The organism is Roseivirga sp. BDSF3-8 (assembly GCF_041449215.1).
Classification (GTDB): domain Bacteria; phylum Bacteroidota; class Bacteroidia; order Cytophagales; family Cyclobacteriaceae; genus JBGNFV01.
The window spans coordinates 5,396,614-5,454,284 of record NZ_JBGNFV010000001.1 but is presented as its reverse complement, the minus strand read 5'-3'; the positions used below and the strand labels follow the sequence as shown (position 1 = coordinate 5,454,284).

Sequence of the window (57,671 nt, the reverse complement as noted above, 5' to 3'; positions counted from 1 at the left end):
CGTACAGGCGCCCAGTACCTGCAACTGGAAGTGCCTCCCGTGTACAAATCCGAGCAGGGCGAGGTCTTTCCTTTATACTTTCGCAAGTTCAGGGAATCATTTGCCCGGGCCCTGCAAAAAGCCATGTTTGAGTACACCCGCGTGCAGACCACCTCGCCCATAGATAGCTACATAGCCCTCGGCAAGCGGCAGATAGATGAGGATGTCTTTAAGGTGGATAAGCAGCTCTATAAGATTCAGGCCGGGTACCAGTTTCTGTGGCTTGTGGCACCCAATAACATAATGGACATCCGCAACCGCTTTTTTGAGAGTAACCTGGAGGAGGTAGTGGACTACCACTATCGCCTGCTGCCCATAGATCCTGACCTGCTTAAGCGGGACCTCTTCAACGTAAAGATCGAAGACATAGACGACCCCGCCCTGGCCTTTATATTTGATGAGAAGCGGGAAGAACTGGACCAGGAGCTGACCATGCTCAAAGAGCGGGGAAGCCGTAATTTTCTCTACCGCAGTGTACGCCTGTATAAGGGGCTGGACGATGCCCTGATCAAAGAGGCGGAGATGATCCTGAAGGAGATAGACGAGGTGGAAGAAACCGAGGAAGAAAAGCCCATAGGCGCAAAGGAGTTTGCCCGGATGGCCGAAAAAGAATTTGACTACTTTAAAGAGCAGTCGCCTGGTTTCTCCTGCCGCGTACATGTGCGCGATGATGTCAATATCATTATGGTATCCAAAGGGGAGCTCTACCTGCCCGCAGACTACCGCATGACTGAGACTGAGGCTACCGGCCTTATACAGCATGAAATCGGCACCCACGCCCTCACCTTTTATAACGGTAAGCAACAACCACTGCATCAAATGGCTATAGGCCTGGCCGATTATGATGCCCTGCAGGAAGGGGTGGCCGTGCTATCCGAATACCTCGGCGGCGCCCTCTCCGGTAACCGGCTCAGGATACTGGCCGGCAGGGTGGTGGCGGGCAACGCCCTGCTGCGCGGGCTTGATTTTAAGCAGATGTTCCATATGCTCCACGGGCAGTATGGATTTTCTAAAGATCACGCCTTTAATATCACCAGCCGGATGTTTCAGGGCGGTGGTTTTCTGAAAGACATTATATACCTCAAGGGGCTGATGGAGGTACGCGAATACCTGGCTGCCGGCGGAGACCTGAGCTTTCTGCTCTCAGGGAAGTTTGCCCTCAAGCATGTGGGGCTTATACGCGAGCTTACCACCAGGGGTATTCTTAACCCTCCGGCCGTACTGCCAAGGTATATGGAAAGCCCTGACTACCAGGATAAGATTAGAAAAATACGAGAAGGAATCCCTTTATATAAGTTAAAGCAAGTATGAAAATTTGTTTTGTACTCAACGACATAGCCGTTGAGAGTTGCGGTACATCCTTACTGCTTATGAAAAAGGCCCATGAAAGAGGCCATGAAGTGTTTGTGATGAGCGTAGGCGACTACGTGTTCCGCTCAGATACCCCACTATCCGTCAATTGCATTAAAATCCCTCCGAAACTGGATAAAAAAGATCCTGAGGAGTTTCTGGAAGCTATTCAGAGCGATAAGCTAAAACATAGCCTGTACCCTGTCACCGATTTTGACGTGCTCTTTATCAGGAATAATCCTACGGAAGAGCCTGCCGAAAGGTACTGGGCCGAGCAGTCCGGTGTAGCCTTTGGCCGTATGGCGCAGAACCTGGATGTGCTGGTGCTGAATGATGCCTATGCCATGTCCAACGCTTTTATCGATAAGCTCTACTTTGAAGAGCTGCCGGAGGAGATCAAACCCAAAAGCCTCATTACCCGAAACAGGGAAGACTTGCTTAACTTCTGGGAAGAGGTAGGTAAAAAAATGGTGTTGAAGCCCCTGCAAGGCTCTGGTGGACAGAATGTCTTCCTGATCGATAAGACCGAAAAGAACATAAACCAGATCATTGACACCATCATGGAAGATGGGTACGTCATTGCCCAGGAGTATTTGCCCAAAGCCAAAGATGGCGATGTGCGCGTCTTCCTCATGAACGGACGCCTGCTGGAGCAGGACGGTAAGCTGGGCCTTATCCGCCGCAAAAGCGGCGAAGGAGAGTTCAGGAGTAACTTCTCAGTAGGGGGTAGCGCAGAAAACAGCGAGCTTACCGATGCCATGAAGCGCATTATACGGGTTACGGCTCCCAAACTGATACGCGACGGCCTCTTCTTTGTAGGCCTGGATGTGGTGGGCGACAAGCTCATCGAGATCAATGTCCTCAGCCCCGGCGGCTTTGAGCATTTCCGGGACCTCAAGATGCCCGACTTTACTGATACCGTGATCGACTCCATCGAGCGCAAGGTAGAGTACAAGAGACTATACGAAGGCCTTTTATCCAACCGTACACTGGCCACTATGGACTAGCTCCCGCCCACATAAACAATTTGGAAGCCCTCGCATTTATTGTAGAGGGCTTTTTTTAAGACCATATGTCCTGCCTGCCTGAGTGCGGTACAGGACCACTCCGGCCTGCGGGCCCTCTGCTACCACATACCTGCCATACGCCACCTCTGGTTCCTGAGAAAAACAAGCGCCCCCCGTGGCGGTTATATTTTAACTATACATACACCATTTTCTGTAAGGTATGAATACACACGCCATCGTAAGGTTATTTTTATCCTGTAGGACATCTGCAGGCCTACTACTCCGATACCTTAACCGGCCCCTGTGTCTCTTACTTTTCATTATTGCAGCCTGTGCCCCCAAGCCTGTTCAGAAAGACGTTCCGGCCGAGGTGCCGGAGGCGTTTAGCCTGAGCGGAGAGGCCACCATGCCCGACCGCTGGTGGCAGGCTTTTGGTGATCAGCGGCTCAATGCCCTGGTTGACACTTCCCTGCAGGACAATCTGAATTTATTAACAGCCTATGCCAGGCTGGAAGCAGCCGAAGCAGTGGTGCGCAGAGAAAGCTCCTCCCTCTTCCCTCAGGTAGATGCAGGAGCGCAGGGAGGAATCAGCCGCCCGGAGCCGGACTTTGTAGGGGGTGAAAACGTACGCCTGGGCTTTAATGCCGCCTATGAACTGGACCTGTGGGGGCGTATACGGGCAAGCCGCGACGCGGAGATTTACCGGGCCCGGGCCACGCTGCAGGATTTTCGCACCGCCTCGCTCTCCCTTACCGCCGAGGTAGTCCGTACCTGGTTTCAGCTACAGGCTGCCTGGACACAGCTTCGCCTCGCCGAAGACCAGATAGCCAACAATGAAAAGATACTTGAACTGATTGCCGCACGCTTTCGCAGTGGGATGGTGCGTGGCGTAGACCTGCTGCGCCAGAGGCAATTGCTGGAGTCTACCCGCGACCTGGCCGTACGGGCAGAGAGCAGGGTGGCCGTGCTGGAGCACCGCCTGGCTATATTGCTCGGCCGTCCGCCCCGGCAGCCCATTGCCTATGAGCCGGATACACTGCCCTCACCACCACCGCTACCGGAGACGGGCCTGCCGGCCGAGCTGGTGACACGCCGTCCGGATATCCGGCAGGCTTATGCACAACTGCAGGCGGCAGACAGGGATGTAGCTGTGGCCGTAACCGCCCAGTACCCCCGTTTTACCATCACCACAAGCCTGCAGGCCCGGTCAAATAACTTTGAAAACCTGTTTAATAACTGGGCCTATTCGCTGGGTGGCAACCTGCTCGCACCCCTGTTTTACGGAGGCAGGCTTAGCGCCGAAGTGGACCGGACCGAAGCCGTAATGAACCAACAACTGAACCAGTATGGTCAGGCTGTGCTGGTAGCCTTCCGGGAGGTAGAAGATGCACTGGTACAGGAGCAAAAGCAGAAAGAACGTATCGAGATCATATTGAAACAGGTGGAACTGTCCCGCAGGGCCTATGAGCAGTTGCAGGTAGAATACATATATGGTTTCAGCGACTACCTGGATGTACTGACCGCACAGAATACCGAACAACAGCTACGCCGCGACCTGGTAGAAGCGCGGCTGGCACTGCTGGAATTCCGCATTGCCCTTTATCGTGCCCTCGCAGGCGGCTTTGAGACAAGAATAGAATCTGAGGAGTCCTGATCCATAGACCCCATATCCATTATGAACAAAAAGAAAACCCTCATCATATGCCTCATCATACTCGGAGTAGCCGCCGTGGCTACCTTTATCATATTTACCTCCGAGCCTGAGGCTGAGCGTAGCGGGGCCACGAAACAGACGGATATGCTCGTGGATGTGGTACGGGTAGAAGGGGGCAGCTTTAGCCCGGAGATAGTCGTTACCGGCTCTGTGCGCCCCTCCAAAGAAGTATGGCTCAGCCCGCGCGTGAGTGGTGAGATACTCAGCATATCCGAATCATTCGAGCCGGGTGGCTATGTCAAAAAAGGAGAGATGCTGTACCGTATAGACCCGGCCGACTACCGCAATGCACTGGAACTGCGGCTGAGTGACCTGAGGCAGGCAGAGGCTGAACTGGAAATAGAACAGGGCCGGCAGAAAGTGGCCCGCAAAGACCTGGAGCTGGTGGAAGACATCGTACCGGAGGGGGATAACGACCTGGTCCTGCGCGAGCCACAGCTTAATTCCGTGCAGGCCCGGCTAAAGGCGGCGCGGGCCTCTGTAAATCAGGCCCGGCTCGCCCTGGAGCGTACAACCGTCCGGGCACCCTTTGATGCACATATCCTTTCCAGAAGTGTAAATGAAGGTAGCCAGGTAGCCCCCGGTGATAATACCGGCCGGCTCGTGGGTATGGATACCTACTGGGTCATCGTAAACATACCCGTCTCTAAACTTCGCTGGCTTAACTTCCCCGATTCTCCCGGAGAGCAAGGCTCTCCTGTGAAGATACGAAACCGTAATGCCTGGCCCGAAGGGGTCTACCGTACCGGCTACCTGCATAAGCTGGTGGGTTCGCTGGATGGACAGACGCGCCTGGCGCAGGCCATCATTTCCGTGCCCGATCCTACCGCCTATAATAAAGACAGCGAAGTGCCGGGCCTTATGATCAATGGCTTTGTGGAAGCCCGCATACAAGCTACGGAAGTAGAGAATGTAGTTAGGCTTAACCGTGATTACCTCCGTGAGGATGAGACCGTATGGGTGATGAAAGACGGCAAGCTGCAGATAAGGGAAACGGAGGTGCTGCTTACCGATGCCACGTATGCCTACATCAGCGAGGGGCTGAGCGAGGACGACCGGGTAGTAGCCACCAACCTCACCACCGTAACCGAGGGCGCAGGCCTGCGCGTGGCAGAAGGCACAGACAGCACCATGCGGGCAGACTCTACCCAGCGCGCCAGTAAGAAAGAAAACGAGGACAGGCAACAGGAGGAAGGCTAACCATGGCAAAGGACATAGAAGATAAGGAAACAAAGAACATCAAGGGCCCCATCGCCTACATGGCAAAGAACCCGCTGGTGGCCAACCTGCTTATGATCATACTGATCGGCGGAGGTGCCTGGACCATGTACTCCGTACAGAAAGAGGTCTACCCCCAGTTTGCCCTCGATGTGGTAGAGGTAAGCGTCGTATACCCCGGTTCTGCACCCGCAGAGGTAGAGCAGGGTATCCTTATGCCGGTGGAGGAGGCCATCCGTGGTGTACAGGGCATCAAAGAGATCAGCAGTACCGCCGAGGAAGGGTCGGGTAGAATAACGATAGAGCTGGTAGCCGGTACCGACCGTATGAAAGCCTTCCAGGACATAGATCAGTCCATTGCCCGTATACGCACCTTTCCCGATGAGATAGAGGAGCCCGAAGTGCGCCTGCAGTCACGGCAGCGCTCGGTTATGGAAGTGGGCCTCTACGGTAACGTAGATATCTGGACCCTGCGAAAGCTCGCTGAACGCCTGCGTGACCGCCTCCTCAATAACGAGTCCATTACCCAGGTGGAGATAGGCAATGTCCCCGAGTACGTCACCCACGTGGAAATACCCCGCAACAAGCTGCGGGAGTACAACCTTACCCTCGGACAGGTGGCCGACCTCATCAGCCGCTCGAGCGAAGACGTGCCAGCCGGGTCTGTCGAGACCGAATCCGGTGAGATACTGCTGCGTATGAAAGAGCGTAAGCAGTGGGCCGAAGAGTTCGGTAATATTGAGATCATTACCTCCTCCTCCGGCGCTACCGTTACCCTGGGCGAGCTGGCCAACATACGGGACGGCTTCGAAGAGACCGGCTTTCACTCACAGTTTAACCAGACCCCTTCCGTAGAGCTGGACATCTACCGGATAGGTGGCCAGAGCCCCCTGGAGATTGCCGAAGCCGTGCAGGGCATACTGGACGAATACGAGCAAACATTGCCCGAAGGCGTTAAAATACGTATAGACAGCAATGCCGCAGAAGACTATCGCGAGCGCCTGTCACTGCTTACGGAGAATGGCATCATGGCTATCTTCATCGTACTCATCATACTCGCCCTTTTCCTTGAGTATAAGCTGGCCTTCTGGGTCATGATGGGCATGGCTATCGCCTTTATAGGTGGCATGATCTTCCTGCCCCTTATTGATGTCAGCATCAACATGATCTCCATGTTTGGCTTCCTTGTCGTGCTGGGTATAGTGGTAGATGATGCCGTGGTAGTAGGGGAGAATATCTACGAATACCGCCAGCAGGGTATGAGCCCCCTCAAAGCCGCCATTGCCGGTACGCGCGACATCTCACGCCCCGTGGTATTCAGTATCCTTACCAACATTATCGCCTTTATCCCCCTGCTGTTCATACCCGGTACCACCGGTAAGTTCTGGTGGCCGCTGCCCGCTGTCGTCATCATCGTACTGGCCGTATCCCTGTTTGAAGCGCTCTTTATCCTGCCCAGCCACCTCGGCCACAGCAAAAAGAAAGACCGCCTGAACATAGGTAAGTACATCACCCGCTACCAGGAACGCTTTGCCAAAGGCTTCGAGCGGTTGGTGGATACCTATTACCGCCCTTTTCTGCGAAAGTGCCTCGATAACCGCTACATCACCCTCAGCGCCAGCCTTGGCCTGCTGCTCGTAGTGGGCGGCTACGGGTACAGCGATCACATGGGCATGATCCTCATGCCCGAGGTATCGGCCGATGAGATAGAAGCAGGTGTAAGCCTTCCTGTAAGCACCACTCCTGACCAGGCTGCCCGCGTGGCCGACGAGATCACCACCTCCACCCTCCGCATGTTTGAGGAGCATGACCTCTACCAGGTGGCCGAGGGGGTAAAAACCAACGTGCGTAACCAGAACTTCATCGATGTGGAGATCGTGATGAAAGACCCCGACCAGCGTGATATGAGCGCCCAGCAAGTGATCGAGCTATGGCGCGATGAGATCGGCGACATAGAGGGCGTGGACCAGATCACCTTTGAGGCCGAGCGGGGCCCCGGGGGCTATGCACAGGACATCAGTGTAGACCTGAGCCACAGCGACATAGAAGTGCTGGAAGCAGCCAGTATGGCCTTTTCTGAAAAAATGAAGTCCTTCAGTAACACCCGCGACGTAAACGACAATTATAATAAGGGCAAACTGCAGTACGACTTCGAACTTCTGCCCGAAGGGCGCAACCTCGGCATTACCCCCAGCTACGTCGGCCAGCAGGTACGCGATGCCTTTTTCGGGGCCCTTGCCATGCGCCAGCTACGCGGAAATAATGAAGTGGAAGTGCGCGTAAAGCTTCCCTACGAAGAACGCAAAGACCTCTATAATCTCGAAGACTTTCTCATCCAGACCCCCGACAGCGTAAGCGTACCCCTGCTGGATGTAGTAGATGTGCGTCAGCGTGAGGCCTTTACCAGCATTAACCGCCGCAATGGCCGCCGCGTGGTCACCGTAGGAATGGACGTGGAGCCAGCCAATACCGTATCACAGGTGCTGGAGTCACTCAAGACCGACGTGCTGCCCCAGCTACGCGCCGACTACCCCGGTATCACCTGGAGCTTTGAGGGGAGCCAGGCCGATATGCGTGAAAGTACCCAAAGCCTGTACGGCGGATTTATCATGGCCATGCTCATTATATATGCCCTGTTGGCCATAGCTTTCGGTAATTATATACAGCCTCTGATCGTCATGGCCGCTATACCCTTCGGTATTGTAGGGGCGGTACTTGGTCACATCCTGCTCGGCTATGACCTTTCCCTCGTAAGCCTCATGGGGGTGATAGCCCTCTCCGGGGTGGTGGTAAATGACTCCCTCATCATGATCGACTATGCAAACAGAAGGCGGGGCGACAAGTCCGTATTTGAGGCCATCCATGAGGCAGGCGTAAGGCGTTTCAGGCCCATTATGCTTACCACCCTCACCACCTTCGGCGGGCTGACCCCCATTATTTTAGAAAGCTCTAAGCAGGCTAAGAACCTCATCCCCATGGCCATCAGCCTGGGCTTCGGTATCATCTTCGCCACCACCATTATCCTGCTCATAGTACCCAGCCTCTACCTCATACTGGAAGATATCTATGTGGCTATCAGGGGCAAAAAGATCGTACGCCCCGAAGCAGCAAAGGCTTAGCAGGTATTATATGATTTTTTGCTAGTTTAAGGCAATTGCGCGTATTGTAATACAGGACCCATGTGTCCCGGTTAGATTAAATGTAATTGTCTGATAAATGATTAATAAAGATAATGTAGAGGTAGCAAAGTTTTGGGTGCAGAATATAGTACTGGTTATTTCAGCCTGCTGGATACTGATGGCAGGAACAAATTTTATCGAAAAACAAACCAAAGAGCAGGAGCTAAAGAACCTTAAACTGAGCAAAAGCAGCATTCCTATTGCTTCTACTACTATTACCTCCCTCGTCACAAATAATGATGCCTGGGGAGAAGATAACGCCTTATGCACCATTTCAGGAAGGTATAATATCAAAAACATCGGAGAGGTGCCATTCAGGATAACGGGGGTGACCTTTATGATATATGAAATCCCCGTATTTACTGAGAAAGATCTTGATGATGATCAGGTGACTTCCTTCACCCTTTCCAGGGTCATTTCTTCGCTTGATCCTCTCGATACCGATAGGTTGATTTTTGATGAAGTAGTGGGGAAAGAAGGGGAATTACAGAGAAGCTTTGGTTTTATCATAAGAAAGAAAGCCGGATATAACTATTCTATTATGGCTAATGCCACTGGTGGGCTCATTGATTTTAATGGCGGGGTGGACTCCGGTTACGTTTTCAGTACGAAAGAATTAGTGCATCACACGGGTAGTATTGATATTTGTCCTTCAAAGTAGAATAATACTTCAAGGGGTTACCGTATTATACATTGCTGAGCTTTAAAAGTCCCATCAGGCCGAAGTCTTTGTAGCCAATTAAAGTCAAAAACCAATCAGGTTACATAGGAACGAAGCACAGGCATACGCTTCCACAAATAAATAGCCCGGCACCATAGGCGCCGGGCTATCTGTCTAATGGGTATACTAACTTACCTAAATTTATTCCTCATAACTGAGGGTTATTTTTTCACGAAAGAGCTTACCTCTTTACCCTCCTTACCGGAAACAGCCAGTTGATAGACCCCCGGGTTAAGGTTAGCGATGTCCATATTGATCGCGTTGTTGCCATTCAGCTCATCTACATTCATGCTTTTTACTACCTGTCCGGAAGTATTGATGATATCGATCTTTACCCCATCACGGTTATCACCTGTCCAGTTTATGCTTAGCTGGTCCTGCACCGGGTTAGGGAATAAGGTAATGAGAGGCTGCGAGGCTTCAATTTTGTCCATCGGAGGCTGCACCTCAGCCGTTCTGGCACCGGAACCGCTGCCCCATATCTCCCACTCAGGCAGGCGGGTGTAGTTGTCCACGCCCGGATCGTATATTCTCAGCAGTACATATTGGGCATTAAAGTTTACTGTATGCTGTGTGATGTTCTGCTGTGAGGTATTGTAGTGATTTACCGCCTGCACCCAGCTACTGCCATTGTAGTACTTGATCTCATAGTGCTCCGTATTCATGGCAGACCACTCACCACCCGCTCCGGCGTGTTTCAGCACCAGCTTGGTCACGTTAAAGTTACCGTTCAGGTTCAGGTACATCGTCTGCGTGGCGTTCACTCCGTCAGATACCCACTTGGTAGACGTAGAGCCGTCTATCGCCTGCCAGGGTGTATAGCCTGCACCATAGTCAGAGGTGTGAGAGTATACAGCCGCATTAGCGGAAAGATTGGTTCCGGAAGATGATCCTCCACCTACAGCATCCATGTAGAAAGGAGCCGCCATATAAGAAGGAGGCGTAGCGCCGTACTTCAGATTCTCCAGTGCAGAGGCCGTAATGCCTTTGTACAGCACCACATGCGTATGCACCACAGCCTGGCCGCCGGAAGCACCCACATAACCGATCAGGTCTCCCACCGATACATACTGGCCTTCGTATACATTGTCACTGTTCAGGTGTGCCACCATAAAGGCAAAGCCTGCGTTTACATCCGACTGTATCACCACCATGTTACCGTAGCTGTTCCCTACATCGCGGGCTACCTTAATAGTGCCCGATAAGGGGGCATACACAGGCTGGTTCAGTGTGTTTGCGCGCGTGTCGCGCTGCCAGTCCTCCGCATAGGTATCGCCACCTGTGTGAAAGCCACAGCCTGTGCCGTTGGTCACCCGCCAGTTATTCGTACCCGTAGGGCAGTAGCTCCCGCTGGCCCCATTGTTACAGCACCAGCTACCTGTCTTGGAGTTGAACTGTGAGCTGCCATAGGGCCAGTAGATATGCGAGTCGCCCGAAGTGGTCAGCGTAAATGCTGCGTTCTGCCCGAAGGCCGCTCCTGAGATCAGGAGCAGCGCCAGGCCACATATATGTTTTATCAATTGATTCATAAATAAGAATTATAGCGGTTGAATTATTTTACCTGGCAGCGGATAGTCTCCGTGCCTTCAGCACCACTTACCGTAAGCAGATAGATGCCAGGCTTCAGGTTTGAAACCCGTACAGAAGCGCTGCTGCTGTTGTCAGCATTGTCAAAGCTTTCCGTATATACCTCGCGGCCCGTAATGTCTACCATCGAGAGGCTGTAAGGCTGCTGGCGGGGCGTGCCGAAGCGTACATTCAGCTCATCTTCTGCCGGGTTAGGGTAGACCATCAGCGAGCTCAGGCTGTTATTAAGCGGTGGCTGCGGCTGTAGCTCTGCTCTGGAGCCACTGCTGCCATAGATCTCCCACTCAGGTATACGTGTGTAATTGTCCACGCCCGGGTCCAGTATTTCCAGGTAGACATACTGCGCCGATAGGCTCACGTTATGCGAGGTCTCATTATGCTGCTGCGTGTTATAGTAGTCCACTACACTTACCCAGCTGCTGCCGCTCCAGTAGTAGATCTTATAGTGCTCCGTATTCATTGCAGACCATTCGCCATTGGCGCCCGCATGTTTGATCACGAACTTGTTAATATTGAAGTATCCGTTCAGGTTCAGGTACATCGCCTGGTAGGTGTTCACACCATTGGACACCCATTTGGTATCGAGCCTGCCATCGATAGCCTGCCAGGCTGTGTAGCCTGCGCCATAGTCAGAAGAGTGTGAGTAAACAGAAGCACTGGTGGCAATATTGGTCCCGCCTCCTGAAGAACCACCCGTGGCCCGGTAGATACCGTTACGGTTATAGTAGTGGTCCAGAATCCAGGTATGGCTGTAGCCGCTGTTGGCCCAGCGTGCAGAGCCCCACTGGCACATGCCACGGCCGTGGCCGTTCGGATTGTAGCCGGCACATACAGCATCTGAGAAGCAGGCATATACATTGTTATCCCCCGCATAGCCGTCAGCACAAGCCTTGGCGTTATTCTCGGCAGAGTATTCTGAAAAGGCAAAGGTACCGCCCTTTACCAGTACCTGACCTGAGGTATACTGCGCCGCGTTAATAGTGGCTGCGTATGAGGCAGAACCATAAGCCTGGCGGCAGGTATTGCTGGTAAGATCATAGTTGCTCGCATAAGGATATATCGTGTGGCGGGCAGCGTATGTACGGTAAGCAATAGCGCCGGCACGGAGCGAGTTGGCATTCCAGCCCGAGATCCACTCATCGTCCAGTCCGGCTTCTACGTATGACTCAAAGTTGAGTACAATGACGCCGGTACACGTACAGTAAGACGTATTACAGCCGGTACCTATGCGGATAGAAGTAGGCATGGGCGGGGCTGTATTGGCTGAGGCCTGCTGGCTCATGAACGGGTTACGGAAACCGAAATCCTTGACAGGCTCTTCATCCTCGTGCTTTTCGGCAAACATACCATGCTGGTACTTTTCCGTACTTGGTGCTACACGGCCTTCAGCGCTGCCTTTTTCCAGTGCAATTTTGAAAGACTGCGTGTCTGGCATCAGGAAGAAATCCTGCACTTCGTGCTGGCGGTAGCCCTCTTTAGTGATCACCAGTGTAGCCTGCGCCGGCATCAGTTCAGGATCATTTATAGCTTTCGCAGACTGCTCAGGGGCAGGCATGCGGATTTGGAAGAATCCTTGGGCGTTCGTTACACCCTGACGCGGACCTACCGCTACCCGTACACCCTGCAGGGGCTCGCCTGTTTCTTTGTCGCCTACATAGCCCTCTATGACAGACTCATTAGCAGACCGGCTTGCCGAAGCATTTCCCTTTTCGGAAAGTCGCCTGTACATTTCAGAAGAAGGTGAGCGAGGGTCCAGCATAGCTTTCACCTCCAGTGTCTGACCAGCTTCCGATTTAAAGTACGTTTCAAGGTCGTCATATCCCGGCGCCTTAATGACAAAGCGGTAGTAGCCATCTTCCAGAGATACATTCATATTGCCACGCTCATAGATCGCAAGGGGTGAAGCATTTTTATCAGCTTCATCGTATACGAATACCTTAGCACCGGCCACATTAAGGCCCGTCTGCTGATCGCGCAGTTTGAAAATAAAGCCACCCGCCTGTGCCAGGGCAGGTCCCGCCCCTGTGAGGCATATCAGCCCCAAAACCGCCAGGCTAAGCAGCCTCCGTTTTAGTAGTGAATAGGTAAAATTACATAGCTCCATAGTTGTGATTTATGGTTTAGAAAAATTGATTTAGTGCAACTTGCTAAACCATTTCTACGGAGCGAAATTTTCATGTAGGACAAGGGCCGGACATCCCCTGCATGGGGTGGGACAAGGGTAGGACATATCCCCTTTGTCCCCGTTTTAATTCATTTGGTCGGCCATAATTATATGTTGGACAGGATAAGAGACAGGTCTGACTCAGCCTGAAGATTCATTTTTTTCCGCAGCCTTTGCCGCGATTTTTGAATGGCTGCGGGAGAGACATGTAGTAATTTTGCAATTTCTTTGGTAGACAGGTTCAGCCTCAGGTAGGCACACAGCTTATGGTCGTTCAGGGTAAGGCCCGGAAACTTATCCTGCAGTCTTTTGAAGAAGCCTGTATGGATACTCTCAAAGTGTACCTGGAAGCTCTGCCAGTTATCGTCCCCCTTGATCAGTTTGTCCAGTTCCCTCGCCACCTCTTTCAGGGCAGGCCCCCGGGCTACCGCCACATCTGAGGCCTCCTCCTTTTGCAGCCGGCTGCGGAGCGCACCAAGCGTTTTGTTCTGTTGCATCATTTGCAGGTGAAGCGTACTTAGTTCCTGCTTTTTTCGTAGCAGTTCGGACTCTTTCTCCTGCTCCACCCCCTCAGTGCCGGCCATTTCAGCGCTTTCCTGCTTATCACCGCCAGCCTTTACCTGTTGTTTTTTCCTGTTTTTAAGCCATGCCCGGTAGGCAAGAAATAAAGCAAAGACCACAATGATGCCCAGGTACAGAAATAAAGCCAGCTTTTTCCAAAGGACAACCTCAGATTTAAGTGCCAGATTTTCCTGCTGCCTGGCTTTTACCTCATATTCTGATTGTAGCCTGGTGATCTGCTGGGCATTTTGCAGGTTAAAGAGAGAGTCTTTCAGTGCAGCATACTGCTGGTAATTCACAAAAGCCCTTTTGTAGTTGCCCAGCGCTGAGTCCAGCCTCGCCATCATCTGCAGCGTTTCCAGTTCAGTGGATTTGGCCCCTATATGTTGTGACATCTCCAGTGCCTGCCCCAGGTACCATTGGGCACTGTCCATATGTTCCGTCATCAGGTAGGCATTGCCCAGGCTCGCCGAGTAAGTGCTGATCCCGAAAGCATCCTCCACCGCTACGGCAAGCCTAAGCGCTTCACGATAGCTTTCCAGGCAGCTACTGTACGCTTTCTCATCACACTGAATGTTACCGATATTGTGTAATGTAATAGCCGTCCCCCGGCCATCACCCATTTCCTGCCGTATGGCAAAAGCCTCACGGTAGGCCTTCAGTGCCTTCTGCGGATTGTCCGTTTCATAGTAGCAGTTACCCAGGTTATTCAGAATAGCCCCGGCCTCCATCTGCTTACCCAGCCTTTCCATTATCGCCAGGGCACGCTTATGGTAAGCTATAGCCTCCTCATAGAGATCATTATCCGAATAGACATTGGCAATATTTGTGAGTACATGGGCTGTCCGGAAATCATCCTTCAGTGCTTCGAACGAGCCAAGCGCCTTCATATACAGTTTCAGTGCATTGGGATAATGGCCCTGCTTACGGTATATCACAGCCATATTATTATAAATACGGCCCTGGCTCAGTTCATCATCCAGCAGTTCTGCCAGTTGGATGCCCTGCCTGAAGTAACCCAGAGCCGCCTCGTATTCTCCTTTATAAAGGGAGTTTGTACCCTGTAGGATACGTACCCTGATCTGACTGGGGTAGTGATTAATGCCCTCCGATAGGCTCAGGGCTTCGGAGATCAGGGCCGTCGCCTGTTGCGGCTGGCTACGGATCACCGCACGGGCCTGCGTCAGGTTTTCATTTATCCTAAGCGTGTCTGCCAGGGTGCCTGTAGCCGTGTACACCCTAAGGGTCTGCGTACGTGCGGACAAGCTTGCCAATAAAATAAAGCAAATGAAGATCGATATCCTTTTGGACATGATAGATAGGAATTAGCTGGTAATAAAGTAGGTTGAATAAGAGTAACAGATGCGCCGCAGCAGGGTCAGGGTCCGGTAGTGACCGTTTGGGAAAATTGAATGGGCCCTGGTTGAAGAGAGGTATGTAAGTCAAGCTGGCTATCCATGGGGTTGAAGGTTTGTTTATTAATACCCACCGGCCTCATACCGGCATTGTCTTAATAATTTATTCACTTCCATCCTAAAATGCACAGTCAGGTATAAGCTTATTCAAATTTTGTTAAAAAAATGATATTTCAAGGTATCATAATGATAACAAATAACTGATTGTTTGTGCATCTAATGTAGCGGAATGCATTGGTATAGACGCCTTTAACCGTTTTGCCAAAATCGTCATACCCTCAGCTTTGACTCACAAATAATCAATAAGACAGGCCGGTGACCACTCTTTAATGTGTTTGATAATACCAGTGAGGTATGGATATCACTTCCTCTTTTTAGTGCCTTCCAGTATGGCATTACCCTGGTTAAGCAGCTTAAACGTCATGCCGGAGTCCGTAGCCTCAAATACGAAGAACAACTCATAGTCTGCAGGGAAAAAGCGGTTTTCTGCCGAAGGGTAAATTTCGATAGTCGGCACCCCCTGGCCTTTGATCTTCAGCCCCCTCGCCGTCTTTGTAAAGTTCAGGTCCGTCTGCTGGTTCGTTCTGTACGCTCCGGCATACCTGTCCAGCAAGGTATCAGGTACCGTTACCACTTCGGGAATCTCGCCACCCCACGATAGCTTTCTGATGATCTCCTCACCAAAAGGTATCACCTGCTTCACCACCTCGTTGCAAATGATACTGCCATTGTCGCCATTTGTGAGTACAATGACGGCACTATTTGCCTGCGGGAGCATCACCATTATAGTCGCTACCCCCTTGTCTCCACCCTCATGGCTCAGGGAATAGTGGCCGCCTGGCAAGTCCTGCACCAGTTGCCAACCCAGTCCCATAGAGGCGTTATCGTGGATCGCTACCTGGGGGGTAATCATTTCTGCGTATAGGCTGTCTCCGATAAAATCCGGCTTCATGGCCCCGATAGCAAAGTGTGCCAGATCCCCTGCAGAAACGATCAGGTCATCCGCAGCACTTACCTCAGGCGTAGCGTAAGACACATCATAGGCTTGCCCGTTACTATCATACCACCAGGCAAAGCGGGCCGTATCCTCATCCGGCAGCCATGCCAGCGTAGCGTCCTTCATGTCCAGTGGGGTAAATACCAGCGAATCCGCCAGCATATTCAGGTCCTTGCCAAACCGGGCTTCCAGTGCCTTACGCAGGTACTCCATTCCCTCGCCGCTGTACTGGTACCTGCTTCCCGGCTCACTGTGTATCGTTAGTTGCCCTTCAGGCTCCATCCGTCGCCAGTTTTTAAACCCTGTGGTGTGCGTGAGGCTGTGGCGGGTCGAAATCGCCCGGTGGCGTGGGTCCGCCTCCACATCTTCATCCACCCACCAGGAGTGCAGCGGCTCATCCAGCGACCACTCGCCGCTTTGCACCAGCCGCAGCGTCGTTATGGTAGTCACCGGTTTAGTAATAGACGCCACATTAAACAGCGTATTGGGTGGCGCCTGGCGGCCGTCCTGGTGAGAGCCATAGGTAGTGGCATGTACTACCTTCCCCTCACGCACCACAGCGATGCCTACTGCGGGGACGTTATGCGCTGCCTGCAAGGCCGGCACCAGGCTGTCCAGCAGCGCAGGCACCTCTTCCCTGATTACCTGTTGTTGAGAGTCCCGTAGGGGAGTATCAGAGGGGGCTTGGTCGGTATCACAAGCAGTGAGGCAGGCTACCACTACGCCGGCCCCTAGTAGTAAGGTGCGTCCTTTCATATTCAATTAGGTTTTCCTGCTCATGTTAGAAAAACCTTTGAGAGAAACCTTATGACTTTATGTAGATGGTAGATAAGGTATATGGAAGTGGCAGCCCCTTATCTAAGCACAAGCAGGGTAGGGGCGGCTGACTACGCTTCGTCTGACCAGTGCTGTACTTCTACAATATTCCCCTCCGGATCTGTAAGGTAGGTGAAGGTAAGCAGGCCCACGCCCTTCACCGCGTGCTGCACGACCTTACCTAAGGCCCCGCCTCCCGCATTTATCACACGTTGAGTGATATCCTCCACGTCATCCACAGCAAAGGCAATATGCCCGAACCCTTTGCGATTCGCAGCCGGACTTTCTTTTTCCAGCATATTATCGTAGGCATATATTTCCAGGGTGGGGCCGGTCTTCCCATGGCCGGGCAGCCGCAGGTGCATCCCCCTCAGGTGCGCATGACTTACGCCCGTGCCATCATCCAGCCAGCCACCCCGCAGGTCGCGTGCCGGTGGTACCGGCTCACAGCCGAATACCTCGATATAAAAGTCAGCCAGCCGCTTCCAGTCGCCTGCTATGATATTGGTATGGACGTATTTTATGGGCAAATGAAAATGTTAATTACTTAAAGAATAATATAGCTTAAAAAAGGCACGGCAATCTAAAAAAGAAGGGCCACTTACGTATGGGTGGCCCTCTGTTTATTTAAACACTGTTTAAGTTACTTTACCAGGATCATTCTTTTTGAATCAACCTCCCTTCCATCAGCTATAAGCGTATATATGTACATGCCGGGCTGGAATCTGTTTCCATCTATCGTTATTCCGCTATCCCCCCGGCTGTTTATGCCTATATTATCCAACTGCCTGCCATTCATATCGAAAATGAGCAAAGAGGCTTCTGTGACCTGTTCCGAAAGGTAAAAGGTGATTTCTGTTCGCTGACTATATGGGTTTGGGCTGTTTTGAAAGAGCAAAGACGATCTTTCCGCACCGGTTTCCAGCAGGTTATTCGCGTTTCTTTCCGATTTGCCGGCTGTTTCATACGTAGCCAGCCTGCTTTCCAATCCTTCGATCGTCTCGCTCATCTCCTGCATGGCCCTGATCAATACGGGAATGAGTTCCTGGTACCGTATTCCGTACCGGGCATCTTTTTCCGGAGTCAGTGCCCTCCCCTCCTTGTCATACCTGATATCCTTATTTGGGTCGTATACCACTTCAGGGATCACCTTCTGTACCTCCTGGGCCAGTAAACCCGAGTGAAGGCCTTCCTGTGGCTTATCTTTCCACTGAAAGGTCACAGGATTTAGCTGTTTGATATGTTCCAGGCCATAAGGCAAAGGCTCTACCTTTTCCTTTGATCTGGCATCCGATATATTAATAAAGTTATCTGCAAATACATCATTCCATGCCCTGCTTCCTGAGTTACCTATATCTGCATTGATACCAAAGTTCGGCCAAAGATCACCATCTATTACCACTACGTCCGAAGATATACTCCTGGTAATAGTAAGTATCTCATTAAATGAGCCACTCTCCTCCCTACCTAGCTTCAGGGGATCATCATTACTGGCAATAAAACTTGAGGAAGTACTATACCCCAGGTAAATCGCAGGCGCACTGCTTGGCCCTACTCCAAGCGCGTAGCTTGGCACCGTAGACGATGTTGCATTTTTATCCTGTACATATAACGTGAGGTCTTTATTAGCAGTAGATCCCTGCACTTTCAGTTTTGCAGAGTTTCCGGACCCTACATTTGATGAGGTGGTACCTATACCAATGTTTCCATTAGCATTAATGACCACATCAGGCCGTATTTGTCCTGCCCCCTGAGTTTTTCCAATAAGCATCCGGCTATTATTACCAGGACCTGCATCATAAAATATGATGGCATCTCTGATGCCACTGGAACCACTGGTCCCTGATAATATATTGCGGTCTGCAAGGGCCATGTTTACAGAGTACACATCAAACTGGTGGCGCGTACCGTAAATAGGGAGCCCCGAGATACCAGGGCTACCAGGTCCCCCGATAGAGGTCCAGACATCCCCTGTGCTTTCCTGGCCATAGTCACCGGTCAGGAGGTGACCAATATTAGAGACATTTGTAAAGCTACTGCCCTGCACCAAAAAGCCCACGCGATTGGCTACACTATAGCGTCCGGAACTGGCATTGAAAGAAGAAAAACCGGAGGAGGGTATGCCCACCCCGACTCTGCCCTGGCGAGCGATAGTAACTGTTGTATTGGAACTGCCCGGGGTCTGCCAAAATTGTGATATGGCGGGTTGGGCAAAAAGCATCAGGCATGCCGCTATCAGCAACATTCTCCTGGAGTGTTGTGGTTGATTTTTCATAGGATTTTTTCTTATAATTTAATGAATATCAGGTAATTAAATACGTGATTTTCCAAAAAATACTATGAATTGTAATGGGCTGTAAGACTAGGTAATAATCAGGTAAATTTACTATATCATTTAAAACCCCGTACAGTCACCATCCGGTGTATACACTCCGCCGGCCTGCTGGTAGACCACCGTTGCGCCAAGGTGTCCCGCATAAGAGATAGCAGCAGTACCACCTGTCAGTAACAGCACAACTAGTAGCGTAGTCCAGGCCTTTTTTTGCAGGTGAAAAATGTAGCGTGCTATTTCCAGTAAGGCGGCTGCTGAAAAGATATAGGCTGAGGTATTAGCCCAGAAGAGATGGTCTTTTAGTACACTCGGGTCGCAGATGGTCCGCACCACCACCTCATAAGCCTGGTCACCGGTATAATAGGCGACCCAAAACAGCGCCACGCCGGAGAGGAGCAGGAGGGAAGTACTAAAGCGAAGATAGGGTGCAAAGCTTTTTTGCCTTACAAAAAGATATACCAGGCCACAGAGAGCAGCCATGGTAAGAAGGGCTATGGGAAAGTGTACGGACAGAGGGTGTAATAGCTCTGTCCGCCACATTGATGGTATCTGCAACATGTGTTATTGCATGATCTTTACCGTAACAGGCTCCATGCGCTGGCCTTTTTTCTCTACGGTCACTTCTACTTTAGCGCCTTCCTGCAGGTCTTCAAATACAGCCGAGTTGCCGTTCATAGTCACCTGAGTCTCATCAGTAAAGTATAGTTCAAGCTTTTTACCATTATCAAGGTCCACGTAGATCTCAGTCTCTTCGGCTTCTACCTCTGAGATAGTGCCCATGTATGAGCCAGACTCTACTACGTCGTATGATTCACTGCCTTCGCCACAGGCCTGCATCATTACCAGGGCCACAAGCGAAAAGGCCAGTGTGAAAAGTACTTTTTTCATAATTCGTTTGATTGTTGTTAACGTAAAAAGTAAGTCACAGCCACCCCAAATTGTTAGCTGTTAGTGCAAACTTAAGTCCTCACAGAATAAAAGCAACTGAAAATACACAAATCCCTTATGAAGCAGTTAGACGGTTAAATACATTAACCAATTAGCTAAATGGAAGAGACCGCCTACCTACGCAAACAGATTGTCAAGCACCTGAAGGGAGGAGAAGCATTTATGCCCATAGACCAGATACTGGATGAAATGCCCTATGAACGCGCCGGAGAGGTACCGGCAGAACTGCCTTACTCCTTCTGGCAGCAACTCTACCACCTCAGGTATGCACAAAAGGACATACTCGACTTCAGTACAAACCCTGATTACAAAGCCCCTTCCTGGCCCGGTGATTACTGGCCGGATAGCAAAGCACCCGCCAGCCGGCAGGAGTGGGAAGAGACCATAGCTGCCTACCAGGATGAGCGTGAGCAATTCGTGCAACTGGTCTCCGATGAGCAAAACGGTCTGTTCCGCACATTTGATCATGGCAGCGGGCAGACCTTGCTGCGTGAGGCCCTGCTCGTGATCGAGCACAGCGCCTACCACACCGGCCAGATGCTCGTCATCATGCGTCTGCTCGGCCTGCATGACTAAAGAAGAAGGCTCCATACCTTTCGATTAAAATGCCTATCTTTCGCGCCGAAAAAATTCAGGTTTGTGGTGAGCGGACCTGATACAGGACGTAAAGAGAGGAATGCTTTTTAATTCAATAGATTTTGCCATTTTTCTGCCGGTAGTTTTTGGGCTCTACTGGTTTGTGCTGAATAAGAACCTCAAAGTCCAGAACCTCCTTATCGTAGTGGCCAGCTACGTGTTCTATGGCTCATGGGACTGGCGCTTTCTTTTCCTTATTGTACTCAGCACAGGCATCGACTATTCCATCGGTATTGCCCTGGCAGAGGAAGATAGAAAAGGCAGACGTAAGCTCCTGCTATGGTGTAGCCTCCTCGCAAACCTCGGTATACTCGGGTTCTTTAAGTACTATAACTTCTTTATAGACAACTTCATTACCGCCTTTACATTCTTTGGCAGCCGGCCCGATGTCCGCATGCTGGATATTATTTTACCGGTGGGCATCAGTTTCTACACCTTCCAGACACTCAGCTACACCCTGGATGTCTACCAGCACAAAATGACCCCTACCCGAGACTTCGTCGCCTTCTCTGCCTTCGTTAGCTTTTTTCCCCAGTTAGTGGCAGGCCCTATTGAAAAAGCCAGCCACCTCCTCCCACAGTTCTATAAAAAGAGAACATTTGATTATGCCTTTGCCGTATCCGGAGCCAGGATCATCGTATGGGGCCTCTTCAAGAAAATGGTAGTGGCCGATAATGCCGCCATTATAGTCGATGGTATATTTACCAATTATGAAGCCCAGTCATCCCTGGCTCTTGTGCTGGGCGCAGTGCTCTTTGCCTTCCAGATATACTGCGATTTCAGCGGGTATTCAGATATTGCTATTGGTACAGGGCGCCTTTTCGGCTTCGATCTTATGACCAATTTCCTCTTTCCCTACCTCTCACCTAATATCAGTGAGTTTTGGAAACGGTGGCATATTTCCCTCTCTACCTGGTTTAGAGACTATGTATACATCCCCCTGGGAGGCAGCAGGATATCCCAGGCCGTAGCCCTGAGGAACATCGCCGTCGTATTTCTGGTAAGCGGATTCTGGCATGGAGCCAACTGGACCTTCATTGTATGGGGAGGTATACATGCCATGCTCTACATCCCCGTTTTTATGAAACGCAAGGCCAGCACCACCCTCGCCACCACGCCCCATATGGCCGCTACCCTGGGCAAGACCCTGATAAACTTCATCATTGTGACACTTGCCTGGGTTTACTTCCGGTCAGATTCAGTAGGCATGGCTAATGACTACCTGATCAGGATGTTTTCCGGTGGGGGTAAGGCAGCCTACTTCCTGATTTCCTCCAAGTACATGCTCATCACCGCGATCTCCTTTGGTTCCATACTGCTCTTACTGGCAGTGGAGACCTATGCCTTCCGCCGTCAGCAAAAAGAAGTGCTGCTGGATAGCCGCCTCCTGCTGGGCCTATGCCTCATGATACTCTTCGTCGGGGCGCTCAAAAACCACGCAAACTTCATATATTTCCAGTTTTAGACATGCGAAAGTTTCTTATCAGATCCGCCGTCTATTTGGTTATTCTCCTGCTCATTGCCAACGGCCTGGCCGCCCTGGCATCCTATAGCCTCAGGCACTCCGCTTTTTATAAAAGCACCTTTTTAGTCCATAGCTTTGATGAAGGTACCCGCTTCGATTATTTCCTGCTTGGCAGCAGTCGGGGACTCACGACGCTCGATACCCACCTGGCCGATAGCCTAATGGAAACAAACGGGATCAATCTTTCTATGGATGATACCGACCTTAAGTCTCAGCTATTGATGATGCGGCATTTTTTCAGCTCCGGCTACAAGGCAGACGTCTGCGTACTGGTACTGGATAAGGCACATTTTGAGAAAACCTCCGGTAAGCTCGGCAATAACGATTACCGCTTTGCCCCATTTGCCGCGAGGGATTATGTATATCAGCACTTTATGAAATACGAGGAAGGCACGGTAAAGCCCCTTGCTTACTCCGCCTGGCTGCCCTTTCTCAGTTTCTCCTACTATAACCTCGAGCTTGCCATCCCCTCCCTGCTCACCGCCCTTAAGCCGGAGCGCAGAAACCGCTTCGATGAGCGCGGCAATTATACCTATCCCGTCAGGAAGTATAAGGAGCAAAAAGCAGACAAGGAAGAGATCGCCGAGGGCCATATAACCAATCCTCGCTTAGGTGAATTTGTCGCCCTGGCGAAAGAGAATAACTGTCGCTTACTATTCTATGTGGCCCCTTATCAGAACATACACTATACCGAAATCCTTAGTCATTTTCCTGCCTCAGTTATTAATCATACCGGCGTGATAAAAGACGATAGCCTGTTTTTTGACCACCTGCATGTAAACACCATTGGCCGCAGAGAAGCCACCAGGTCGTTTGCAGAAGCCTATGAAAAGGCGATGGCCAATGGACAATAGTACCATCCGTTTCTCGCAAAATTCCTTATTTTAGATAAGTCAACCCATTCCACCCCATTCCACCCAACATGAAAAATTTATCCGTCTCCCTCATACTGCTGGCAGCGACACTCTTTTGTCTGAATGCCTGCGACACCACCGGTACCGGAGAGCAGCAGGAGCCTCCTGCCAGTGATAGTACTGCCCAAGCTGAAACTGAAGCGGCCCCTACGTCAGGCTATGACTCGCTCAAAGCCAAAGCTTACGGAGCAGATGATTATGGTATGCGTAAATATGTGATCGCTTTCCTGAAAAAGGGGCCTAACCGTGAGCAGGACTCTGTGAAAGCCGCCGAACTGCAGATTGCCCATATGAAAAACATCTCACGCCTGGCCGAAGAGAATAAGCTGGTCCTGGCAGGCCCCTTCTTTGGAGACGGCGAAATGCGGGGCATATATGTATTTGCCGTTAACAGCATAGAAGAGGCCCAAGCCCTTACCAATACTGACCCGGCCGTACAGTCCGGCAGCCTGGAAATGGAGCTCAAAGAGTGGTACGGCTCGGCCGCCCTTATGGGGCTTAATGAGGTGCATGCCTCGCTAAGCAAATCAGAAATTACCGACTAGGCCCTGCTTAGCGCGCGCAGGCCGTCTGGTAGTTCCAGCAGCGTTTCTACTGTAATATCCGGTGCGCCTGCCAATCCGTAGGGCCGCGTCTTGCTTCGCTGTACATAGCACGTATGCCAGCCTGCCCAGGCCGCACCCGCTATGTCCCAGGGGTGAGCGGCTACCATCAGGCATTGAGCAGCCCCCACACCTGCCTGCTCCGCCGCCCAGGCATACACCTCCCTGTTTGGTTTAAACTTCTCCACGCCCTCCACGCTGAGTAACGCATCAAAGCTGGCCGTGAGCCCCGCATACCCCATCTGGCTTTCCAGGGTCTCCCGCCCGCCATTCGTAAGGGCGACCAGCCGGTAGCCGTTTTTCTTTAGGCCCGCCAGCCCTTCCTGTACATCAGCATGTGGGGACAGGCTGCGAATAGGCTTCAGCCATTCCTTAGCCTCTGCCTCAGATAATTTTATTCCCTGTTCTTCTGCCACCATTCTCAGCGTTTCCGCCCCTATATCGCCAAAGTCTGCATACCGGCCACCGGCTGTCATTACTAGTGAGTAGTGCAGGAGAGTCGTAAACCATCTGCTCACCGTTTCATCCGAAAAACCGCCGTTCTTCTTCAGAGATCCTCTTAACTCAGAGAGGTCCAGCAGTGTCTCGTTTACATCAAAAAAGCACACAGGTTTATCCATAGTCATCGCCTTTACAAGTTTTACACTACATCAATAGGCTTTCCGCCGTATTGTTCAGGCCCCTGCAAGTCAGTGATTCGCCTTTTACAAAAACATATTCTACAAGTATTGAATAAATAGTAATATTTGCCTATCATTACATACTACAAATGTTAATGAAATAAACGTAGAATGAACCTCGGTTATCTTGAAGAGACTATTCTCCTCCTCGTTATGCTCATGGAAGAAGATGCCTACGCTTATGCCGTAAGTAAAGAATACGAAGAGCAAACCGGAAAGGGCATCAGCATTAGCGCCGTACATACCGTACTGACCCGGCTGGAAAAGAAAGGCCTTATTGAAAGCGATATGGGAGGCGCCACCGACGAAAGAGGAGGGAGGCGAAAGCGCATATTCAGAGCCACACCCGCCGGGCGTGAAACGGCCGAGGCCCATAAAGCAGCCCGCTTCAGGCTATGGAATCAAATACCCGGCATGGATCCCCGCTAAGCACATTCCATGAATACCAACCGCACCCCCCGCCATACACCTCCCCGCTGGGCCACCAGCCTGCTTCGATGGTATTGCGATGAGGACATGCTCGAAGAGATACAGGGCGACCTCGAAGAGGCATTTTCTGATCGCCTCCACACCCATGGCCTGGCTTATGCCCGCCGTAGATACATACAGGACGTACTTACCTTTATTAAACCCTCCGTCATCCAAAAATTCCGTATCCACAAACAGTACCCCCCCATGTTCAGAAATTACCTTCGTATCGGCCTCCGCAGTTTATTGCGTAAAAAATATTATGCCCTCATCAATAGCATAGGCCTCATACTCGGGCTCTGCTGTGTTTGTCTTGCCTTCCTTTACCTCAGGCATGAGCTCAGCTACGATACCTTTCATGAAAAGTCAGAACGGACCTATCGCCTTTCCTACGGCTACCGTGATCAGCTATATTCATGCCTCCCCTTCGATGGCTTCTATGGTTCCACCCCGGAACAACAGCAACAGGTACGCGACGAAATAAAACGCCTGGATGGCGTAGAGGCCGTTACCCACTTTGTTACCTCCTATAGCGCCATCACTAACGCCCGGGAAACAAACTACGTCACCCTTTCTGATGGTAAGCAGTTTATAGAAGACCAGATACTCTATACCAACCGCGGTGGGGAGTTCACCCGGATATTTGACTGGCCCCTCATAGCAGGGGGCAAAAACGCCCTCAGTCAGCCTTACACCGCCGTGATCAGCACCACCCTCGCCGATACATACCTTGCCCCCGCCGGTGACTATGCCAGCCTTATCGGTCAGCGTATTACCCTTGACTCTGTAGACCTGCAGGTGACCGGTATCATGCAGGACCTGCCCTCATACTCCCACGTCAGCTTCCGCCTCGCTGTAAACCTGCCCCGCATCCCCGCCTGGGGAGCCTACACCTACCTCACCCTGCAACCCGGAGCCAGTGTGGAGGAGACCCGCAAGCGTATAAACGAGGTATACCTGCGCATGAATCCAGAGGCAAAAGACGACCTCCTCGACCGCGGAAGGATCCTCACCGCCCTGGAAGACATACACCTGCAAAGCGACATGCTCTATGAATTACAGCCGCCCGGTGATGTGCGTTACCTCTACCTCTTTGCCCTGGCCGGCCTTATCATACTCTTCATCACCATCACCAACTATACCAACCTCTCTGTAGCCATGTATGCCGGACGGCAAAAGGAAGTAGGCCTGCGCAAGGTTATGGGCGCTGCCCGCATAGATGTCGCCGGACAGTTCCTGTTTGAGGCCGTGCTCCTCACCCTTATTTGCCTCCCTTTTGCCCTGGCACTGCTTAGCCTCGTGCTGCCCCTCTTCAATCACCTGATGGGCATGGAGCTAACCAATGATTTTGTCAGGAGCCTGCCTCTCTTTATCAGCCTGTTCGCCCTTTGCTGCATCACAGGCCTCCTATCCGGAGCTTACCCTTCCCTCACCCTTGCCGGAAAGAAGATGTCCCGCCTGTTTCACGATACCGTCAGTACCTCCGGGCGTGCTATGAGCCTCCGCCAGTCCCTCGTAGGGTTTCAGCTCATTCTCATCATCGCCCTCAGCAGCGGCGCATGGTTCATTCATCAGCAAATGCAATACATAGCTCAAAAAGACCTGGGGTTTGACGAACAGCATGTGCTCTACTTTCCTGTGGAAGGCCTCAGCATATATGAGCCCCTTAGGCAGAAGCTCCTGCAGTCACCCGCCATACAGCACGTAGGTACCGGCTCACTGCCCGGCCGTGAGATGTTCAACCAGACCACTTATACCCTTGATGACAGGGAGGAGGTATTCAGCGATGGCACCAACCTCTACATGGACCTTGGCCTGGTAAGGCTGCTCGGCATCGATCACCCCGCCCTGGAGCAACTGGAGCAGGGTAAAGAAGAAGTGATGATCGTAAACCAGACAGCCGCTGCAAAACTGGCTGCCCTCTTACCCGGCCAATCCGCGGCTGCCGCTATTCCCGGACATACCCTTGTCCTTGAGCCCGAATATGTCAATGAAGAGGGAGAGGCCGGCCTCCCCTTCACCATCGACGGCGTCATTAAAGACTTTCACTTCTTTACCCTGCGTGACCGTATCACCCCCATGTTTCTGCAGGTGCGATTCAATGCCTCCTGGAGTTACAATGTGGTAGTAAGAACCACCGGGGAGGATTTTTCCACCACCCTCGATTACATAGAGTCCTCCTTTAGAGAGGTGTCACCCGATGTCCCTTTTCAGGTAGCCTATATGGACGACCGTATTGCCGGTCTGTACAAGAAGGAGCGCCAGATAAGCAACCTCACCACCTCCCTCAGCCTCGTAGCCATATCCCTTTCCGTACTCGGGCTGCTCGGTCTTGTATCATTTATGACCTACCGCCGCCAGAACGAGATCAGCATCCGTAAAGTATTCGGTGCCAACGTCCGGGAGATCCTGCTGCTCATAAACCGTGAGTTTATCTACCTTGTAGGCATAGCCACCCTCATAGCAGCCCCTCTTGCCTGGTTCGGCATAAATGCCTGGCTCCAGCACTTTGCCTACCACATACAGCCCGGTTGGGAGATCATTATGCTTGCCGGTGGTATAGCCCTGCTGGTAGTCATGGCCCTCGTGAGCCTTCAGTCACTGCGCACCGCCCGGCGCAATCCCGCCTCAGTACTCAGACAGGAATAACCAAGGCCCTACCATCATTTAAAACCCTCTGTCAGGCATAAGCTCACCCCGGACAGAGGGTTTTTATGTTAAGCCCAATCGGCACCCGTCGTCAGGCTTCCGCTACGTGAGCCATTCATAAATGCCCTCTTTTACCGACTGTATTAATCGCCCCACACCTGGTCGGCGCGTATTACGGCAGTTCGTCTTTATTTTTCATCCGCCCGACTACCGGAAAGCTACATCACGTCTTTTTTCTTCATAAAGCCAATACTATTCTTTCTTTCTTCATAAAAAATAAGACGGTTGAAATGCTAATAATAAAGTAAATGAAGAAGTCAAAAGCCGGGAGGTTCGCTCACAAAGAGCTGAATGAAAAAAGGGGAGCTCACCCCGGCTGGTATGAAGACCTGTCGGAGATTTAATAGATCTAACCGGAGGTTGACGATTGAACAGGTATAGTGAAGCTGGCTCACGCCCAATTCACTATTAGAGTAGTGACGTGCTGGTAAATGACGTGAATATGCAGTCTGACTAAATGGTTTTTCCAATACTGTTGATTATTATTCACTTAATCACCGTCATTTTTGTGCCGTTTTTATCATATGCTATATGATAAGGTTAGGGTTTATTTTGATTAAATGCTTTGGAAAATGAGGCTATCATTATCTGTTTTCATCATACTTATCGTATTTACCTCTCAGGCCGGTGCCCAATCATGTCCGGGCACTGTATATACCAAAGACTGGGATACCGAGAGCCTGGGAGTTGACCCCAGGGACAATACATTCACAGCCGCAGACGTGGAAATGCGGTTCACATCCATTGACCTCTACGGTCATGTCAGCCTGTTAGAAATCTCAAATAAACATCAGGGCGCCAATAGCATTCTATGGCAGCAAACCATTACAAACTCTAACGAATACGCACTGGCTACCATTGGATTCAGTCAACCCGTAAGTGGTTTCTGCTTTTCCATTTTTGATATTGATAAAGGCTCTTTCGAGGACTCCATCACCGTAAACGGATACTCAGACGGCAGGCTGGTATCACTGGCCGCCTCAGACCTTACACTCGGCTCCACGGTAGTTTACGCGGGAAGTAATACCGTTATGGGCACCGCCTTTATCGGCGATGCCAGCGCAGACGGAAACGCCACCTTCTGTATGCCCGAGTCTATCGATTCATTAGTCATATTATATAATAACAACACCCCCGGTACCTTTCAGGAGATCAGTATTCATGATTTTTACTGGTGTGGCTCAGATATAGATTATGACAGAGTACTTAATATACTGGATGGTGATGACGATAATGACGGTATCCCTGACAGTGATGAGAGCAATGGCTTTGATGGCTCCGCAGATGCTGATGGTGATAACCTGCCTGATTATCTCGATAGCGATCATTTTGCCTTCATAGATGCCAATGCAGACGGCGTTAGCGACTTTTTCGATTCTGACATGGATGGCGTGCCAAACCATCTGGATAAAGACTCTGATAACGATGGTATACCTGACGCGGTAGAGGCCAATGGAGGCATTATGCCTGCAAACATGGGCAATGATGGCCGGTACAGCATTGCCTACGTACAGAGCAATGACACCGATGCCGATGGTATCGTAAACGACCTTGATCTGGATAACGGCGGTGTACTTCTGGCAGATCCGGATACAGACTCTGATGGAGTGAAAGACCGCCTTGACCTGGACAGCGATGGTGACGGTGTAACAGATGTGATCGAGACAGGAGGAGAGGACGCCGACGGAAACGGATTGATCGATGGCTTCAGCGATGGCGATAAGGACGGCCTCGCCTCCGCTGTAGATAACTCCGAAGGCGGGTTCCCGGTGATCATTCGCGATTTTGACCTCGATACTATTCCTAACTACAGGGATGTGGACTCCGACAGAGATGGCGTGCCTGATAATGTGGAAGCCCAGAGCATTACTGCCTTTGTGGTGGCTTCCGGAACCGATACAGACGGCGATGGAATAGATGACAGTTTCGACCCCGACCATGGCGGTGCCATAGTGCTTCAGGATACCGATGGTGACGGACGCTATGACTTTTTGGATGGCGACAGTGACGGAGATGGAATAAGAGACTTTGTAGAAGCTCATGATGCCAATGCAGACGGTATTCAGGATAGAAATGAGCGATTGAAAGACATGGATGGTGACGGCCTGGATAATGCATTTGACCCTGATACCGGCGGTGCCATAGCTGTACTGCAGGATACTGATGGCGACGGAGTTAATGACTGGCGTGATGTGGATGATGATAACGACGGTATACCTACAATAAGGGAAGATGCCAATCTAAATGGCGAATATCATGATGATTTTTCCCAGGGAGGTACCTCTCCTGACTACCTGTTTGCCACAAATGATATGGATGGTGACGGTGTTCCTAATACAGCAGACGCAGATGATAATAACGATGGTATACCTGATGTGGAGCAAGGCGTTGGGGTAGATCCGGGTATGGATGCAGATGGTGACGGGATAGCCAACTTCCTGGACCCGGATTTTATCCACCCAACCCTGGGAGCCTTTACAGACAGCAACTCAGATGGCATCAATGACATCTTTGACCAGGACATGGATGGCATTGCCAATCATTTCGACCTGGATAACGATAACGACGGTATCTCAAACGCCGTAGAGGCAAACGGCGGAACCTTACCGCCCAATATGGATGACAGTGGTAGCTACACAGCCTCATACGTCTCTTTAAATGATCTTGATGGAGATGGCCTGGTAAATGACATTGATCCCGATAATGGCGGCACAGCCCTCAGCTTACCGGATAGTGACGGAGACGGTATCGCAGATTACCTTGACATTGATTCCGACGCAGATGGCATAAAAGACCAGTACGAACTGGCCAATACTGATCCCGATGCTGATGGACTACCAAACTACCTCGATGCTGATAGCGACGGGGATGGAATCACCGACCTCAAAGAAGGGCAGGTCACTACCCTCGGAATAAGTCCGTCAGGCATAGATGGCGATGCAGATGGCCTCGACGATGCCTTTGACGCTGATAGGGGAGGGGTAGCCATCCAGCCTGTGGATACTGACCAGGACGGTTTAGCTGACTATGTGGATACCGATTCCGATAACGACTCTGTGATGGATGTAGTAGAAGGGCATGACGCTGATAGCGACGGTGTAGCCGATACGCTACCGGCAGGTACCGACCTTAACAGCAATGGACTGGATGATGCGTACGATACCGCTATGGGAGGAACCCCCGCCGCCCTGCAGACTACCGGTACAGGGTCTGAGCCTGACTTCAGAAACGATGATGATGACAGCGATGGCATACTATCAGTAGATGAAATACTGGATGCTGACCCCGCCGACGGCATTAGTGATTATCTGCAGGCATCTTCTAACCCTTGTGGGGGTGGGTTTGCACTCGTAAATTATAACGGAAACCTCTCTTCTATAATTAGAACAAATGGCGTTACCGGATCAAATAATACCCTTGGCGCGCCTGACTATAATGGTACTACCGGGTCAGTCGCCACATTTGGCACCAGTGACTGGGGACTGTATGATCTTGGAGACTTTGTGCCTGCCGGAGAAGTGATAAGAATATACATGGTCACCAGCACAGGCGATGAAATGCTCGTAGCAGGTACCCTCGATCAGGTAAAATATAATGGCCTCATCACCTATCAGCAGAGTGGTGGCGGAAACACCTACAGAGTATATAACTATACCGTGGCCGGCAATGGCACCAGGTACCTCTACTTCCAGCGTAACAGCGGCACCATATACCTTGACGCCGTAAGCTATTCCTTTAACAGATGCCTGCCTGATACCGATAATGACGGTGTAAGGGACGAGATAGACCAGGATGATGATAACGATGGTATTCCCGATCTGTCCGAAGTAGCTTATACGGCCGATCCTTCAATAGACAGCGACATGGATGGTAAACCCAACTACATGGATTCTGATCAGACCGGTTTTGTCGATAGCAATTACGACGGCATAGACGATCAGGCAGACTATGACCTTGATGGCATACCTAATCATCTTGACCTCGATTCTGATAATGATGCTGTGGCAGATGCCATTGAGGCCAATAACGGTATATTACCACAAAACATGTCCACCAGCACCGCCAGGTACCCCTTTGCCTACCTGCAGGCTAATGACGATGACAAAGACGGACTTGCCAATGATGTGGAATCTGTGCCTCTGAGCCTGCCCGATACAGACGGTGATGGGTTACGTGATCTTCTCGACCTCGACTCTGATGGAGATGGCCTCACCGATACCAGAGAAGCAGGGGGAACAGATATCAACGGCGATGGTAAGGCAGATCACTACGGAAGAAGGGACAAATCCGGAGCCAGAATTACGGCTGATGGCATCTTAACCATAGTCACAGACACCGATGCTGATGGCGCACCCGATTACCTGCAGCTAGACTCGGATTCAGACGGTGTGCCCGATATAATAGAAGGTCATGACTATAACCTGAATGGGTTTGGTGACTGGGATGCCAATAACAATATGATGCTCGATGGCCCCGAGGGAAGCTCCGATACCGATGGTGACGGGCTGGCCGATGCCTTCGACCCTGACAATAGCTCATATGTAGGGGCACTGATAGATGGAGATAACGATGGGCTGCCCAATTTCAGAGACCCGGACGATGATAACGATGGCATTCCTACCGCATCAGAGGACGGAAATAGCAATGGTATATTTACCGATGATTACTCTAATGGTCAGACCGGACCCTATGCCACTACACCCGATTACCTCTATAACGGACTTACCGTCCTGCCTGTAGAGCTTCTCTACTTCAGAGCAGAAGAGGAGGTTAGTAGTGTACTATTGAGCTGGGTTACGCTAAAAGAACTGCACAATGACCGCTTTGAGATTCAAAGGGCCGATGCCCACCTCAATTTTGAAAGAATTGGTGAGGTACAGGGAGTGGCATATAGCGATGAGGCCGTGTTTTACGAATATTCTGATAATGCACCTATGGCCGGTACGAATTACTACAGGCTCAGGCAGGTGGATTTTGATGGCACCGCAGTGTACTCTGAGGTTGTAAGGGTAGACATTACCCTGCCGCGCATCAGTTCCGAAGCACAGGTTTACCCTAATCCCTATGCTGGCTACGGCAACCTTACCCTCGTCGTCGATAATATGTCAGTCAATACACTCGTCAATGTGTCAATCACAGATGGTAGTGGCAGGATGGTAACAAGCCTTTCCCTCCTGTCAAATGCTGACAGCAAGGTAACGCTGCAACCCGATATGCTTCCGGTGCAAAACGGAGCCTATATGATCACATGGGAGATAAACGGATCGATATATCACAAAAGATTAATAATCAACAGATAGTAGTAGTTTAAAAAGAGAGAAGGGCTACCCTGCGTGGGGTAGCCCTTCCTGTTTATTAATCGAATTAAAACCACCGTCTTAGACGGTGGTCATGTTTGAGGGCTATGCCAGTAGAGGTATATTGTGGAATGAGCAAGTATCGTAAGCTATCGCATAGCTTTTACTATTGTGTCTATCATGTAGTATGGACCCCGAAGTACCGCCACCGTATACTTCGTGATATTGTTGCAGATACGTTGGAGAATAAGATAAAGACGATATGTGAATGGAAGGAGGTCAAGGTAGAAGAGTTGAACATTCAGCCAGATCACGTTCATTTGGTATGTAGTATACCTCCGAAACTTAGTGTATCAGACTTCATGGGTATTCTCAAGGGTAAGACAGCGATCATGATGTTTAAGAACTTCAAGAGTCTTCGCAGAAAACCCTATTGGGGCAATCATTTTTGGTCACGAGGCTATTTTGTAAGTACGGTAGGCATAGATGAAGAAAAGATAAAGCGGTATGTTAAGTATCAGGAGAAGGAAGATAAGAAAGAGGATGGGGATATAGATATCCCGCTATTCGATAACTGACTATCCCCCTTTGGGGGTAATAACCATTGAAAACCCCCTCCTTTGGTGGGGGTAATTTATATCAAATGCTCTCCCATTCTTTCTATACACGCCTAAACAATGAGACCCTGACATTCATCGAGAGTAAAGCTGCATGGTCACTGCAATAACCTGAAACGGTTAAAGATGATTAGTTAGTGAATTGTACTTTTGCTATATTGAAACCCTGGGTACTACGGATCAATCCGTCCTCTTTTGACCCAGGTTAGACCTCACGCTTCTCCGTTGCTCCTCCGTTGCATTTCCGTCCCTTCTCCGTTATGAGTATAGCCATCCTTCGGTAATCCTTTGTCTACAGATAAGGGTAAATAGTAGGACTATCCTAATAATGCTGTTACTGCTTCTGGTATGATGATACCGGTGTTCTGTTAGTTGTTTCAATACAAGGGTTGTCCGCCTGCCCTATAAATAGGTGATCATAGACTGAAATCAGAATCACGTGCAGCCAGCAAATCCCCGCTTGGGTTGGACTCGCATCCGGGCTGGGGTCGCGCACGACGGGCCCGCGCTGTGCGGTTGCTATAGAGAGCAATAGACAGTGCCGGCCCGGTGGCAAATGACAGAAAAAGGGCCGGGCTGAATCAGTAATGATACAGTAGAAAAGCCCAACCTCACAGAGGGTCATCCATTCTTTAATTAATCGTAATATTACCTGAAAGGCTTAATCCACCCTTAATCCATAAGTAATATCCGGGCAATTTTACAACCGGTTATTTGTGGGCTGATACTAGTCGATATAATCAAAACCATGAGAAGACCATTAGCCTTATTACTCATCACATCGCTCGGGTTTAGCCTCAGTTGTAACGATGACGATGAAAGTCCTGCCCCTGCTGCTCCTGTAGCAACGGAAGACCCTTCAGCTTTTAGTGAAATAGGAGAAATAAGCCTTGCAGGCGGTGAAGGGGCTGCTGAAATATCCGCCTACGACGCCACCACAAAAAAACTCTTTGTAGTAAACAATGCCGATGCCTCACGCATAGATGTTGTTGATATTGCCAATCCCGCTTCTCCCTCTTTTGACCGGTTTATTTCTGTTAGTGCCAATGTGAACAGTGTTGCCGTATCTAATGGCATCCTGGCTGCCGCAGTAGAAGGAGCTAACGGCACCGATAACGGCCTGGTTCTCTTCTTCAATACCTCCGACTTTCAGCAGATTCAGGCAGTAACCGTAGGGGCCCTGCCAGACATGGTTACTTTCAGCCCAGACGGAGCCTATGCCGTAGTAGCCAATGAGGGTGAACCTAACGATGCCTACACCACAGACCCCGAAGGCTCAGTGTCCATCATTACCATGAGTGACTACTCAGTTAATACCCTCGGTTTTGGATTTTTTGCCAGCCAGCAAAGTACCCTGGAAGCCGGCGGGTTCAGAGTATTTGGCCCGCATGCGTCCTTTGCACAGGACATTGAGCCGGAGTATGTGACTATTTCAGAAGACAGCCGGACAGCCTGGGTCAGCCTGCAGGAAAACAACGGCATTGCCCGCATTGACCTCTCCGGCAAAGCCATTACCGCCATCTTTCCTCTTGGTACCAAAGACTTTTCCCAATCACCTGATCTTTTTGATGTAAGCGATGAGGATAATGCCCTTCAGTCTGGTGCCTGGCCCGTGAAAAGCTTCTTTATGCCCGATGCCCTCGCCAGCTTTACCCAGGGAAACGTCAGCTATGTAGTCTCCGCAAATGAAGGCGATGCCCGCGATTACGATGGCTATAGCGAAGAGGCCCGCGTGGAGGACCTGATCCTGGACCCTGCCATATTCCCTGAGGCCAGTACCCTGCAGCAGGCGGACCAGCTAGGGCGCCTCAAAATTACACTGGCACAGGGCAATACAGACCAGGACGATGAGTACGAAGAGCTTTACGCCTATGGCGGGCGATCCTTCAGCATCTGGAATGGCGCCACCGGTGAGCTGGTTTATGATAGCGGAAACGATACAGAAACGCGCGTACAGCAAAACAGCAGCCTGTACCCCGATAACCGCAGCGATGATAAAGGTACCGAGCCCGAGGGCGTCACTGTAGGAAGGATAAGTAACCGCACCATCGCCTTTATAGGCCTCGAGCGTGCAGACGCTGTACTCCTATACGATATCAGCAACCCCGCCAGCCCCACCTTCCTGCAGTTGCTGGAAACCGGCGACGCTCCCGAAGGCCTGCTATTTATCTCTGCAGAGGATAGCCCTACCGGCCGGAGCCTGCTCGTCGTGAGCTCTGAAGGCGATGGCGTGGTAAAACTTTTCGAAGTGGGAGTGATGTAACGAGCCCCTTTGAGCCACCGATAAGTATGTTTATAGGTTAGGTCATCTGTCGCAGGCAGATGACCTCTTTTTTTGTGTTTATGGGATAATCTCACATCAGAACAGCTTTTTCAGTGAAAGCCCTTATATTTCCCACGTCATCTATATACATTGTATGGGATTACAGAAAGAACTGCCCGAACTGGTCAACGCAGGTATCATCAGTGAAGATACCGCCGGCCGCATCAGGCATTATTACCGGGATAAGCAGGCCACTACATCCGCCTCGCGCTCCATAGCGGCTTTTGCCATTATAGGCGCCACCCTCGTGGGGCTCGGCATTATCCTTATTGTGGCCCATAACTGGGACCAGTTCGACCGCTTCACCAAATCCGTTTTTTCTTTCCTGCCGCTTGTTCTCGGGCAGGTCTTTTGCGGGTTTGCCCTGTTTAAAAAGCAGCCGAGTACCGCCTTTCGCGAGGGGAGTGCCACCTTCCTCTTATTAGCCGTGGGTGCGACCATTTCCCTCATCAGCCAGGTCTATCACATCATGGGAGGTCTGAGCGGCTTTCTGCTCACCTGGGCCCTGCTCGCTTTGCCCATCATATACGTCATGCGCTCCTCCATGAGCGCCCTCTTCTACCTTATCGGCATTACCGCCTATGCGTCGGATATAGGGTATTGGACCTACCCCAATACGCCACCTTTTCTGTACCTGCCGCTGTTTGCCGCAGTCATTCCTTTCTACGTATACCGCATACGCAAAAGCCCCGGCAGTAACTTTAATGGCTTCCTTCACTGGTTTGTGCCCCTGTCCTTCATTATATGCCTCGGAGCTTTCTCCTTTGATAAAGAAGAGCTGATGTATGTGGCTTATCTGAGCCTTTTCGGACTGTGTTATCTGCTGGGCCGTCTCATCAATACCGCAGTACTACCCCGTATCCTTAATGGCTATCGTCTTACAGGCATCTCTGGGACAGTGATCATACTGCTCATACTCAGCTTTCAGGATAGTTGGAACGATATCAACAGGGATTTGCTCACCGGTACATACCCTCTCCGTTCGCTGGAGATGCTCTTTGTCACCATCATTACCTTTGCTGCTGCCTACGCCTGCGTCAAAGCCTCTGCCATAAAAGCAATTAACTGGCAAAAACCCTTTGCCCATATCTTTTGGGTATTTCTGTTCATTTTTATCCTGGGCGCTGCCATACCCGTGGCCGGCTTTGCACTAGTAAACCTTCTTGTACTCCTCACCGGTATACTCATCGTGAGAGAAGGAGCCGAAGAAGGGCACCTGGGCATTCTTAATTTCGGTATGCTGGTGGTCGCCGCACTGGTGACCTGTCGCTTCTTTGATAGCCACCTGCCATTCTTCGTCAGAGGCATACTATTTATGCTTGTCGGCGCAGGGTTTATTGCTGCCAATGTCATCACCATCAAAAACCGCAGAAAAAATGAATCGTAAGCCCATTCTTATCGCCGGTTTTATCATCATGGTGCTCGCTCAGCTCTATGTTCCTGGCAGCATGATTATGTCACATCAAAGCACCCTGGAACAAGGGCACATGTACAAGTTCCGGACCGAGCCGGTAGATCCCACCGATCCTTTCCGGGGTAAATATGTAAGCCTTACCTACCGTAATACCCAGGCAAGCGTACCCGCTGGTGAGTATTATGCCCCGGAGGAGACAGTCTATGTCACCTTTACCGAAGACAGCGAAGGCTTTGCAAAAATAGATGATGTGCTGCGGAGCCCGCCCGAGGACACAGAATACTACCTGATGACACAAGTTTCCTACGCTCAGGGCGAATTCGGTAATATAGTCGTAGAGTTTCCCTTCGACCGCTTTTACATGGAAGAGTCCAAAGCCTATGAAGCCGAGAAGGCCCACCGCGAAGCCATGTGGGATGAGCAGCAGAACACCTACGCCCTGGTAGCTATTAAAGAGGGTAATGCCGTCATTCAGGACGTCTACATCAATGATATTTCCCTTAAAGAAACCGTACAGCAACGACTAAGCGAGCAGGAGTAAGCCGCTCAACCCCCCAAAATTGTAAATTCTCTCCAAGGGCCCAAAGCCGTCAGGCGAGGCTCTCAAATTACCTCCTATATAGGTCAGGCCTTAGGTATGAGGAATGGGATCAAAAAACGCGAAGGCGTGTTTTTGATGGGGAGGTCCTACTATCACCGGGCCGGCATTCCGCGGGGCCGGCTCTCGGGCATAGCCGTCAAGCTAAGCACCAATTCCCCTCCTGTGGTAATAGGAGAGGTCCGACTTTCGGGGTGGCCCGCATCCGGGTGGCCCGCATCCGGGTGGCCCGCATCCGGGTGGCCCGGCACACCGCTGGGCCGGCTTCCGCTGGGCCGGCTTCCGGTGGTACATGCAGTAAGTGGCAAGATTGTAATCACTTCAGTGTACTCCTCTCTTAATTTGTGGGCTAGGCTCCCCGAGTGTGGAAAATTGCTAATGTGCTATTTTCAAGCCATTTACACCCTTAACTTGACAGCTATGGGCTCTCGGGGGGCCTTCCAGAATAGTTGCATTATGCAGTTTACCCTTACAATTTCCGGCCCAGTTCACACCATGGGGTCGCGACCTCGCCCTTATAATCCTTCCACACTCACCCGTTTACAAGTCAGCCTATCAGACATTACCCCGCCAACAAAGCCATCTGAGGCTAAAATTATTTTACCTTTACCACACAACCACCGAAAACCAAATCTATGCGCCAGGCCAATCCTGAAGACAAACCCCATATCATAAAAACCATAGCCGCTGCTTTTAAAGACAACAAAAGTACCAACTACGTTATCAGGCAGGACACCCGCACACCGTCCAGGCTCACTGAACTGGTGAACTACTGTTACCAATTATGCCATCAGTTCGGGCATGTGTGGGTCAGTGATGATGGGAAAGCCTGTGCCATGGTCATGCTGCCCCATCAGAAAAAGACCACCTTCAACACCATAGGCCTCGACATTCGCCTCGCCACACGTGCCATAGGTCTCAGCAGAGTAGGGAAGGTCATGAGCCGCGAAGCCGTTATTAAAAAGGAACACCCCGTAACGCCTTTTGCTTACCTCTGGTACATTGGTACCGCTCCCCATGTCCAGCGAAAGGGGAGTGGCACCACCCTCTTGCAGGAGATTATAAGCTTTTATACTACATTAAACCTGCCATTATACCTGGAAACCTCCACTGAACACAACCTCCCATGGTACCAGAAGCATGGGTTCGAAATTTACCATACCATAGATTTCGGATTTACCTTCTACATGCTCCGTCGTGCCGTACGGTAAAGCAATCCTTCAAATCAGGCATATGGCAGTGCCAGCCCCACCGGGGCGACCTGTCTGTAGAATGCTTGTGCCTGCCTCACCTATAGCCTGCAGCCTGTAGCCCCATCGGGACGCCGCCTTTGTAGCCCTCAGGCCACCACAACCCTCAAGTGCCATCGGCATGAAGCCAACAGGCTCCCTGAATCGTCCCCGATACCGACCGCTGAGAGAAATAAAGTTGCCATGCATACATGAATACCCTATGTTCGAACCCCGATGATCAAACCTATAACCCCTATGAATCATATTGCCACCGCCTTCTGCTTAACCCTTCTGTTCTTTATTTCCCTCACTGCTTGTGAAGCCCCAAAAGCCGAGCAACCTTCCGCACCGGCAGAAAACAAGGAGCTGACCACCCTTATCCTCGTACGCCATGCAGAAAAGGTGGCCGATGGCTCAGAGGACCCCGCTCTTACCCCAAAGGGGGAGGCACGCGCCGCATTATTGGCAGACATGCTCTCCTCCGCAGAAATTAATGCGATATACAGCACACCCTACCGTCGCAATATCATGACTGTGCAGCCCCTTGCTGATCGTATGGGTATGGACATTACTGAATATGATCCCCGTCAGGATCCTGCCGTCTTTATTAACAACCTCCTGCAGCAGCATGAGGGAGCTAAAGTCCTTATTGCAGGGCACTCTAATACAGTGCCCCATCTGTTGAATGCACTGTTAGGCGAGAGCCGTTACCAGGACCTTCCCGATTCTGCCTATAATAACCTCTACGTTGTGTCAGCCATCGACTCCGCCAGGGCAAGGATTACAACTCTTCAGTTTGAGCCTGCAGAGCAGAGAGATTAATGCTTTCCCTACCCGGTATGTATATATATACCTCCCTTATTCTTTGTGAATCACTGTATTTATTATAAATTAATAATACTCAGTATGTTCTGATATTACCACTTACCATCATGGGGGATCAACTGGTTCATCATGCACCGACTACAACAAACAGGGCGGTTTTTATCCGTCACCTTCTTGATGATATCCGTGCACTGGAGCTTATGGTCCAAGACGGAAAGATCGAGACCGGTATCACACGCATAGGGGCCGAACAGGAGTTTTGCCTGCTGGACCACCTTTGGAGGCCCGCCGGTAATGCCCTTGAAATACTCGCAGAGATAGATGACCCCCACTTCACAACAGAGCTGGCCCTTTATAACCTCGAGATAAACCTGGACCCCCATGTCCTGCATGGCCATTGCTTTAGTACAGTCGAGCAGCAACTTACCAACCTCCTGGAAAAAGCCACACGGGTAGCCGGTCGGCATAACAGCCGCATAATACTCAACGGTATCCTCCCCACCATTGGCCCCCGCCACCTTAGGGAAGACTACCTCACCCCCAAGCCCCGTTATCATGCACTCAACACCCTCATGAGGCAGGCCAGGGGCAGAGACTTTGAGGTCTACCTCAGGGGAGTGGATCAACTGGCAATTACACTGGACTCAGTCCTCTTCGAGGCCTGCAATACCAGCTTTCAGCTTCACCTGCAGGTATGTCCCCGGCACTTCGTGCCTGCCTACAACTGGGCCCAGGCTATTTCCGGTCCTGTGCTGTCCCTGTGTACCAATTCGCCCCTTTTGTTGGGGCGTGAGCTGTGGAGCGAGACACGCATAGCCCTTTTTCAACAAAGTGTAGATACCCGAAGCTCATCTTATGCCCTGCAGGATAAGCAGCCCCGCGTTACCTTCGGTGACCAATGGTTACATGAGAGCATTGCCGAAATATACAAGCACGACCTGTCATGCTATAAGGTCATGCTCACTAAAGAGATCCGGCAAAGCTCCCTCGATGTACTGGAAGCTGGCGGTGTGCCCGGGCTCGAAGCGCTCAACCTGCACAATGGCTCCATATATCGATGGAACAGGGCCTGCTATGGTGTCGGCGGAGGAACACCCCACGTCCGTATCGAAAACCGCTACCTGCCTTCCGGACCTACAGTAGCTGATGAGATGGCAAATTTTGCCTTTTGGACCGGACTTATGACCGGCAGGCCCTCACAATATGATGACCTGCCTGCCCTTATGGACTTCAGGGAAGCCAAGGCAAACTTCTTTAAAGCAGCGCGTACCGGCATGGATTCCGTCCTGAGCTGGTGCGGAGAGTCCGTCCCCGCCAAAGACCTGGCCCGCGATATCCTCATTCCCCTAGCCCGCCAGGGACTCGCTAAGCACCATATAAACCAGCAGGATATAGACCGTTACCTGGGCATAATCGAGGCCCGCCTGTCAGGCAATGACGGAAGCCGCTGGATGATAAAGAACTACCGCAACCTTAACCGGAAAAAAAGGCAGGACGATGCGCTCAAGGTACTTACTAAGGCCATTCATCATAACCAGCAAACCAATCAGCCTGTACATACCTGGCCCGAAGTAAACAGTACCCTTGCAGCCAATGAGGCCGCACAGCTTGTAGGCCATGTTATGTCTACCAGGCTACTCACAGTGACTGAAGAAGACCTGGCCGATCTTGCCATTAAGATTATGCAATGGAATGATATCCACCACCTGCCGGTGGAGGACCAAAAAGGCAGCCTGTGCGGCCTCCTCACCTGGACCAATGTAGCGCAATACATAGAGGGAAATGAGGCCGGTGCCGGTCTCATGGTGAAAGATATAATGGTAAAGGAAGTATATACCGCCACCTATGAAATGAGCCTGGAAGAGGCAAGTAGCCTCATGGAAGAGAAGGCCATAGGGTGCCTTCCCGTCATCAATCGCGAACATATGGTGGGGATAGTGACAAGGGTGGATTTAAGCCATTTCAGCAATGATTGAAGTTTATAGCCCTGCATTAGATCGTACCGTGCAGATAGACCGCTTCATCGGCCACATACAGGGGAACGGGCCGGGGCCTGTTATCGTGTTTTTTGCAGGAATACACGGCAACGAGCCTGCCGGTATATTTGCCCTCCACCAGGTATTAAACGAGTTGCGTGATAATGCCACACCCCTCGGGGGAACCATGTATGCCCTTGCCGGCAATCTGTGGGCGCTGCAGCATGGAGAAAGATTCCACCGCGAAGACCTGAACCGTATATGGACCCGCGAGCGAATTGCCGCCATACTTGATAGTGAATGGGAAGAATACCCGGGCGAAGAAACCCGTGAACAGGCTGAACTGCTGCACAGTATACAAGAGATCATTAGTAATGAACAGGGCCCCTTTTATTTTATCGATCTACATACCACCTCAAGCCGCACAGTTCCCTTTATTACCGTAAACGACTCCCTGCTCAACCGCCGCTTTACCAGCCAGTATCCCCTCCCTGTCATACTAGGGATTGAAGAATATCTGACCGGGCCTTTGCTCAGCTACCTTAATGAACTGGGTTATGTGTCTTTCGGCTTTGAGGGAGGCAGCCACGATGACCCCGGCGCCATCCGCCTTACACGTGCTTTCATTTACCATTCAATGCAGTTAGCAGGTATTATAGACAACACAGCCCTCCGGGATGAGAATCCCCCCGGCTACCAGTTAAAAAAAGCAGGAGGGAGCATAGCCGGCATGTACGAGATCACCCACCGGCATGTCATTCTGCCAGGAGACTCCTTCACCATGCATCCGGGCTTCCGTAACTTCCAAAAAGTGCACCGGGGAGAGCCGCTGGCTGTATATAATGAGGCGGAAGTGGCGGCTCCCGCTGCTACCCGCCTGTTTATGCCCCTCTATCAGCGGCAGGGTGAGGATGGCTTTTTCCTGGTCAGGCATATACCGGCGTTTTTCCTTTGGCTTTCCGCCCGCCTCAGAAGCCTCAGGGCAGATCGATTATTGAGAGTATTACCCGGGGTAAGGAGTTCAGATGATAATGATGGCATCCTTATCGTTGATCTCAATATAGCCAGGTTTTTCACTAAGCCCTTTTTACATCTGCTCGGCTACAGGGTACGTGAGCATAAGCCTACCCACCTGATCGTAAGGAACAGAGAGGCCGCTTCGCGCTACCGTGAGTACACAGGTGAAAAATGGTGGAGCGACACAACCAGCTAAAACTTCCTGCCTTCACTCTCCGCTTTGAGAAAGAACCGAAGCCCCTACCTTATCTACACACTCAGTAATACCACCTAAGCGAAGGGTGGTATATAGGCGGCAGTCATTTTTATTTAAAATATATAATGAAATTAACGGTTCTTTTTGGATGGTTTTTATGTAGTAAATAATATAAAATAGCGCATTTTATTTGTTTTATTCAATATATATTCTATACTAAGTAAAGGAAACAGATAATGACTTACTATGAAAAAGCTTAAGCTAAATCAATTACAGGTGAATAGTTTCGTAACCGATATGCCCGATCACAAGGCTAATACGGTAAAAGCCGGATACCTGACCTATGGCTGTACAGGCGGCTGGGCCGGGTGCGACGGCGGCGGTACTGGTGGTGATGGAGGAGGTTCTAACTCCTGTAACCCTAACAACTTCTATACACACAGACCGTGTGATACAGAGCCAGGTAACTATCACTGCGAGCCCTGCGCCTGATCTAAGACTATTCTTTCTACATATAAACCACGTGCCGGCTGGTGCGTGGTTTTGTTGTAATCAAAAAAAGAGGAGCTCAAAGCTCCTCTATGTCCTTCTTCCAGGCTTGTTTGTCAGCCGTACGGCGCTGCCGTTTTTTGCTGGCTTTGTGGCGCGGCCTAAAATCCGTGCCCTCAAATGTGCGGATGGCATTCCCACGCTCTACTTCGATCTGGTTCAGCCAGTTTTCCTGCAGTTTTGCCTGCTGCTCCTTCAGCTTCTCCTCCTGCAGCGCCATTTCCAGACGCTTGCGGGCCGCCTGCCGGTTTTGGTGCTGAGAGCGGTGGTCACTGGCCAGTACACTCAGCCCCGTAGGCAGGTGCGTGGCACGCACCGCAGTGCTCACCTTGTTCACATGCTGTCCTCCCGGTCCCCCAGAGCGCGTCGCCTCATAGCGCACCTCCCTGTCCTGCAGTGTCAGGTGGGCACCCGGATCATGGATGCGCTGCACAGATACAAACCAGTTCTTTCGCTTATGAAACTTACGAAAAGGGCTGCGGCCTATCCACTGCACCGTACCTTCCCAATCATCCAGAAAGTCTTTCAGGTTTTTGCCCCTCAGCTTTACTGCTGCCGATTGCAGTGTGCCATTTTCCTGCCCTTCCTGCCGGCTGATCACCTCAGCCTCCAGTCCTTCGTTGCGGGCTTCTGCCAGCAGCACCTTCAGGACCCGGGCCACCACCCAGGTACATTCAGCAGGCCCGCGGCCTGCCGTAATCTGTATCAGTTGTTCGTTATATTGATTGCTCATTGGTTACTTAGTTTTTGTCCATCCGTACAATTTTTGGCTCAAAGCGGCCCTGAATGCTTACCAGGTCTTTCTGGCTTTTCATGACCGTTTCGATGTCTTTATAGGCACCCGGCGCTTCATCCACACCACCGCCTATCAGCGTCACGTTTGCCTGCCGGAGTGTTTTACGCATCTCACTGCCTGTATAGCTCTCCCGGGCCCGTTTACGGCTGTAGCGCCGCCCGGCTCCATGCGAGGCGCTTTGTAAAGACTCCGTATGGCCTTTGCCCCGCACCAGGTAGCCAGGAGCCGTCATGCTACCGGGTATGATGCCCCACTCGCCTTCCGCGGCAGGAGTGGCCCCTTTGCGGTGCACGATATATTCCTCACCATCCGGGTCCGTTTCCTTCCACGCAAAGTTGTGATGGTTATCTACCTTGAGAAGCGGTTTCAGGCCCACGTAGCTGCCCAGTGTTTCGTGTATACTGTCATGGCATGCTTTGGCATAGTCTCCCGCCAGGTTCATCGCCCGCCAGTAAGCCTGTCCTTCATCCCTGTCCAGGTCCAGCCAGGCCAGAGGTTTTGCATGTCCGGGCAGGCGGCATTGGCTCAGCGCCACGTCCGTATAGTAGCGGGCTATGCCTGCCCCCAGTCCTCTGCTACCGCTATGCGAAAGCAGGGCCAGGTAGCGCCCAGCCGGCAGCCCCGTCTCATTATCATCCGCCAGGTGCATGATGCCCCACTCCACAAAGTGGTTGCCGCTGCCGGAGGTACCTAGCTGGCGCACAGCCTTACCGTGCAGTTGGCGCAGCAGGTCTGTTTCCCGGAACTCCTCCCGGTCCAGTACCTCATGCTCCCGGCTTTCATTCAGCGCACCCCCCGTACCAAAGTTTGTCCGTGACTTCAGCGCCATTTTCAATTGGTAGGCGTAGCGGGTAAGGTAAGCCTCCGGAGCTTCATAGATACTCAGGCTCATGCGGCACCCGATGTCCAGCCCCACCCCATAGGGGATCACGGCATTTTTAGTCGCCAGCACCGCACCTACCGGCAGGCCATAGCCCTGATGGGCGTCCGGCATAAGTGCCCCCCGGCAGGATATAGGTAAGTGCAGCGCGGTCTCCATCTGCTTTACTGCATTAGTATCTATATGCTTTGCCCCAAACAGGGTCACCGGGACCGGTTCTTCGCGCAGTGTAATCTCCCTGCCTGTTGATGGCTTAGTCACAGGCATGAATTCCTGTGCCAGGGTAGTTAACCGCTCATCGTCCATGTAAGCCTCTGGAGATTGCTGCACTTTGGTCAGCAGCGCTAATTGCTCCTTTTTTGTATGATGTTTAAAGTGTTTCGAAATAATGTCTACTGCCAGGCTCCTCGCCCGGTCAGATGTATATGCTATTTTGCTCAGGTCTTTACCCCTTAGCTTTTGATTGCCCATAATGTATATGTCAGGCAGGTTGAATTTGACATAGGTATGCCATTCAACCCATATTAATATAGAATATAATAAAGGGATGTGATCCGGGTAGGGTAGAGCCGAAAGGGCATAAAAAAACCCGGAGGCTACCGGGTACAATAAATGAGTTGTGAATAAGGGTAATTACCTTATTCCGGTAGCAGGGGCGATATGTAGGGTAAGTTCTGACATATGAGGACCTCCTTTCAGGGAAGGAGTGAAACATTGAGAGCAAAGGTAATGCATAGCTGCATGATTTTGCAAATACTTTATGTTATTTATAATTAATATACCTGTTGATTAATAGCACTGAACCATCTGATGGACGGCATGTAAGTGCTTAGGGTTTAAGTTTTTAATTACCTATATTAAAGTAATCAACTAAACGTAAACAGTTATGAAAAGAAAGCTTAATCTCTCTCAACTTGATGTGCAAAGTTTTACTACCACCGAAAAGGTGAAACACGTGAAGGGGGGTGAAGATACGTATATCGGCAACTGTTCATTTTTTTGTACGGAAGTTGAATGTCCTACCATTCATGTTACACAGTGCAATGGTCAAGTTTGTCTTTAAACATTAAAAACAGAATACATACTGTAATAATCCGCAGTTATGCGAATTGATAGTTCCTGGCGGTAACTAATCTTTCCAGATACAAAGGAGGTTTTTTTTAAGCCTCCTTTTTTCATGTAGCTAGGTAAAGAGACGCTGCTTAGGTATATTGAATGGCTGTTTTTAATAGTAGCGCCATGCCAGCTCCTAACCGGATTTTTGCCAAATCATGAAGAAAATTGAAAAAGACCAGATCGACCAGGAAGTATTCAGGCTCTACGATGCCTACGCCCATAATAAGATGGAGAGGCGGGAGTTTCTGGAAAAGTTGGGCGTTTATGCAGTAGGCAGTATCACACTCGGCTCTTTGCTCAGTGCCGTCATGCCTAACTATCAGGATACCATTCAGGTGCCCGAAGATGACCCCCGGCTTCGTACCGAGACGATCTCCTATTCCTCGCCGGAGGGTGGGGGAAATATAGCTGCCCAACTCTCCAGGCCGAAGGATGCAGCGGGTAAGCTACCCGGCATAGTGGTCGTGCACGAAAACCGCGGACTGAACCCTCATATAGCTGATGTGGCAAGGCGGGCAGCCCTGGCAGGCTTTGTCACTATCGCGCCTGATGCCCTTTCACCGATTGGAGGCTACCCCGGCAATGATGATGACGGACGTGCTATGCAAAGAGAGAGAGACCGTGATGAAATGCTGAATGATTTCATTGCTGCTTTCTACCATTTGCATACACATCCCACCTGTTCAGGAGATGTAGGGGTGGTAGGATTTTGCTTTGGCGGTTGGGTATCTAATATGATGGCTGTGAAAGTCCCTGAGCTAAAGGCGGCCGTACCCTTTTACGGCGGACAGCCTTCTGCAGACATGGTATCGCACATCAAGGCGCCACTCTTACTGCACTATGCCGGGCTTGATGAGCGCGTCAATGCCGGCTGGCCTGCCTACGAAGAGGCACTAAAGGAGCATGATAAGGACTATACAGCCCATATGTACCCCGGTGTCAACCATGGATTTCATAATGACTCTACCGCCCGGTATGATAAGCCCGCTGCCGAGCTGGCCTGGAACCGCACGATAGCGTTTTTTAAGGACCATTTGGCCTAAGGGCTTAAGTAGATTTTTAACGCGTAGGGAAACTAATTCCGCCCATTGGGAAATTGACCTCTTTAGTTGTTCTTATATCTCAGGAACTTCCTGCATAATCAATTGCAAGACCTTCATGAGATTTAGAAAATCGATAAAAATAGCGCCGGGTATTAAACTTAACCTGAGCAAGAGCGGTATTTCCACTACTTTAGGGGGTAGAGGCCTCAGTGTAAACGTAGGTAAAAGAGGTACCTACCTTAATACAAGTATTCCGGGAACGGGCCTTTCCTCCCGCCAAAAAATAGGCGGAAAATCACAGCTAAAATCCTCCCGGAAGCAGCCCAAAGAAATGGTAGCCCAGGGCTATATGGCTTCCGAGCCCTTTCTCCAGGCAAAAAAGTACTATCGGGACCGGACATTCATGGCCAGCCATAAGTGGGTGTTATTGGTGGGCATTGGCTTTATGGTATTGTTTTTTCCCATCGGGTTATTACTGCTCGGTATTTTCGGCGTATTGCGCTATCGTGCTCATACCTCCGATGCAGGCCAGGCCCTGGCGGAACTGAACAGGGCGCAAAGACAATGGTATAAAAAGAATAACCGGGATGTGGTTTACCATCTCGATAGAGCCTATTCTAATTATACGAACCCCTTACTGGTAGAAGATATCATACATTATGCCAGACAACAGCACAGGTATGACATGATTAAAAAATACGCTGAACCCTATCGACAGGAAGCCACCCTGCATGAGGTGTAACCTCAGTTTCGTACCCAGTCCCTGGCTATGGAATCATCTTTTTCGTTGAAATACTTCACTTCTCCGCTGGTAAGAGGTTTCATAGCCTCTGTCATGAGCTTTTGCCACGTGTCTTCACCTACTATTGCTACCTTATCCAGGTTGTCAAAATTATTGGCGTCTATTTTCAGGTCCCGCCATAAGCCTTTTGGAGACCACCCATCGAAGTCATCCATTCTAAAGTACCAGCTTATATGCTCATAGTCTGATTTCATCTGGTTTAGTACAGGCTCCAACTGATTGTAGTCACGGTCTTCAAGCTTTCCTGTAGCAGTCGTAAACAGAATATTCTCTTCTCTTTTAATGTCGATCATCTCTCTTCGTTTTATTCAATGGTAGTTTATGTAAACAACCACTGGCGGCGGGGGGAATGTTTGGAGTAATCAGAATAAGAAACGCATGGCCCGGTGTTTTAGCCATGCTTAGCCCTTGCCTCGGGGGATGAGAAAAAGGCCAGCTCAATAGGAGCATGGCTTGGTTTCTATATACCAGAAAGGGACTGGCCTTTGTACGATTGGCCAGTCCCTTTTATGTCCTGTGTAGGTATAACCCTACTGCTTAATAAGCTTCCGGGTTTCCAGGCCCGGTATCTGCAGAATGTAGATGCCATCCGGCTGAGCAGACAGGTCAATAGTGGCTTTACGCAGAGCTTTTTGCTCCCATACCACTTTGCCTGTCAGATCCCTTACCTGCATAGTGTAGGTTATATCACCTGAAAGGGATATGTGGTAGCGGCCGTCGACTGCCGGATTAGGGTACACAACCATTTGAGAGTCGGTCGCCAGGGCCCTGTCCGAGGGCAGGCTCATTCTGGCCGATTCGGCTGAGTCCACCACGACAAAGCTGCATTGATCGCTAGCGGCCCCATTGCTGAAGCTGGTGACATACACTGTTTTCTGACCGGTGGAGGTTGCTGTATACTCTCCGCTCAGATAATCGACACTAAAACCATCGTCTGCCGTCCAGGCAAGGTTTTGGTTGGTTGTATTAGCCGGCACCAGGGTGGCATCGAAGTCATATACATCGCCTAGCTGCAGGGTGTCGATACAGTTGTTGATGAACACATCCGTGGCCACCACCTCAGCGGGTGTGAACTGGAAGTGATCCACATCGAACAGGTAGCCGCTGCCGCCTTTGAATACGAGGTATAGGTTTTTTACGCCTGACGCACCGCTTACATTCGCATAAAAATTCTGAAAAGTATTCCAGCCCCCCGTATTGGTGATACTGACGGAACTCACCAGCGTACCGGTGGGACTTCCGAGCCTGAACTCAAGGATACCGCCCGTACGGTCACTGCTGGCGCGAACCCGTACATCCGAAGCGCCATCGGCAAAGTCCATATTATAGAACACGACATAGTCCCCGTTCTCAATATACCCGACAGCTATCCCGCTTCCGCCGAGACGTACGCCGCTTTGGCCATCGTAGTTTTCGGCTTCCGTAAGCGTATATGGATCTTCAGGCGAACTGTCCACTACCTGGAAGGTGCACTGATCACCCGCCGAGCCATTGCTGAAACTGGTGGCATAAACTGTTTTGGTACCCACTGAGGTCGCTGTATATAGGCCACTCAGGTAATCCACGCTATACCCGTCATCTGCCGTCCAGGCTATGTTCTGGTTAGTCGTATTAGAAGGGGTGAAGGTGACATCAAAGTCATACGTACTGCCGATTTCGAGTTGCGCGATGCAGTTATTGATCTCGATTGCTACTACCTCTCCGGGGTTAAACTGGAAGTTGTCTACATCAAACAGGTAGCCGCTGCCTCCTTTAAACACGAGGTATAAGGTGTGCACCCCGCTGACATTACTCACGGGAGCGGTAAAATCCTGAAAGCTATTCCATCCGCCGGTATGGGTGATATTGACAGAACTGATAAGGGTACCTGTCGGGCTTCCGAGGCGAAACTCTAAGGTGCCACCGGTGCGGTCGCTCGACGCACGTACACGTACTTCCTCCGGGTTTTGGTTGCTGAAGTCCATATTGTAAAACAGCACATAATCACCGTCTTCGATATAGCCCACTGCTACACCGCTGCCTCCTGATGCCACACCGCTCTGGCTGTCATAGTCCTCTGCTTCTGTAATCCCGTAAGGGTCTTCCGGTGAGCTGTCCACTACTTCAAAGAAGCATTGATCATAAGCCGCCCCATTGCTGAAACTGGTGGCCGTAACTGATTTCATGCCCGTAGACGTTGCTGTGTATACGCCGCTCAAATAATTGACACTTATGCCATCATCAGCCGTCCAGGCTATGTTTTGGTTAGTCGTGTTAGATGGTGTAAAAGTGACATTAAAGTCATAGCTACTGCCGACTTCCAGTTGCGTAATACAGTTATTGATATCGATGTCCGTAGCCACTACTTCCTGGGCGTATGCCGTAGTCAAAGCGAGCGCCCACACTAAGATTAGGGTAAGGGTCTTTTTCATAGGTTTGAATTTGGTATATACCAAATTACGAAATAGCAGGTATTTATGTAGGTCATACCTGTTATTATGCAATTAATTTTCCAGGGATTTTAAGCCGGTCGTATTATGATCAGGGGTGCCGGCCATCATCGCAGAAGAATCAGAAAGGTAGGTAAAGAACAGGCTGAAAAACTCAAAGAAGAAACAGGATCAGGGGGCCTGCTGCATATAGAATGAAGCCGAGCGCCACCAGTAAGCCCGTGCAGGTCATAGCCAGGCCTATGTAGCGATCATTTTTTGACTATATACACAGTCCCTTATAGCCAGCCACCATTGACGATAGGAAAAGCCAGAAATAGGCATCACCCAGTGCACTGAATATAGTGCCCACCATCATAATGCCCCGTGAAAACAGTACACCTGATGCTCTGTAAAACAGCCTTAGTCGGTTAGGCTTTCTGCTCATGCATTATTTATTTCTGTAATAATGAGCCACGATATCCCGGATATCATTCTGATCTATTCCTGCGGGCAGGATGTCGGGGTAAGTAAACGGAGCATCTGCAGGTATCGGAAGGCTGATCTCGCCACCTTTGGCAATAAATTCAGGCATTACCACTGCATAAGTACTGTCCGTATGTAAGGGCTCATTCTTTATGTAATAGGCTCCCTCCTTTTCGGTAACGTTCAGCGTTTGCAGGTAGCCGCCGCTTCCCTTATTAGTCAGGCCTTGTGCCAGTACCGCCTGTAGATCGCTGCCCTTCATTGCCATGGTCCCCACAGCCCCGCCAAAGGTGAAGGTGCTGAGTATATCGACCATGTAGAGCGTGTCATAGTAAATGGCATCGGCCCGGAAACTGCCGCTGTTCACGATTACCAGATCAGCCTCAGGGTTTAGCGCCAGCATCGCCTCCGCAGTTTGAGTGCCGTAGTTAGTAGGCTGGCTGCGGATAATGGCCTCGCGGCCTTCCAGGGTGTCAGGTAGCACCGTAAGTACTTCGTCGGGTTCATAGCCCTCCGCACGCATGAGGCTGTCCTCCAGGTCTTCCCACTTCTGCACCCGGGCGCTGATTTCAGGATCCAGTGCTATGCTGGTGTCCAGGTTTACCAGCTCACTATCCACCCTCGCTGTTCCTGTGCCAGGGTTATACGTTACCCGGTGCACATAAGCCGTGCGGGCATTCAGGTCAGCTTTAGTAATGGCCGTTGGCCCCACAGGGATGTACATATTCTCATGATCATGGCCGCCCAGTATACGCGCAAAACCCGGGAACTGCAGGGCGTAGAGGCTGTCATCGTGATGTAGCTGATGGGTAATGGCAAAGGTCACCTCTGCTTCCTCCATATCTTCCAGTGCGGTGCGGGTGGTCTCGTAAAAGTCCTCGTACGTCACATAATCCTTTTCATTAAAATCCAGGCACAGGCCTATGAACCCTACCTTCAGGGTATACCCCTTTTCCACCACAGAGTGCAGCACTGTTTCGGGCATAGGTTTGCCTCGCTGCATAAAAGGTGTGCCATCCGCCTGGAAGGTATTGGTACTGATCCAGGTAAACTCCGATTCGTCTATGCGCTTCTGCAGATCGCTGTAGTTCAGGTCAAACTCGTGATTGCCAAAGGTAACATAGTCAAAGCCCACGGCATTCATCAGGTCTACCATCTGCGCCCCGGCAATGCGCTCACCGTTCATCTTTAAACTACCCAGCAGCGAAGGGCTCAGAAAATCACCCGAAAGAACAGTGATCAGGTCAGGATCTTCCTCAAGTAATTGTTGTTTTACCGTCATCAGACGGGCCATGCCTCCCCGCGTGCCTTTCTCCACCGGGGCGATCTCGTACACATCATTTACCTGTAGTACGGTGAATCGGATAGGCCCCAGCTTAGGCGAAGGATGCTGTACCTTACACGTGACAAAGAGACCCGTAAGGGCAATAAGGGCAAATAGCCTGGCGATGGTTTTCATGAGGGCAATATAAGCGTTTTTAACATTTATTGAGTTGAAGTATTATATGTCAGTTAGGCGAAAGGAATAATGCTTTTTCCCTGAATAGAGATATAGGAAGCAGGGAGTATCACTCCCTGCTCATATCGTGTCATATTCTTTCCTCCTGCCATACACCTGCAGAATCTAATAGTGACGCAGGTACATCTTTTATACTCATAATATGATGATTATTGATAAACGTAGTGTCAGTAGGATACGTGGTATTTGTGACAGGGTCTGTAAAAGGGCATACATTAAAAAAACCGCTTTTTGCATACATATCCAGGCTGTCAGGTCTGTCCTTTAGCCAGTTATATATGTTTTCAAGATCATCCCATAGAGCCTCCTCCAGGGGAATGAATGAGGCGTTCCAGTAATTGTCTTTCCACGTAATATCACCGTACGTCCTGCAACCCCCGCACGCTCCGCCATAGGGTATATTCAGTTTGGTCAGATCAGTCAGTTTATAATATGTCGGTTTAAGCTTGTCTGCAGAAGCCACCTCGGGTCCCATATCTATTTTTCCGATCGGATTCTCGAGGGATACATTACGTTCCACCTGTATATACCGGCTGCCTCCGTCTGTGTAGATGATATTCCCACCACCTGATTTTCTTTTGTATAAGCCCACATTCCCTTTGATCAGCAAAGCACCTTCTGCACTATGCGCCTGCTGGCCGGTGGTGTAGATCATGCCCCCGTCCCAGCGGTCTTCCAGGAAGTATGCTATTTTATTATAAGTGATCCGGTTATGGTCGTTGGGGGTGGGGGAGTCAAACGTACCCCACATGTGCCAGGTAGCTGTATTGAGCCCCGGATACCCGGACTCATCGAGCAGTCCCCAGCCCCAGCCCAGGGCTATGCCAGACCAGTTAGTATGGGAGATGCTGTTGAAGCTGATGTCCGTATGTGAGGTAAATGGCGCAAATATAGCCGCCGCATCCACATATTCCTGCGCCGTGTAGCTGATGCGGTTATGCAATAGGCTATTATGTGACAGCACCTTATCTTCACTATCCGGATGGTGGAAGTCAGCCGTGGCACCCCCAAGCTGTATCGCTGCAGAACTGATGTCATTAAAAATATTATTGGCAATGGTGTTATGTTTACACCCCAGGCCAAGATCCAGGGCCACTCCTCCCATATGAGTAAACGTACAGTTGCTGATAGTGAGGTGATGGGTATATGAAAACTGCAGGTTACCCGCCGTACGCTTTACATTTTGTACATGCCCCGTGGTATTTACCGGGTTATTACTGCCCACTACGTAATTTCCGCTTTGATCGGCTACGTAGCCCGTGTCAGTGTCCGGAGTCATCCAGGTAGCATAGGCAAAGGTGATGCCTTCAAATGCAATATTTTTCAATGGGGAGTCAGCAGTTCCCTGTCCTTCCACCAGCGTTTCAAGCACCGGCATCTGCACATCGGCAGAGCTCATATGCTCACCCTCACGTGGAATGTAGTACAGTTGGTTTGCCTCCTCATCGTGATACCATTCACCCGGCTCATTCAGGAAGGAATAACTGTTTTCGAAGTAGCTCACACGCCAGAAGCTCCATATGCCCGGCGCTTCACTGTCTTTATCATAATACCGGTTCGCATTCGTCCACGCAGGTTCCTGCATGGTTAGTAGGCCGTATTCAGAAGAATTGTTCTCTTTGACACCGGCCACGGGTACACTCATCATTTTCCACTGCGTATGCATTACTGCGTTTACGCGTTCAGGCTTTTGCCAATCTGCCGGCGCAAGGTCCACACCCGCAGGGTAGTACTGTATGCCGTTGGTATGTGCCGAAGAGGTAAATTGCGGCTTATAATTGGCCGGGTACTTCGCAGTTCTGGCGCGCGTAGCCCTTTGCCCGTTTACATAAAGCTGTCGTGTTTGGCTGTTATGCTCATTAAGGTCAGCACGGTATATATTCAGTGTGGCATCGTGAAGCTCCCACGAATCTACCTTTTTTCCTCCGGAGATAAGGGTGTTTTCAGGGTTCAGTGCCCTGATAGTAAGCACAAACTGACCATTATTATTTACTTCTGAGGCCAGGCGTAGAGGCTCCTGCAAAGAATAAGTACCTGCCTGAAGATTAATCGTAACCGTATCAGCATTTACATCATCCATTTGCTGTACGGAATGTAGTGCTGTCTGGATATCATTGAAGGGGTTGCTCTGGCTGCCGTCCCCGTTATCGGGAGCATCAGGAGATACAAACAGTGACAGGCCTTCGGTTTCAGCAGATTCTGCTGAGTAAGTACAGCCGCTGCCATACATCCCCATGATCAGTAGTAGCAGAAGGTACGTGCCGGTTTTTAGTGAGGTCATAGATTTTTTCATTTACAATAGGAATACCTGCAGGTTTTGTCAGGTGGCATATTGACTGAGGTACCGTCTGTTATGTACCACAATTTCAAAATGAACCGTCACTTGATTGTCCCGGGCTGAAAAATGTAACAAATAAGTATATGCCATATCCACTTTTTTGTCCTTCCTCTGAGTAAAAGCGTTTACTATCTGCGTCAGACGCTGAAAGCAAAACAGACTGCCTCTTGAGAGCGGCAGTCTGTTTACTTGTTAGTCTTCTGCCGGCGTATTCAGTGGCCGGCGCCGGTGCTGTTCCTGTATGTTCGGGAACATCGCCGTAAAGTAAGCCGTCCATCCACCCGTGCGTACCCGCAGCAGGTCGTACTGTTCCGGTTGGCTCATGGCCGTTTCCATAGAGACAGGGTCTGCGACCGTGATGGTCATCAGATTGGAACCTTCCCCGTCTGCAAACTGCCTCATTACGCTTACAAGGTCATCCAGTGGATACATCTCGCGGATATTGAAATCCGTGGGAGCTCCCTCAGTCATTTTACGGGCGCCACTGCCGCCGGCACTGCGGAGAGCCTTGCTGAATTCGGCTTCCTGGTGGTCCACAGGAAGATCCGCCATACTTGGTGCGGCACTCATGTCAGAGGCCACCGTCGTGCCGCGTCTTCTGCCGTCAGCACTCGCCCCGTTCCAGGCACCCATTTCCACGTGGTTTTCAAACGTACCCACACCCGGCTGTATTTGCAGGCCAAATGGATGCTCCTCCGTGCCGTACTGCGAAGCCATGGCTTTAAATCGTTCGCCAAGACGCTCCTGCGGTTCCGTAAAACAGGCCACTGACAAATCCGCGATACGCTCGATCACCTCGTTGCCCAGTTCATCCACTTCTGCCACACCGCGGCCATAACGGGGCAGGCTCAGCGCTACCTCACGCAGGCGCTTGTAGCGGTCTGCTTCTGCGGCTATTCGTGCCGGACCGGCCAGGGTGCTTACAAAAGGTTCTGTCATGGCATAGCCCCAGTCACAGCACAGGCAGTTCAGCAACTCAGGCAGGCTGGTCACCGCCGTTCCCTGGTCAAACACCATCTTTTTGATGGCGTACAGGCTGTTGATAGCCGAACTGAGCGCGATGTAGCAGGGGCCGTAGATATTGTACTTGGCACCGCCGCTATAGTAGTCCATACCCTTAGGCAGGCAGTTATCTATCAGGCAGCTAAGCAGGGGAGAGGGGCAATAAGCCGTATTGGCCCCGAAGCCCATGAGCTGTCCGTTAAAGGCCTTCCGGTTAAGCCAGTCAAAGTGCTTGAAATAAAGCTCCTTCAGTTCTTCAAATGTTTCTATATGCGCACAGTGCTTAGAGGTAAAGGACTGCACCTTGCCATAGAAGTAGCTCATACCCGCAGACGAGTAGGTCTTACCCTGATTCAGGGCACACTCCAGCGGCTCCAGGGTGCTAAAGCCCCCAAGGCTAAACCAGTTCTCACCCGGGAACTGAGGTTCGTAGCAGCCGTCGCAGGCGTAGTTACGTGCACTGCGCAGCGTTACCTGGCTGTCCCAGCCGCTGGCGCCATTCGTGAAGTCGCCTCCCACGTTATTGCCGCTGCTTTGCAGGCCGTCTATAAACAAGTCGTCATTCAGGAAGATAGGGTGGGCACCTCCGCTCAGGATGGCTTCACCAGCCTCCTTCAGTAGTTCCGTAGGGATGTCTTTGCGTACCCGCAGGCTCACGCAAGGTGCATTGAGTGGCATACGGCGTATGCAGCGGATAAACATGGAGGTTAACTCATTATAAGCCGACTCGCCCGTGTCCGGGTCACAGCCCCCTACGGTTAGCTGCTGTATCCACTGATTTATACTCGCCCCCTGCGGGTAAGGGCCGCTCGCTCCACCCATGGCCAGGTTGCCAAAGTACTGGTGGTCTTCCACGAAGATCCTGTTCGCTTGTACCTTTTCATCCAGCTTGATGCAGAAGGCATCCAGCACCTCCTGTGCGCTCTCCGGGGTGTGTAAGCCTGATTCGAGGTCCTGCTGGTAAAAGCGGTACAGCACCTGGTCCAGCCTGCCCAATGCCGTAGGCTCGCCGGTCAGGTGCAGGCAGCTATGCGTAGTGTAGATTGCCTGTACTGCTTCTGTAAAGTTTCGGGGCGCTCCGTGCGCCAGGTATTCCATCCGTTCCGCAATTTCCGACAGGTTATTACGGTACCAGCCTTCACCCTTGCCACACTGCTCCGCCATCTTTTTCGCCAGCGCTGAATAGCGCAGGCAATATTCCTGTACCCCTTTTATCGCCAGGTGGCAGCTTTCGTAAAAGTCCCCTTTCGTTTGCTTCTCCTCATCCGTCAGGCCGCCCTCCTGCATAGCCTTACGGTGAGTAGCTATGTCCTCCAGCAGGCCATCAAAGCCCTTTTCCAGAATCTTTTCAAAAGAAGGAATGTTGTGGCCCACACCCGAGGTCTCACTCAGGTTATCAAAGAAACCTTCCATGCGTTCCGCGTGGCTCAGGTAGCGCATGGCGTAGCGACCTTCTCCCAGGCTCAGGTTAGGCAAGCCGCCAACAATGATCTCCTCCGGTTGTATGCGGAAAGTATCTGCCCCGTTTATAATGCTGCATCCCTCCGGCAGGCTGTTCTCATCGATCACCCCATCGCCAAATACCTCATAGATGGACTTTTGCGTGCCGTCTGGCATTAGTATGCGCCTGCCACGAAACCCATACCAGTCGCTGG

At 50.9% G+C, this 57,671-nt stretch carries 43 protein-coding genes (2 of these 43 only partly in view); 25 read left to right on the top strand and 18 right to left on the bottom strand.

Going from position 1 to position 57,671, the window contains the following annotated elements:
• From AB9P05_RS22150 to AB9P05_RS22125, 6 genes are all read left to right on the top strand, one after another.
• A protein-coding gene (locus AB9P05_RS22150; protein WP_371911024.1) for a flavohemoglobin expression-modulating QEGLA motif protein crosses the window boundary here: on the top strand, nt 1–1,350 show its 3' portion. The gene continues 498 nt to the left of window position 1, outside the view; only the last 1,350 of its 1,848 coding nucleotides appear in the window; its start codon lies off the left edge, out of view; the stop codon is at nt 1,348–1,350.
• Entirely contained in the window at nt 1,347–2,396 is a 1,050-nt protein-coding gene (locus AB9P05_RS22145) for a glutathione synthetase (protein WP_371911023.1), read from the top strand. The genes AB9P05_RS22150 and AB9P05_RS22145 overlap by 4 nt, the downstream gene beginning before the upstream one ends.
• Nucleotides 2,397–2,616: 220 nt before the next feature.
• Nucleotides 2,617–4,050 carry an efflux transporter outer membrane subunit gene (locus tag AB9P05_RS22140; RefSeq protein WP_371911022.1) on the top strand — a complete coding sequence of 478 codons (1,434 nt, stop codon included), beginning with the start codon at nt 2,617–2,619 and terminating at the stop codon, nt 4,048–4,050.
• A 21-nt stretch (nt 4,051–4,071) separates the two neighbouring features.
• Nucleotides 4,072–5,310, top strand: a complete 1,239-nt coding sequence (locus AB9P05_RS22135; protein WP_371911021.1) for an efflux RND transporter periplasmic adaptor subunit — start codon at nt 4,072–4,074, stop codon at nt 5,308–5,310.
• A 2-nt stretch (nt 5,311–5,312) separates the two neighbouring features.
• Nucleotides 5,313–8,447: an efflux RND transporter permease subunit gene (locus tag AB9P05_RS22130; RefSeq protein ID WP_371911020.1), complete on the top strand. Its 3,135-nt coding sequence runs from the start codon at nt 5,313–5,315 to the stop codon at nt 8,445–8,447.
• 97 nt (nt 8,448–8,544) lie between these two features.
• Complete coding sequence (locus AB9P05_RS22125; protein WP_371911019.1) at nt 8,545–9,168, top strand: hypothetical protein; 624 nt, start codon at nt 8,545–8,547, stop codon at nt 9,166–9,168.
• 221 nt (nt 9,169–9,389) lie between these two features.
• Here AB9P05_RS22125 and AB9P05_RS22120 read toward each other — a convergent pair whose 3' ends face one another.
• From AB9P05_RS22120 to AB9P05_RS22085, 8 genes are all read right to left on the bottom strand, one after another.
• On the bottom strand, nt 9,390–10,757 hold the full coding sequence (locus tag AB9P05_RS22120) for a peptidoglycan DD-metalloendopeptidase family protein (RefSeq protein ID WP_371911018.1): 1,368 nt from the start codon (nt 10,755–10,757) through the stop codon (nt 9,390–9,392).
• A 23-nt stretch (nt 10,758–10,780) separates the two neighbouring features.
• A complete protein-coding gene (locus AB9P05_RS22115; protein ID WP_371911017.1) occupies nt 10,781–12,919 on the bottom strand; it encodes a T9SS type A sorting domain-containing protein in 2,139 nt (712 codons plus the stop codon).
• 167 nt (nt 12,920–13,086) lie between these two features.
• On the bottom strand, nt 13,087–14,853 hold the full coding sequence (locus AB9P05_RS22110) for a tetratricopeptide repeat protein (protein WP_371911016.1): 1,767 nt from the start codon (nt 14,851–14,853) through the stop codon (nt 13,087–13,089).
• Between the two features lie 463 nt (nt 14,854–15,316).
• Nucleotides 15,317–16,708, bottom strand: coding sequence for a serine hydrolase domain-containing protein (locus tag AB9P05_RS22105; RefSeq protein WP_371911015.1), 1,392 nt, complete (start codon nt 16,706–16,708; stop codon nt 15,317–15,319).
• 131 nt (nt 16,709–16,839) lie between these two features.
• Nucleotides 16,840–17,298 (bottom strand): VOC family protein, encoded by a 459-nt coding sequence (locus AB9P05_RS22100; protein WP_371911014.1) that lies wholly within the window; start codon nt 17,296–17,298, stop codon nt 16,840–16,842.
• 113 nt (nt 17,299–17,411) lie between these two features.
• Nucleotides 17,412–19,043, bottom strand: coding sequence for a tail fiber domain-containing protein (locus AB9P05_RS22095; RefSeq protein WP_371911013.1), 1,632 nt, complete (start codon nt 19,041–19,043; stop codon nt 17,412–17,414).
• 120 nt (nt 19,044–19,163) lie between these two features.
• The gene (locus AB9P05_RS22090; protein WP_371911012.1) at nt 19,164–19,658 is read right to left on the bottom strand and encodes a DUF2231 domain-containing protein; all 495 of its coding nucleotides are present in this window, start codon (nt 19,656–19,658) and stop codon (nt 19,164–19,166) included.
• A gap of 3 nt (nt 19,659–19,661) precedes the next feature.
• Nucleotides 19,662–19,988, bottom strand: a complete 327-nt coding sequence (locus AB9P05_RS22085; RefSeq protein WP_371911011.1) for a hypothetical protein — start codon at nt 19,986–19,988, stop codon at nt 19,662–19,664.
• A gap of 159 nt (nt 19,989–20,147) precedes the next feature.
• Here AB9P05_RS22085 and AB9P05_RS22080 point away from each other — a divergent pair, with 159 nt between their 5' ends.
• The 4 genes from AB9P05_RS22080 (at nt 20,148) to AB9P05_RS22065 (ending at nt 23,668) form a co-directional block, all read left to right on the top strand.
• Nucleotides 20,148–20,624 (top strand): DinB family protein, encoded by a 477-nt coding sequence (locus tag AB9P05_RS22080; protein ID WP_371911010.1) that lies wholly within the window; start codon nt 20,148–20,150, stop codon nt 20,622–20,624.
• 100 nt (nt 20,625–20,724) lie between these two features.
• Nucleotides 20,725–22,149: an MBOAT family protein gene (locus AB9P05_RS22075; RefSeq protein ID WP_371911009.1), complete on the top strand. Its 1,425-nt coding sequence runs from the start codon at nt 20,725–20,727 to the stop codon at nt 22,147–22,149.
• 2 nt (nt 22,150–22,151) lie between these two features.
• Nucleotides 22,152–23,063: a hypothetical protein gene (locus AB9P05_RS22070; RefSeq protein WP_371911008.1), complete on the top strand. Its 912-nt coding sequence runs from the start codon at nt 22,152–22,154 to the stop codon at nt 23,061–23,063.
• A 68-nt stretch (nt 23,064–23,131) separates the two neighbouring features.
• Entirely contained in the window at nt 23,132–23,668 is a 537-nt protein-coding gene (locus AB9P05_RS22065; protein ID WP_371911007.1) for a YciI family protein, read from the top strand.
• Here the strand turns inward: AB9P05_RS22065 and AB9P05_RS22060 are convergent.
• Nucleotides 23,665–24,345, bottom strand: a complete 681-nt coding sequence (locus AB9P05_RS22060) for a haloacid dehalogenase type II (RefSeq protein WP_371911006.1) — start codon at nt 24,343–24,345, stop codon at nt 23,665–23,667. The two genes, AB9P05_RS22065 and AB9P05_RS22060, sit on opposite strands and share 4 nt — an antisense overlap.
• A gap of 171 nt (nt 24,346–24,516) precedes the next feature.
• Between AB9P05_RS22060 and AB9P05_RS22055 the strand changes: the two genes are divergently transcribed.
• From AB9P05_RS22055 to AB9P05_RS22020, 8 genes are all read left to right on the top strand, one after another.
• The gene (locus tag AB9P05_RS22055) at nt 24,517–24,834 is read left to right on the top strand and encodes a PadR family transcriptional regulator (RefSeq protein ID WP_371911005.1); all 318 of its coding nucleotides are present in this window, start codon (nt 24,517–24,519) and stop codon (nt 24,832–24,834) included.
• A 9-nt stretch (nt 24,835–24,843) separates the two neighbouring features.
• Nucleotides 24,844–27,522, top strand: a complete 2,679-nt coding sequence (locus tag AB9P05_RS22050) for a permease prefix domain 2-containing transporter (RefSeq protein WP_371911004.1) — start codon at nt 24,844–24,846, stop codon at nt 27,520–27,522.
• Between the two features lie 632 nt (nt 27,523–28,154).
• Nucleotides 28,155–32,882, top strand: a complete 4,728-nt coding sequence (locus AB9P05_RS22045) for a T9SS type A sorting domain-containing protein (protein WP_371911003.1) — start codon at nt 28,155–28,157, stop codon at nt 32,880–32,882.
• 128 nt (nt 32,883–33,010) lie between these two features.
• Nucleotides 33,011–33,457 carry an IS200/IS605 family transposase gene (gene tnpA, locus AB9P05_RS22040; RefSeq protein WP_371906921.1) on the top strand — a complete coding sequence of 149 codons (447 nt, stop codon included), beginning with the start codon at nt 33,011–33,013 and terminating at the stop codon, nt 33,455–33,457.
• Nucleotides 33,458–34,244: 787 nt separating this feature from the next.
• The gene (locus tag AB9P05_RS22035; protein WP_371911002.1) at nt 34,245–35,759 is read left to right on the top strand and encodes a choice-of-anchor I family protein; all 1,515 of its coding nucleotides are present in this window, start codon (nt 34,245–34,247) and stop codon (nt 35,757–35,759) included.
• A gap of 154 nt (nt 35,760–35,913) precedes the next feature.
• Nucleotides 35,914–37,206, top strand: coding sequence for a DUF2157 domain-containing protein (locus AB9P05_RS22030; RefSeq protein WP_371911001.1), 1,293 nt, complete (start codon nt 35,914–35,916; stop codon nt 37,204–37,206).
• Nucleotides 37,196–37,774 carry a GDYXXLXY domain-containing protein gene (locus AB9P05_RS22025; protein ID WP_371911000.1) on the top strand — a complete coding sequence of 193 codons (579 nt, stop codon included), beginning with the start codon at nt 37,196–37,198 and terminating at the stop codon, nt 37,772–37,774. The genes AB9P05_RS22030 and AB9P05_RS22025 overlap by 11 nt, the downstream gene beginning before the upstream one ends.
• A 692-nt stretch (nt 37,775–38,466) precedes the next feature.
• Nucleotides 38,467–39,042: a GNAT family N-acetyltransferase gene (locus AB9P05_RS22020; RefSeq protein ID WP_371910999.1), complete on the top strand. Its 576-nt coding sequence runs from the start codon at nt 38,467–38,469 to the stop codon at nt 39,040–39,042.
• 9 nt (nt 39,043–39,051) lie between these two features.
• On the opposite strand, the gene AB9P05_RS22015 is transcribed toward AB9P05_RS22020, so the two are convergent.
• On the bottom strand, nt 39,052–39,270 hold the full coding sequence (locus tag AB9P05_RS22015) for a hypothetical protein (protein WP_371910998.1): 219 nt from the start codon (nt 39,268–39,270) through the stop codon (nt 39,052–39,054).
• Between the two features lie 48 nt (nt 39,271–39,318).
• On the opposite strand from AB9P05_RS22015, the gene AB9P05_RS22010 reads away from it, so the two are divergent.
• The 4 genes from AB9P05_RS22010 to AB9P05_RS21995 all read left to right on the top strand — a co-directional run bounded on the left by AB9P05_RS22010 (nt 39,319) and on the right by AB9P05_RS21995 (nt 43,569).
• Nucleotides 39,319–39,885, top strand: a complete 567-nt coding sequence (locus tag AB9P05_RS22010) for a phosphoglycerate mutase family protein (protein WP_371910997.1) — start codon at nt 39,319–39,321, stop codon at nt 39,883–39,885.
• Between the two features lie 110 nt (nt 39,886–39,995).
• A complete protein-coding gene (locus AB9P05_RS22005) occupies nt 39,996–41,864 on the top strand; it encodes a CBS domain-containing protein (protein ID WP_371910996.1) in 1,869 nt (622 codons plus the stop codon).
• Nucleotides 41,857–43,077 (top strand): succinylglutamate desuccinylase/aspartoacylase family protein, encoded by a 1,221-nt coding sequence (locus AB9P05_RS22000; protein ID WP_371910995.1) that lies wholly within the window; start codon nt 41,857–41,859, stop codon nt 43,075–43,077. The genes AB9P05_RS22005 and AB9P05_RS22000 overlap by 8 nt, the downstream gene beginning before the upstream one ends.
• A gap of 246 nt (nt 43,078–43,323) precedes the next feature.
• On the top strand, nt 43,324–43,569 hold the full coding sequence (locus tag AB9P05_RS21995; protein ID WP_371910994.1) for a pinensin family lanthipeptide: 246 nt from the start codon (nt 43,324–43,326) through the stop codon (nt 43,567–43,569).
• 76 nt (nt 43,570–43,645) lie between these two features.
• Here AB9P05_RS21995 and prfH read toward each other — a convergent pair whose 3' ends face one another.
• Nucleotides 43,646–44,359, bottom strand: coding sequence for a peptide chain release factor H (prfH, locus tag AB9P05_RS21990; protein WP_371910993.1), 714 nt, complete (start codon nt 44,357–44,359; stop codon nt 43,646–43,648).
• Nucleotides 44,360–44,366: 7 nt separating this feature from the next.
• Nucleotides 44,367–45,773, bottom strand: coding sequence for an RtcB family protein (locus AB9P05_RS21985; protein WP_371910992.1), 1,407 nt, complete (start codon nt 45,771–45,773; stop codon nt 44,367–44,369).
• Nucleotides 45,774–46,188: 415 nt separating this feature from the next.
• Between AB9P05_RS21985 and AB9P05_RS21980 the strand changes: the two genes are divergently transcribed.
• The 3 genes from AB9P05_RS21980 (at nt 46,189) to AB9P05_RS21970 (ending at nt 48,203) form a co-directional block, all read left to right on the top strand.
• Nucleotides 46,189–46,365 (top strand): pinensin family lanthipeptide, encoded by a 177-nt coding sequence (locus AB9P05_RS21980; RefSeq protein ID WP_371910991.1) that lies wholly within the window; start codon nt 46,189–46,191, stop codon nt 46,363–46,365.
• A 208-nt stretch (nt 46,366–46,573) separates the two neighbouring features.
• Nucleotides 46,574–47,461, top strand: a complete 888-nt coding sequence (locus AB9P05_RS21975) for a dienelactone hydrolase family protein (RefSeq protein ID WP_371910990.1) — start codon at nt 46,574–46,576, stop codon at nt 47,459–47,461.
• A gap of 115 nt (nt 47,462–47,576) precedes the next feature.
• A complete protein-coding gene (locus AB9P05_RS21970) occupies nt 47,577–48,203 on the top strand; it encodes a DUF4236 domain-containing protein (protein WP_371910989.1) in 627 nt (208 codons plus the stop codon).
• A 2-nt stretch (nt 48,204–48,205) separates the two neighbouring features.
• Here AB9P05_RS21970 and AB9P05_RS21965 read toward each other — a convergent pair whose 3' ends face one another.
• The 6 genes from AB9P05_RS21965 to AB9P05_RS21940 form a co-directional block, all read right to left on the bottom strand.
• Entirely contained in the window at nt 48,206–48,556 is a 351-nt protein-coding gene (locus AB9P05_RS21965) for an STAS/SEC14 domain-containing protein (RefSeq protein ID WP_371910988.1), read from the bottom strand.
• Nucleotides 48,557–48,793: 237 nt separating this feature from the next.
• Nucleotides 48,794–50,674 carry a carbohydrate-binding protein gene (locus AB9P05_RS21960; RefSeq protein WP_371910987.1) on the bottom strand — a complete coding sequence of 627 codons (1,881 nt, stop codon included), beginning with the start codon at nt 50,672–50,674 and terminating at the stop codon, nt 48,794–48,796.
• A 280-nt stretch (nt 50,675–50,954) separates the two neighbouring features.
• A complete protein-coding gene (locus AB9P05_RS21955; protein ID WP_371910986.1) occupies nt 50,955–51,119 on the bottom strand; it encodes a hypothetical protein in 165 nt (54 codons plus the stop codon).
• Between the two features lie 3 nt (nt 51,120–51,122).
• Entirely contained in the window at nt 51,123–52,616 is a 1,494-nt protein-coding gene (locus AB9P05_RS21950) for a bifunctional UDP-sugar hydrolase/5'-nucleotidase (RefSeq protein ID WP_371910985.1), read from the bottom strand.
• Between the two features lie 130 nt (nt 52,617–52,746).
• Nucleotides 52,747–54,957 carry a right-handed parallel beta-helix repeat-containing protein gene (locus AB9P05_RS21945; RefSeq protein ID WP_371910984.1) on the bottom strand — a complete coding sequence of 737 codons (2,211 nt, stop codon included), beginning with the start codon at nt 54,955–54,957 and terminating at the stop codon, nt 52,747–52,749.
• A gap of 249 nt (nt 54,958–55,206) precedes the next feature.
• Nucleotides 55,207–57,671, bottom strand: the 3' portion of a protein-coding gene (locus AB9P05_RS21940; protein ID WP_371910983.1) for a Dyp-type peroxidase. The gene runs 1,528 nt beyond the window's last position; only the last 2,465 of its 3,993 coding nucleotides appear in the window; the start codon falls outside the window, past its right edge — the gene reads right to left on this strand; the stop codon is at nt 55,207–55,209.

Coding starts and splice junctions, on each gene's coding strand:
- AB9P05_RS22145 (WP_371911023.1), top strand. CDS start 1,347: ATGAAAATTTGTTTTGTACTCAACGACATAGCCGTTGAGAGTTGCGGT.
- AB9P05_RS22140 (WP_371911022.1), top strand. CDS start 2,617: ATGAATACACACGCCATCGTAAGGTTATTTTTATCCTGTAGGACATCT.
- AB9P05_RS22135 (WP_371911021.1), top strand. CDS start 4,072: ATGAACAAAAAGAAAACCCTCATCATATGCCTCATCATACTCGGAGTA.
- AB9P05_RS22130 (WP_371911020.1), top strand. CDS start 5,313: ATGGCAAAGGACATAGAAGATAAGGAAACAAAGAACATCAAGGGCCCC.
- AB9P05_RS22125 (WP_371911019.1), top strand. CDS start 8,545: ATGATTAATAAAGATAATGTAGAGGTAGCAAAGTTTTGGGTGCAGAAT.
- AB9P05_RS22120 (WP_371911018.1), bottom strand. CDS start 10,757: ATGAATCAATTGATAAAACATATATGTGGCCTGGCGCTGCTCCTGATC.
- AB9P05_RS22115 (WP_371911017.1), bottom strand. CDS start 12,919: ATGGAGCTATGTAATTTTACCTATTCACTACTAAAACGGAGGCTGCTT.
- AB9P05_RS22110 (WP_371911016.1), bottom strand. CDS start 14,853: ATGTCCAAAAGGATATCGATCTTCATTTGCTTTATTTTATTGGCAAGC.
- AB9P05_RS22105 (WP_371911015.1), bottom strand. CDS start 16,708: ATGAAAGGACGCACCTTACTACTAGGGGCCGGCGTAGTGGTAGCCTGC.
- AB9P05_RS22095 (WP_371911013.1), bottom strand. CDS start 19,043: ATGAAAAATCAACCACAACACTCCAGGAGAATGTTGCTGATAGCGGCA.
- AB9P05_RS22090 (WP_371911012.1), bottom strand. CDS start 19,658: ATGTTGCAGATACCATCAATGTGGCGGACAGAGCTATTACACCCTCTG.
- AB9P05_RS22085 (WP_371911011.1), bottom strand. CDS start 19,988: ATGAAAAAAGTACTTTTCACACTGGCCTTTTCGCTTGTGGCCCTGGTA.
- AB9P05_RS22080 (WP_371911010.1), top strand. CDS start 20,148: ATGGAAGAGACCGCCTACCTACGCAAACAGATTGTCAAGCACCTGAAG.
- AB9P05_RS22075 (WP_371911009.1), top strand. CDS start 20,725: ATGCTTTTTAATTCAATAGATTTTGCCATTTTTCTGCCGGTAGTTTTT.
- AB9P05_RS22070 (WP_371911008.1), top strand. CDS start 22,152: ATGCGAAAGTTTCTTATCAGATCCGCCGTCTATTTGGTTATTCTCCTG.
- AB9P05_RS22065 (WP_371911007.1), top strand. CDS start 23,132: ATGAAAAATTTATCCGTCTCCCTCATACTGCTGGCAGCGACACTCTTT.
- AB9P05_RS22060 (WP_371911006.1), bottom strand. CDS start 24,345: ATGGATAAACCTGTGTGCTTTTTTGATGTAAACGAGACACTGCTGGAC.
- AB9P05_RS22055 (WP_371911005.1), top strand. CDS start 24,517: ATGAACCTCGGTTATCTTGAAGAGACTATTCTCCTCCTCGTTATGCTC.
- AB9P05_RS22050 (WP_371911004.1), top strand. CDS start 24,844: ATGAATACCAACCGCACCCCCCGCCATACACCTCCCCGCTGGGCCACC.
- AB9P05_RS22045 (WP_371911003.1), top strand. CDS start 28,155: ATGAGGCTATCATTATCTGTTTTCATCATACTTATCGTATTTACCTCT.
- tnpA (WP_371906921.1), top strand. CDS start 33,011: ATGAGCAAGTATCGTAAGCTATCGCATAGCTTTTACTATTGTGTCTAT.
- AB9P05_RS22035 (WP_371911002.1), top strand. CDS start 34,245: ATGAGAAGACCATTAGCCTTATTACTCATCACATCGCTCGGGTTTAGC.
- AB9P05_RS22030 (WP_371911001.1), top strand. CDS start 35,914: ATGGGATTACAGAAAGAACTGCCCGAACTGGTCAACGCAGGTATCATC.
- AB9P05_RS22025 (WP_371911000.1), top strand. CDS start 37,196: ATGAATCGTAAGCCCATTCTTATCGCCGGTTTTATCATCATGGTGCTC.
- AB9P05_RS22020 (WP_371910999.1), top strand. CDS start 38,467: ATGCGCCAGGCCAATCCTGAAGACAAACCCCATATCATAAAAACCATA.
- AB9P05_RS22015 (WP_371910998.1), bottom strand. CDS start 39,270: ATGCATGGCAACTTTATTTCTCTCAGCGGTCGGTATCGGGGACGATTC.
- AB9P05_RS22010 (WP_371910997.1), top strand. CDS start 39,319: ATGAATCATATTGCCACCGCCTTCTGCTTAACCCTTCTGTTCTTTATT.
- AB9P05_RS22005 (WP_371910996.1), top strand. CDS start 39,996: ATGGGGGATCAACTGGTTCATCATGCACCGACTACAACAAACAGGGCG.
- AB9P05_RS22000 (WP_371910995.1), top strand. CDS start 41,857: ATGATTGAAGTTTATAGCCCTGCATTAGATCGTACCGTGCAGATAGAC.
- AB9P05_RS21995 (WP_371910994.1), top strand. CDS start 43,324: ATGAAAAAGCTTAAGCTAAATCAATTACAGGTGAATAGTTTCGTAACC.
- prfH (WP_371910993.1), bottom strand. CDS start 44,359: ATGAGCAATCAATATAACGAACAACTGATACAGATTACGGCAGGCCGC.
- AB9P05_RS21985 (WP_371910992.1), bottom strand. CDS start 45,773: ATGGGCAATCAAAAGCTAAGGGGTAAAGACCTGAGCAAAATAGCATAT.
- AB9P05_RS21980 (WP_371910991.1), top strand. CDS start 46,189: ATGAAAAGAAAGCTTAATCTCTCTCAACTTGATGTGCAAAGTTTTACT.
- AB9P05_RS21975 (WP_371910990.1), top strand. CDS start 46,574: ATGAAGAAAATTGAAAAAGACCAGATCGACCAGGAAGTATTCAGGCTC.
- AB9P05_RS21970 (WP_371910989.1), top strand. CDS start 47,577: ATGAGATTTAGAAAATCGATAAAAATAGCGCCGGGTATTAAACTTAAC.
- AB9P05_RS21965 (WP_371910988.1), bottom strand. CDS start 48,556: ATGATCGACATTAAAAGAGAAGAGAATATTCTGTTTACGACTGCTACA.
- AB9P05_RS21960 (WP_371910987.1), bottom strand. CDS start 50,674: ATGAAAAAGACCCTTACCCTAATCTTAGTGTGGGCGCTCGCTTTGACT.
- AB9P05_RS21955 (WP_371910986.1), bottom strand. CDS start 51,119: ATGAGCAGAAAGCCTAACCGACTAAGGCTGTTTTACAGAGCATCAGGT.
- AB9P05_RS21950 (WP_371910985.1), bottom strand. CDS start 52,616: ATGAAAACCATCGCCAGGCTATTTGCCCTTATTGCCCTTACGGGTCTC.
- AB9P05_RS21945 (WP_371910984.1), bottom strand. CDS start 54,957: ATGACCTCACTAAAAACCGGCACGTACCTTCTGCTACTACTGATCATG.